This is a genomic window from Thermomicrobiales bacterium, assembly GCA_037045155.1.
Taxonomy (GTDB): Bacteria; Chloroflexota; Chloroflexia; order Thermomicrobiales; family CFX8; genus JAMLIA01.
On sequence record JBAOIG010000005.1, the window covers coordinates 748,280 to 805,950 of the forward strand.

At 65.5% G+C, this 57,671-nt stretch carries 46 protein-coding genes and 1 pseudogene (2 of these 47 running past the window's edge); 26 read left to right on the forward strand and 21 right to left on the reverse strand.

The features are described 5' to 3' along the window. On the forward strand, positions 1–6,484 hold the 3' portion of the coding sequence (locus V9F06_13620; protein ID MEI2618646.1) for a hypothetical protein. Its footprint begins 2,045 nt before the window's first position; the window shows 6,484 of its 8,529 coding nt (coding positions 2,046–8,529); the start codon falls outside the window, past its left edge; it ends in the stop codon at positions 6,482–6,484. Next, positions 6,462–7,694 (forward strand): hypothetical protein, encoded by a 1,233-nt coding sequence (locus V9F06_13625; protein MEI2618647.1) that lies wholly within the window; start codon positions 6,462–6,464, stop codon positions 7,692–7,694. The genes V9F06_13620 and V9F06_13625 overlap by 23 nt, the downstream gene beginning before the upstream one ends. Positions 7,695–7,772: 78 nt before the next feature. On the opposite strand, the gene V9F06_13630 is transcribed toward V9F06_13625, so the two are convergent. Then, positions 7,773–8,891 carry an aminotransferase class V-fold PLP-dependent enzyme gene (locus V9F06_13630; GenBank protein ID MEI2618648.1) on the reverse strand — a complete coding sequence of 373 codons (1,119 nt, stop codon included), beginning with the start codon at positions 8,889–8,891 and terminating at the stop codon, positions 7,773–7,775. A gap of 122 nt (positions 8,892–9,013) precedes the next feature. On the opposite strand from V9F06_13630, the gene V9F06_13635 reads away from it, so the two are divergent. The 3 genes from V9F06_13635 (at position 9,014) to V9F06_13645 (ending at position 12,682) form a co-directional block, all read left to right on the forward strand. Next, positions 9,014–9,841, forward strand: a complete 828-nt coding sequence (locus tag V9F06_13635; protein ID MEI2618649.1) for a M55 family metallopeptidase — start codon at positions 9,014–9,016, stop codon at positions 9,839–9,841. Positions 9,842–11,373: 1,532 nt separating this feature from the next. Beyond that, a complete protein-coding gene (locus V9F06_13640; protein MEI2618650.1) occupies positions 11,374–11,787 on the forward strand; it encodes an ester cyclase in 414 nt (137 codons plus the stop codon). Positions 11,788–11,791: 4 nt separating this feature from the next. After that, positions 11,792–12,682: an ABC transporter ATP-binding protein gene (locus V9F06_13645; protein MEI2618651.1), complete on the forward strand. Its 891-nt coding sequence runs from the start codon at positions 11,792–11,794 to the stop codon at positions 12,680–12,682. 440 nt (positions 12,683–13,122) lie between these two features. Here the strand turns inward: V9F06_13645 and V9F06_13650 are convergent, their stop codons facing one another. After that, a complete protein-coding gene (locus V9F06_13650) occupies positions 13,123–13,311 on the reverse strand; it encodes a hypothetical protein (GenBank protein MEI2618652.1) in 189 nt (62 codons plus the stop codon). A 105-nt stretch (positions 13,312–13,416) separates the two neighbouring features. On the opposite strand from V9F06_13650, the gene V9F06_13655 reads away from it, so the two are divergent. The 3 genes from V9F06_13655 (at position 13,417) to V9F06_13665 (ending at position 17,266) form a co-directional block, all read left to right on the forward strand. Further along, on the forward strand, positions 13,417–14,499 hold the full coding sequence (locus V9F06_13655) for an ABC transporter permease (GenBank protein MEI2618653.1): 1,083 nt from the start codon (positions 13,417–13,419) through the stop codon (positions 14,497–14,499). Between the two features lie 133 nt (positions 14,500–14,632). Beyond that, positions 14,633–16,675 carry a M48 family metalloprotease gene (locus tag V9F06_13660; protein ID MEI2618654.1) on the forward strand — a complete coding sequence of 681 codons (2,043 nt, stop codon included), beginning with the start codon at positions 14,633–14,635 and terminating at the stop codon, positions 16,673–16,675. Between the two features lie 27 nt (positions 16,676–16,702). Next, positions 16,703–17,266, forward strand: a complete 564-nt coding sequence (locus V9F06_13665; GenBank protein MEI2618655.1) for a LemA family protein — start codon at positions 16,703–16,705, stop codon at positions 17,264–17,266. Between the two features lie 752 nt (positions 17,267–18,018). Here V9F06_13665 and V9F06_13670 read toward each other — a convergent pair. Both V9F06_13670 and V9F06_13675 read right to left on the reverse strand, forming a co-directional pair. Continuing rightward, complete coding sequence (locus V9F06_13670; protein MEI2618656.1) at positions 18,019–18,900, reverse strand: LLM class flavin-dependent oxidoreductase; 882 nt, start codon at positions 18,898–18,900, stop codon at positions 18,019–18,021. Positions 18,901–18,926: 26 nt separating this feature from the next. Beyond that, a complete protein-coding gene (locus tag V9F06_13675; protein MEI2618657.1) occupies positions 18,927–19,622 on the reverse strand; it encodes an RraA family protein in 696 nt (231 codons plus the stop codon). A 160-nt stretch (positions 19,623–19,782) separates the two neighbouring features. On the opposite strand from V9F06_13675, the gene V9F06_13680 reads away from it, so the two are divergent. Both V9F06_13680 and V9F06_13685 read left to right on the forward strand, forming a co-directional pair. Continuing rightward, positions 19,783–21,402 (forward strand): thiamine pyrophosphate-dependent enzyme, encoded by a 1,620-nt coding sequence (locus V9F06_13680; protein MEI2618658.1) that lies wholly within the window; start codon positions 19,783–19,785, stop codon positions 21,400–21,402. A 609-nt stretch (positions 21,403–22,011) separates the two neighbouring features. Next, positions 22,012–22,878 (forward strand): GNAT family N-acetyltransferase, encoded by an 867-nt coding sequence (locus V9F06_13685; protein ID MEI2618659.1) that lies wholly within the window; start codon positions 22,012–22,014, stop codon positions 22,876–22,878. Here V9F06_13685 and msrB read toward each other — a convergent pair whose 3' ends face one another. The 4 genes from msrB to mgtA form a co-directional block, all read right to left on the reverse strand. Further along, complete coding sequence (gene msrB, locus V9F06_13690) at positions 22,879–23,289, reverse strand: peptide-methionine (R)-S-oxide reductase MsrB (GenBank protein ID MEI2618660.1); 411 nt, start codon at positions 23,287–23,289, stop codon at positions 22,879–22,881. A 28-nt stretch (positions 23,290–23,317) separates the two neighbouring features. Further along, positions 23,318–24,142 (reverse strand): isocitrate lyase/phosphoenolpyruvate mutase family protein, encoded by an 825-nt coding sequence (locus V9F06_13695; protein MEI2618661.1) that lies wholly within the window; start codon positions 24,140–24,142, stop codon positions 23,318–23,320. Positions 24,143–24,165: 23 nt separating this feature from the next. Continuing rightward, complete coding sequence (gene msrA, locus V9F06_13700) at positions 24,166–24,882, reverse strand: peptide-methionine (S)-S-oxide reductase MsrA (protein ID MEI2618662.1); 717 nt, start codon at positions 24,880–24,882, stop codon at positions 24,166–24,168. Between the two features lie 86 nt (positions 24,883–24,968). After that, positions 24,969–27,479, reverse strand: a complete 2,511-nt coding sequence (gene mgtA / locus V9F06_13705; protein MEI2618663.1) for a magnesium-translocating P-type ATPase — start codon at positions 27,477–27,479, stop codon at positions 24,969–24,971. A 255-nt stretch (positions 27,480–27,734) separates the two neighbouring features. On the opposite strand from mgtA, the gene V9F06_13710 reads away from it, so the two are divergent. From V9F06_13710 to V9F06_13735, 6 genes and pseudogenes are all read left to right on the forward strand, one after another. Then, entirely contained in the window at positions 27,735–28,262 is a 528-nt protein-coding gene (locus V9F06_13710; protein ID MEI2618664.1) for a hypothetical protein, read from the forward strand. Positions 28,263–28,342: 80 nt separating this feature from the next. Further along, positions 28,343–28,921, forward strand: a complete 579-nt coding sequence (locus tag V9F06_13715; protein MEI2618665.1) for a hypothetical protein — start codon at positions 28,343–28,345, stop codon at positions 28,919–28,921. Positions 28,922–29,276: 355 nt separating this feature from the next. Further along, positions 29,277–29,609 (forward strand): annotated as a pseudogene (locus V9F06_13720) (S8 family serine peptidase). Positions 29,610–29,882: 273 nt separating this feature from the next. Continuing rightward, on the forward strand, positions 29,883–30,821 hold the full coding sequence (locus V9F06_13725; protein ID MEI2618666.1) for a PKD domain-containing protein: 939 nt from the start codon (positions 29,883–29,885) through the stop codon (positions 30,819–30,821). Beyond that, positions 30,724–31,020, forward strand: a complete 297-nt coding sequence (locus tag V9F06_13730) for a hypothetical protein (protein MEI2618667.1) — start codon at positions 30,724–30,726, stop codon at positions 31,018–31,020. Before V9F06_13725 ends, V9F06_13730 begins: the two co-directional genes overlap by 98 nt. A gap of 516 nt (positions 31,021–31,536) precedes the next feature. Further along, positions 31,537–32,436: a hypothetical protein gene (locus V9F06_13735; protein MEI2618668.1), complete on the forward strand. Its 900-nt coding sequence runs from the start codon at positions 31,537–31,539 to the stop codon at positions 32,434–32,436. On the opposite strand, the gene V9F06_13740 is transcribed toward V9F06_13735, so the two are convergent. The 8 genes from V9F06_13740 to V9F06_13775 all read right to left on the reverse strand — a co-directional run bounded on the left by V9F06_13740 (position 32,433) and on the right by V9F06_13775 (position 44,475). Beyond that, entirely contained in the window at positions 32,433–33,221 is a 789-nt protein-coding gene (locus V9F06_13740; protein ID MEI2618669.1) for an alpha/beta hydrolase, read from the reverse strand. The genes V9F06_13735 and V9F06_13740 overlap by 4 nt on opposite strands. 17 nt (positions 33,222–33,238) lie before the next feature. Next, the gene (locus V9F06_13745) at positions 33,239–34,801 is read right to left on the reverse strand and encodes an AMP-binding protein (GenBank protein MEI2618670.1); all 1,563 of its coding nucleotides are present in this window, start codon (positions 34,799–34,801) and stop codon (positions 33,239–33,241) included. Positions 34,802–34,970: 169 nt separating this feature from the next. Continuing rightward, positions 34,971–37,322: a tetratricopeptide repeat protein gene (locus V9F06_13750; GenBank protein MEI2618671.1), complete on the reverse strand. Its 2,352-nt coding sequence runs from the start codon at positions 37,320–37,322 to the stop codon at positions 34,971–34,973. Positions 37,323–37,441: 119 nt separating this feature from the next. After that, positions 37,442–37,573, reverse strand: coding sequence for a hypothetical protein (locus V9F06_13755; protein ID MEI2618672.1), 132 nt, complete (start codon positions 37,571–37,573; stop codon positions 37,442–37,444). An 81-nt stretch (positions 37,574–37,654) separates the two neighbouring features. Further along, positions 37,655–40,828 (reverse strand): glycosyl hydrolase, encoded by a 3,174-nt coding sequence (locus V9F06_13760; protein ID MEI2618673.1) that lies wholly within the window; start codon positions 40,826–40,828, stop codon positions 37,655–37,657. A 138-nt stretch (positions 40,829–40,966) separates the two neighbouring features. Continuing rightward, positions 40,967–41,812: a dihydrofolate reductase family protein gene (locus V9F06_13765; GenBank protein ID MEI2618674.1), complete on the reverse strand. Its 846-nt coding sequence runs from the start codon at positions 41,810–41,812 to the stop codon at positions 40,967–40,969. After that, on the reverse strand, positions 41,809–42,444 hold the full coding sequence (gene folE / locus V9F06_13770) for a GTP cyclohydrolase I (protein MEI2618675.1): 636 nt from the start codon (positions 42,442–42,444) through the stop codon (positions 41,809–41,811). Before folE ends, V9F06_13765 begins: the two co-directional genes overlap by 4 nt. Positions 42,445–42,933: 489 nt before the next feature. Then, complete coding sequence (locus V9F06_13775; GenBank protein MEI2618676.1) at positions 42,934–44,475, reverse strand: ScyD/ScyE family protein; 1,542 nt, start codon at positions 44,473–44,475, stop codon at positions 42,934–42,936. A 397-nt stretch (positions 44,476–44,872) separates the two neighbouring features. Between V9F06_13775 and V9F06_13780 the strand changes: the two genes are divergently transcribed. The 5 genes from V9F06_13780 to V9F06_13800 all read left to right on the forward strand — a co-directional run bounded on the left by V9F06_13780 (position 44,873) and on the right by V9F06_13800 (position 49,046). Next, on the forward strand, positions 44,873–45,472 hold the full coding sequence (locus V9F06_13780; protein ID MEI2618677.1) for a GNAT family N-acetyltransferase: 600 nt from the start codon (positions 44,873–44,875) through the stop codon (positions 45,470–45,472). Positions 45,473–45,607: 135 nt separating this feature from the next. After that, complete coding sequence (locus V9F06_13785; protein ID MEI2618678.1) at positions 45,608–45,994, forward strand: cupin domain-containing protein; 387 nt, start codon at positions 45,608–45,610, stop codon at positions 45,992–45,994. Between the two features lie 83 nt (positions 45,995–46,077). Further along, positions 46,078–47,016, forward strand: a complete 939-nt coding sequence (locus V9F06_13790) for a carbon-nitrogen hydrolase family protein (protein MEI2618679.1) — start codon at positions 46,078–46,080, stop codon at positions 47,014–47,016. 76 nt (positions 47,017–47,092) lie between these two features. After that, a complete protein-coding gene (locus V9F06_13795; GenBank protein MEI2618680.1) occupies positions 47,093–48,019 on the forward strand; it encodes a formyltransferase family protein in 927 nt (308 codons plus the stop codon). A gap of 13 nt (positions 48,020–48,032) precedes the next feature. Continuing rightward, positions 48,033–49,046 (forward strand): LLM class flavin-dependent oxidoreductase, encoded by a 1,014-nt coding sequence (locus V9F06_13800; GenBank protein ID MEI2618681.1) that lies wholly within the window; start codon positions 48,033–48,035, stop codon positions 49,044–49,046. 324 nt (positions 49,047–49,370) lie between these two features. Here the strand turns inward: V9F06_13800 and V9F06_13805 are convergent, their stop codons facing one another. After that, positions 49,371–49,865: a YrdB family protein gene (locus V9F06_13805; GenBank protein MEI2618682.1), complete on the reverse strand. Its 495-nt coding sequence runs from the start codon at positions 49,863–49,865 to the stop codon at positions 49,371–49,373. A 137-nt stretch (positions 49,866–50,002) separates the two neighbouring features. Between V9F06_13805 and V9F06_13810 the strand changes: the two genes are divergently transcribed. Further along, positions 50,003–50,683, forward strand: a complete 681-nt coding sequence (locus V9F06_13810) for a GAP family protein (protein MEI2618683.1) — start codon at positions 50,003–50,005, stop codon at positions 50,681–50,683. A 91-nt stretch (positions 50,684–50,774) separates the two neighbouring features. Continuing rightward, a complete protein-coding gene (locus V9F06_13815; GenBank protein MEI2618684.1) occupies positions 50,775–51,362 on the forward strand; it encodes a Pvc16 family protein in 588 nt (195 codons plus the stop codon). Positions 51,363–51,486: 124 nt separating this feature from the next. On the opposite strand, the gene V9F06_13820 is transcribed toward V9F06_13815, so the two are convergent. The 3 genes from V9F06_13820 to V9F06_13830 are packed head-to-tail and all read right to left on the reverse strand — an operon-like array spanning position 51,487 to position 54,599. Next, positions 51,487–51,729, reverse strand: coding sequence for a hypothetical protein (locus V9F06_13820; GenBank protein ID MEI2618685.1), 243 nt, complete (start codon positions 51,727–51,729; stop codon positions 51,487–51,489). 14 nt (positions 51,730–51,743) lie between these two features. Next, positions 51,744–52,001 (reverse strand): hypothetical protein, encoded by a 258-nt coding sequence (locus V9F06_13825; protein MEI2618686.1) that lies wholly within the window; start codon positions 51,999–52,001, stop codon positions 51,744–51,746. 24 nt (positions 52,002–52,025) lie between these two features. Next, on the reverse strand, positions 52,026–54,599 hold the full coding sequence (locus V9F06_13830; protein MEI2618687.1) for a hypothetical protein: 2,574 nt from the start codon (positions 54,597–54,599) through the stop codon (positions 52,026–52,028). 774 nt (positions 54,600–55,373) lie between these two features. On the opposite strand from V9F06_13830, the gene V9F06_13835 reads away from it, so the two are divergent. Further along, entirely contained in the window at positions 55,374–55,625 is a 252-nt protein-coding gene (locus tag V9F06_13835) for a hypothetical protein (protein ID MEI2618688.1), read from the forward strand. 273 nt (positions 55,626–55,898) lie between these two features. Here V9F06_13835 and allE read toward each other — a convergent pair whose 3' ends face one another. Then, on the reverse strand, positions 55,899–56,672 hold the full coding sequence (allE, locus tag V9F06_13840) for a (S)-ureidoglycine aminohydrolase (GenBank protein ID MEI2618689.1): 774 nt from the start codon (positions 56,670–56,672) through the stop codon (positions 55,899–55,901). 170 nt (positions 56,673–56,842) lie between these two features. Here allE and V9F06_13845 point away from each other — a divergent pair, with 170 nt between their 5' ends. Then, complete coding sequence (locus tag V9F06_13845; protein ID MEI2618690.1) at positions 56,843–57,307, forward strand: PspC domain-containing protein; 465 nt, start codon at positions 56,843–56,845, stop codon at positions 57,305–57,307. Continuing rightward, positions 57,304–57,671, forward strand: the 5' portion of a protein-coding gene (locus V9F06_13850; protein ID MEI2618691.1) for a LiaF domain-containing protein. Its footprint extends 268 nt past the window's final position; the window shows 368 of its 636 coding nt (coding positions 1–368); it begins with the start codon at positions 57,304–57,306; its stop codon lies beyond the right edge, outside the window. Before V9F06_13845 ends, V9F06_13850 begins: the two co-directional genes overlap by 4 nt.

Consider the following 57,671-nt stretch of genomic DNA (forward strand, 5'->3'; position numbering starts at 1 on the left):
CAGTGGCTGGATCAAGGCGGGCACGTACAACGTGTCCGAGAACACCCCTCTCCCGGCCGGCTGGACGATGACCAGCGCGACCTGCGACGACGGCAGCCAGCCGAGCAGCATCGCGCTGACCAGTGGCAAGACGGTGACCTGCACGTTCACCAACTCGCAGCAGGGGAAGATCATCGTCAAGAAGGTCACCAACCCGGCCAGTGGTGAGTCGTTCACGTTCCAGCCGAGCTGGGGCTCGAACTTCACGCTGACGAACGGTCAGTCCAACGACAGCGGCCCACTGACGGCCGGCGTCTACTCGGTCAGCGAGCTCGGGAAGGACGGCTGGAGCAACACCGGCGCGACCTGCGATGGCACTGGTAACACGCCGGGCAACATCAACCTGGGCGGCGGCCAGACGGTTACCTGCACCTTCACCAACACCCAGCTGAAGAACCTCACCGTCGAGAAGACCGCCACCGGCACGTTCGACCGCGCCTATCAGTGGAAGATCGCCAAGTCGATCGACGAGTCCAGCTCGACCGTGACGATCAGCCCGGGCGGGCCGGCAACGTTCAACTACAACGTTCAGGTCGACCAGACCGGCTTCACCGATAGCAACTGGAAGATCGCCGGCAAGATCACGGTTAAGAACCTGAACGGAATCGCGATTACCGGCGTCACCGTAACCGACAGCTTCGAGGGCACGACCTGCACGGTGACTGGTGGCACGGGCGTCACCGTCCCGGCCAACGGCCAGGTGGTGCTCGACTACACCTGCGCGCTGAGCACGCCGCCGGACTACACCGGCAAGAAGAACACCGCGACCGCGTCGTGGAACGCCATCTTCAATCTGCCGAGCACCTCGGCGACCGGCCAGGTGGGCGTGACCTTCAACCCCGACAAGAAGACCAACGCAACGGTCACGGTCAAGGACAACAAGGTCAACCAGGGCTCAGTGACGCTCGGCACGCTGAACGCGACCGACGGCCCGACGTGGGCCAAAGGCCTGTATGAGTACCCGCTGACCTTCCAGGGCGTCAACGGCACGTGCACCGACTACAAGAACAGCGCGTGGCTCGACAGCACCGACTGGCAGGCCGGCAAGACGGTCACCGTCTGCGTCGACGCCGGCGCGACGGTCACGAAGTCGGCCAGCCCGTCCTACACGAAGACCTACGGCTGGTCGATCACCAAGGACGTCGACAAGACCAGCGCCAACATCGCTCCGGGCGGCGACGCCTCGTTCGATTACACCGTCAAGGTGACGAACGACGGCGGCACGAACAGCGCCTGGAAGGTGACCGGCACGATCGACGTCACCAACAACAACCAGTACGCCGCCATGACGAACGTCGTCGTGACCGACGACATCCTCGGCGACACCAAGGACAGCTGCACCGTCGCCGCGGGCGCGACGACGATCGCGGCGGGCGCAACCGAGCACTACACCTACACCTGCACCTGGTCCGGCGCGCCGGCCGCGACGAGCCAGACCAACCGCGCGACTGTCACCTGGGCCACCGGCAAGTCGGCGACATACGACAAGATCGTGGCCTGGAGTGATTCGACGGTGACGGAAGTCGACAAGTCGGTCACCGTCAGCGACTCGCTGCACGGCGATCTCGGCTCGGCCACGGCTGGCGTCGGCGAGAACCCGACCGTGTACAAGTACGACCTGTCGCACGCGGGCGTCACTGGCGCTTGCACCGACTACAACAACACGGCGACCTACACGGCCACCGATAGCTCGACGGTCACCGGCTCGGCCAGCAAGGACGTCTCGGTCTGCGTCGGCGCGAACCTGACCGCCAGCAAGACGGCCAGTGGCTCCTACGACCGCACGTACCTCTGGAAGATCGAGAAGACGGCGACGAACGACCGCATCGAGAACGCGACCGGCTCGGCTGAGTTCGAGTACAAGGTCACCGTGACCCAGACCGGCGTCACCGATGCGGGCTACAGCGTCAAGGGCCAGATCACGATCAACAACCCGAACACCTGGCAGACCGTGACGGTCAACGTCAGCGACGCGATCGGGGCCGGCTGGTCCTGCACGATCACTGGCGGCGGCACGGGCATCGTCGTCCCGAAGGCGACGGATTCCACGCATCCCGGCACGAAGGTGCTCGACTACACCTGCGCGTGGACTGGCACGGGCAGCCCGACGACGACCGGCCTCGTCAACACGGCCACCATCAGCTGGGACAAGGACGCCGCCCACACGACGAGCAACTCCGTCACTGCGACGGCAAGCATCACCTTCGGCGGCAGCGGCGCGACGAACAAGACCGTCACCGTGACGGACCCGCTGGCCAACCCGACAACGCTCGGCACGGTCACGGGCAACGACAGCTCGCCGTATGCGACGAAGACGTTCACCTACAAGCACACGTTCAGCGGCGACCCGGCCGGCTGCACGACGCATGACAACACGGCGACGATCACCGAGACCAAGCAGTCCGCCACGGAGACCGTGACGCACTGCGTCGGCGCGGACCTGACGGTCACCAAGAGCGCCAGCGGCTCGTTCGACCGCGAGTACCTCTGGAGCATCAGCAAGACGTCCAACAAGGACAGCCAGAACGTTCCGGCCGGCACGAACGCCACGTTCGACTACAGCGTGACGGCGACGCAGACCGGGATCAAGGACAGCAACTGGAAGGTCACCGGCAAGATCAGCGTTCACAACCCGAACTGGCAGACCGTGACGGTGGCCAGCGTGACCGATTCGATCGGCGCGGGCTGGAGCTGCACGGTGACTGGTGGGACGAACGTGGCAGTTGGCGCAGGCCAGACGGTCATGCTCGACTACACCTGCGCGTGGACCGGCACGGGATCCCCGTCGTACGAAGGCAAGAACACGGCGACGGCGACCTGGGACAAGGCGAAGTACTCGACGCCGACTGGGACGGCCAGCGGGGACGCGACGTTCGGGATGAGCCAGTCTGGTTCGAAGAACAAGACGGTTGATGTCTTCGACAACAAGGTGAACCTGAACCCGGCTGTGAAACTGGGAAGCGTCACCGGCAAGGACTCGGAGCCGTGGGCGAGCCAGACGTTCACCTACTCGCTGGGCCTGGCGGGTGTGAGTGGAGTCTGCACGGACTACACGAACACGGCGACGCTGAAGTCGGGTGATGACGCGCTGGGCACGGCGAGCAAGAAGGTGACTGTCTGCGGCATCGCGTCGCTCGGCATCACCAAGACGGCCAACCCGGCGCTGACTCGCACCTACGCGTGGGGCATCCAGAAGTCGTCCGACGTGAGCAGCCAGACGATCCCGCTGGGCGGCACGGCGACGTTCAACTACACAGTGAGCGTCACCCACGACACCGGCACGGACAGCCTCTGGAAGGTCAGCGGCACGATCACCGTTACCAACCCGAACGATCAGGTGGTGACGGGCGTCAGTGTCAGCGACAAGATCCTCAGTGAGCCGAACGCGACCTGCACCGTCACCGGCGGCAGCACGACGATCGCGGCCGGCGGCAGCGCGACATTCAATTACGAGTGCGACTACAAGGGAACGGCGCCGGCAGCTAGCGCGCAGACCAACCAGGCAACGGTGACCTGGACGTCGCTCGGCGCGGGGACGACCTCGGCCAGCGTCGACCTGCCGTTCAACTGGACCAACCCGGGCGTGACCCGCGTCAACGACGAAGTTAATGTGACCGACACGCAGGTCACCGGCTCGCTGGGCACGGTCAAGTACACCGACGCCAGCCCGAAGGAATTCAAGTACGAGAAGAAGTTCACGCCAGAGGCGGCCGGCTGCTCGACCTTCGACAACACGGCGACCTACACGGCCAAGGACAACTCCAAGGTCACCGGCTCGGCGAACAAGAGCGTCCAGGTCTGCACCGGCGTCGACCTGACGGTCTCCAAGACGGCGAATCCGGCCTACCACCGGACAGTCACCTGGGGCATCACCAAGAACGTCGAAGCGTCGAGTGTCACGATCGCCGCGGGCGGCACGGTTACCTCGAACTACACGGTCGATGTGACGAAGACCGTCGTCCAGAGCGCCTGGGTGGTGACTGGCACGATCACCGTGACCAACCCGAACGGCTGGGCGATCGCTGCCACCATCGGTGACGCGATCGACCACAGCGGCGTCTGCTCGATCACGAGCCCGGGCGGCGGCAGTGTGAACGTTCCGGCGTCGGGCACGGCGAGCGTGACCTACGAGTGCACGTTCACCAGCAACCCCGGCAAGGGCACGAACACCGCGACGGCGACCTGGAACAAGGACACCGCCCACACCCCGACCGGCACGGCGTCCGGCACGGCGGCCTACGACTTCGCCAAGGCCGCGACGACGACGACCGGCCTGGACACGATCACGGTAAGTGACCCGCTAGCCAGCCCGACGACGAAGACGTTCTCGGCCACCGGGGACTGGAAGTACTCGGTCGATCGCGCGGGCGTCGCTGGCGCCTGCACGACCTACGACAACACGGCGACGATCACCGAGACCGAGCAGACTGACAGCGCGAGCGTCCAGATCTGCGTCGGCGCGGACCTGACGGTCACCAAGAGCGCGAGCGGCTCGTTCGACCGCGAGTACCTCTGGAGCATCAGCAAGACGTCCAACAAGGACAGCCAGAACGTTCCGGCCGGCACGAACGCGACGTTCAACTACAGCGTGACGGCGACGCAGACCGGCATCAAGGACAGCAACTGGAAGGTCAGCGGCACGATCAGCGTTCACAACCCGAACTGGCAGTCCGTGACGGTGGCCAGCGTGACCGATTCGATCGGCGCGGGCTGGAGCTGCACGGTGACTGGTGGGACGAACGTGGCAGTTGGCGCCGGCCAGACGGTCATGCTCGACTACACCTGCGCGTGGACCGGCACGGGATCCCCGTCGTACGAGGGCAAGAACACGGCGACGGCGACCTGGGACAAGGCGAAGTACTCGACGCCGACTGGGACGGCCAGTGGGGACGCGACGTTCGGGATGAGCCAGTCTGGTTCGAAGAACAAGACGGTTGATGTCTACGACAACAAGGTGAGCCTGACGACGCCAGTCAAGCTCGGTACGCTGACGGGGACCAACGGCGAGCCGTGGGCGAGCGAGACGTTCACCTACTCGCTGGGCCTGGCGGGTGTGAGCGGGGTCTGCACGGACTACACGAACACAGCGACGCTGAAGTCGGGTGATGACGCGCTGGGCAGCGCCGGCAAGACGGTGACTGTCTGCGGCGCGGCCGACCTGACAGTCTCCAAGAGCGCCAGCGGCTCGTTCGACCGCGAGTACCTCTGGGATATCAGCAAGACGTCCAACAAGGACAGCCAGAACGTTCCGGCCGGCACGAACGCCACGTTCGACTACAGCGTGACGGCGACGCAGACCGGCATCAAGGACAGCAACTGGAAGGTCACTGGCAAGATCACGGTCAGCAACCCGAACGACTGGCAGGCGATCGTCGCCAACGTGACGGATGCTGTCGACAACGGCGGCGCCTGCACGATGTCGATCGGTGGGACGCCGACCAACGGCCAGAACATCGAGATCCCGAAGAGCGGCTCGGTCGTCATCGACTACAGCTGCACCTACGCCAGCGCCCCGGCGTCGTACAGCGGCACGAACACCGCGACGGCGACGTGGAACCAGCAGACCTACGGCACAGCGACTGGTTCGGCGAACGGCACTGCGAAGTTCACGCTGACGCAGGTCGGTTCGAAGAACAAGACGGTTGATGTCTACGACAACAAGGTGAGCCTGACGACGCCAGTCAAGCTCGGTACGCTGACGGGGACCAACGGCGAGCCATGGGCGAGCGACACGTTCACCTACTCGCTGGACCTGGCGGGTGTGAGTGGGGTCTGCACGGACTACACGAACACGGCGACGCTGAAGGTTGGCGAGACGACGGTGGACAGCGCCGGCAAGACGGTGACTGTCTGCGGCGCGGCCGACCTGACGGTCTCCAAGACGGCCAACACGGCGTTCGTCCGCACCTACAGCTGGACGATCGACAAGAGCGTCGATCCGACCTCGGTGGGCCAGTTCGCCGGCGATTCGACTGACCTGAACTACACCGTCGGCGTTAAGAAGAACACTGTCGACAGTGCCTGGGTCGTCTCGGGTCAGATCACTGTCAGCAACCCGAACCAGTTCCAGGCAGTTACCGTCACCGTGACGGATGCTGTGAACAACGGCGGCGTCTGCTCCGTCCCGGGCGGCACGAACGTGACCGTTCCGGCGGCGACGTCGGCCGGCCCCGGCACGAAGACGCTGGCCTACACCTGCACCTACGCCAGCGCGCCGAACCCATCGAGCGGCATGAACACCGCGACGGCGACGTGGGACAAGGAACTGGCCCACACGCCGACTGGCTCGGCCAGCGGCACAGCGGCAGCCGACTTCGGCAAGGCGACGATCACGGAGAACGGGGACAAGTCGGTGAACGTCACCGACAGCAACGGCGAGACGTGGGGCCCGGTCTCCGACAGCACAACCTGGAAGTACAAGGATGCGGCTGTCTGCTTCGAATGACCCGGCCTCCTACAAGGATGGCCACTACTCGGCCACGTTGCAGAACACGGCGACCATCGATCAGACGGGCACGAGTGCCAACACCTCGGTGACGGTGGACTGCTACGCGCCGGTCGTCAGCGGCCAGGGCACGGCGGACTACACACGGGCCTGGAACTGGAACATCACCAAGACCGCGGACCAGACGACGATGACCCTGCCGTTCTGGCAGCCAGGCACGATCAACTACACGGTCAATGTCACGGCGACGCCGAACGACAGCGACCTGACGGTCAATGGCACGCTGACGATCAAGAACCCGAACCCGACCAAGCCGATGACGGCGACGATCGCGGGGAATGTCAACGGCGTTGCAGCGACGTTCAGCCCGACCGCCAGCTGCACGATCTCCGGTGGGCAGGTGACGATCCCGGCTGATGGCACGGCGACGTGCAACTACACCGCGGCGCTGGGCAGCAGCTTCCCGCCGGCCGGAGGATCGGCAACGGCAGCGGCGACGGTGACAGTCGGCGGGGTGGCGTTCGGCGCATCGACGACGGTTGCCATCGGTGACCCGTCGACGATCACCGACGAGACGATCAACGTGACCGACACGCTGGCCGGCCCGCTGGGCACAGTCAGCGCCGCCGGGGCGTCGAGCGCCGGCAACACCAAGACGTGGAAGTATCCGATCACCGTCGGGCCGTTCCCGTCCAACACCAACAAGGTGATCGACAACACCGCGACCTACACGACGACTGACACCGGCAAGACCGGGGACGCCAAGTGGTCGGTGACGGTGAAGGTGATCCGCCAGGCAGTCTGCGACTGCACGCAGAACTCGAGCTACTGGGTGAACATGGCCGACAAGGGCGGCCGGCGTGGCTACGACGCGACCTGGGATCTGGTTGGGCCACGGGGCGCGGACACCACGTTCTTCAAGAGCCCATATAGCTTCCGAATGGTTCTGATGCTGGTGCCGCGTGGCAACGATGCGGCCTACTACAACCTGGCTCAGCAGTATGTTGTGGCCGACCTGAACCTGCTGCACGGCGCGTCGGCGCCACAGGAAGTGGTCGATGCGATGTACGGGGCGAAGGCAATCTTCGACACCTACACGCCGGCCCAGGTCGCTGCGATGAACAGCACGCAGAAGGCACAGCTCGCAAGCTGGACCAACACACTCTCCCGCTTCAACACGGGAGCCATCGGTCCGGGGCGCTGCCGGTAGCGCCGTAGGCCGAACCGGGGGGTGGGAGACCTCACCCCCCAACCCCCCTCTCCTGCGGGAGAGGGGGGCTTTTTCGTTCTAGCGCATGGCCTGGGGGAGGCGATCGACTTCGCTGGCGGTCGTGTAGAGGTGGATGGCGGCGCGGATGCGGCCGGAGCTGCCGGAGACGGCGATGCCCTGGGCGGCGAGACGGGCGGCGGTGGCGGCGCAGTCGGGGTCGGCCCAGGCGACGATGCCGGCCCGCCGGGCGGGATCCGCTGGGGTCATCAGCGGCAGACCGAGCGCGTCGAGCTGCTCGCGCAGGCGGCCGCCGAGCGTGAGGACGTGGCGCTCGATCTGCGCGACGCCGATCTTGTTCAACAGCCGCACCCCCTCGTTCAGCGTGTAGATGCCCAGCATATTCGGGCCGCCCATCTCAAAGCGGCTGGCGTCCGGCTTCAGGTCGTAGGGGAAATGCAGGTCGTCGACGACGCTGTACCAGCCGATCCCGACCGGCTCGGCGTCCGGCTGGCGCTCGCGGTTCCAGAAGAAGACGCCGACGCCGTGCGGCCCAAGTAGCCACTTGCAGGTCGTCGCGACCACGAAGTCGCAGGCGCGCGCCGGGACGGGCACGACGCCCAGCGACTGGGTGGCATCCACCGCGACGATTGTCCGCGGGTTGCGCTCGCGGATCAGCGCGGCGGCGCGCTCCAGGTCGATCCGCGTGCCGGTCCGGTAGGAGACGTGCGAGAGGAAGACCAGCCGGGTGCGGTCATCGACCAGCGCGGCAATCTCCTCCGGCCGGATATCCCACTCCTCGTGCGGGACGCGGCGGATCTCGATGCCGTCGCGCTCGCGGCGCAGGGCCGGCAGGATCACCGACGGAAACTCCAGCGCATCGACCGGCACGACGGCGTTATCGCCGGGCTGCCAGTCCACCAGCGCGTAGACAGCGTTGACGCCCTCCGACGAGCTGCCGAGCAGCCCGATCTCGTCCGGCTGTGCGCCCATCAGCGCCGCCAGCCCGGCCCGGCACTCGCGCTCGACCGCCTCCTGGGCGGCGCGGCCGGGCGTTCCGGCGGCCTTGTCCGCGAAGTAGCGCGCGGTCGCGTCCAGCACGCTGGCCGGGGCCAGACCCTCGCCGGCCGTCAGCAGATAGGCTCGCTCGTCCCCGCCGATGAATCGATCCTTCGTCACCAGCGCCGTCCCGTCACCCATGATGCCCCCTTCAAAGCTGCCTTCAGATCGTCGTGTCATTCTCCGGGCCACGCTGCCGGTTGACAACAGCCGACCGAGGCTGCATCGTCGCGGCGGCTGGTCGATACGAAGGAGGAGACAGCATGATGCGAGTGTTCGTGACGGTCGATATCGAGGGCGTGGCCGGGGTCGTCCATCCGTCGGAGGGCTCGCCGGGGAACCCCGAGTACGAGCGGGCGCGGCGGCTGATGACCGCCGAGGCCAGCGCGGTGGTGGCCGGCATCTTCGACGCAGACCCGAGCGCCGAGGTGTCGGTCGTCGATGTCCACGGGCCGTACCGCAACATCATCCCCGAGGAGCTGGACGAGCGCGCGACGCTCAGCCGTGGCAAGCCGCGTCACTTCGGGATGATGGATGGCATCGACGGCGGCTACGACCTGGCAATGTTCGTCGGCGTCCACGGCCGGGCCGGCAGCGCGCCATCCGTCCTCAGCCACACGTTCACCGGCACGATACTTGACGTAACGATCAATGGCACAGCAATGGGCGAGCTGGGGCTGAACGCCGCGATGGCCGGCGCGTATGGCGTGCCGGTCGCGCTGGTGGCTGGCGATCAGTCGGTTGCAGCAGAGGCACGCGACCTGCTCGGCGATGGCCCGCTGATTGCCGAGCTGAAGCATAGCCGCGCCAACCTGGCTGCCGAGTCGATCCACCCGAACGTCGCGCGCCGGAGGCTCCGCGAGGCTGCGGCTGCCGCCATCCGCGAACGCCTGACGTTCCGGCCGCTGGTCGTCGCCGAGCCGGTCGTGGTCACCGTCACGCTGGCTCGCCCCGCCCTCGCCGACCTCGTCGGCATGCTCGACGACATCGAGCGTCTTGACGGCCGCACCCTGCGCTTCACCCGCCCGACGATGCCCGACGCCTACCGCATCCTCCGCCTCGTCACCGTCCTCTGCTCGACGCCGCTGTGAGACGGTGGGGATGAGGGATGGTAGCCCATTGCGTAGCCGACCGCAGTGAATATGTCGGGTCGGCAGCCTCCCGGTTCTCTGTCATGCTGAGGCCGCAGCCGAAGAATCTCCCCCAGCGTTGGCGGCTGTCCGACGTAGGAGAGATCCCTCGCTGAGGCTCGGGATGACAAAGGCACGGGGTGGCTGCCGGAACCAACCGCTTGTGGTAGCAGCGTGCTCAGGGCGATTCCCAAATTCCCAATCCCTAAGGGGTCAGGAATTTGGGAATTCAGGAATCTGGGAATCCCGCCGACACAGACCGGCAGCATCCCCCGCCTTTTGTCATTCACTGCCCGGAGGGCGCCCGCGCAGCCGAAGAATCTCTCCTGTGTTGGACTGGCATCGAACGGGTGGGAGATCCTTCACTGCGGTTCAGGATGACAAAGGCACGGGGTGGCTGCCGACCCTATCGCTTGTGGTAGCAGCGTGCTCAGGGCGATTCCCAATTCCCAACCCCTAAGGGGTCAGGAATTTGGGAATTCAGGAATCTGGGAATCCCGCCGTTCGCGTCCGGCAGCATCCCCCGCCTTTTGTCATTCTGAGGCCGCAGCCGAAGAATCTCCCCCAGCGTTGGCGGCTGTCCGATGTAGGAGAGATCCCTCACTGCGGTTCAGGATGACAAAGGCACGGGGTGGCTGTCGGCGCCAACCGCTTGTGGTAGCAGCGTGCTCAGGGCGATTCCCAATTCCCAATCCCTTAGGGATTAGGAACTTGGGAATTCAGGAATCTGGGAATCCCGCCGACACAGACCGGCAGCATCCCCCGCCTTTTGTCATTCTGAGCGCGCACGCGAAGAATCTCTCCTACGCTGGACTGCATCGAACGGGTGGGAGATCCTTCACTGCGGTTCAGGATGACAAAGGCACGGGGTGGCTGCCGACCCTATCGCTTGTCATTCTGAGCGCGCACGCGAAGAATCTCCCCTGCGCTGGACTGCATCGAACGGGTGGGAGATCCCTCGCTGAGGCTCGGGATGACAAAGGCACGGGGATGCTGCCGGAACCAACCGCTTGTGGTAGCAGCGTGCTCAGGGCGATTCCCAAATTCCCAAATTCCTGACCCCTAAGGGATTGGGAATTTAGGAATCCCGTCGTCACAGAACGGCAGCCTCCCGGTCTTCTGTCATTCTGAGCGCGCACGCGAAGAATCTCCCCTGCGCTGGACTGCATCCGGCGAGCTTGGCCAGCTTGTCCACTTCCATACCTGAGAGAGTGGACAAGCTGATACGATCTGACTCAACGTGTCCAATCCCGGCCCCATAGAAGTGGACAAGCTGGACAAGCTGATACGATCTGACTCAACGTGTCCAATCCCGGCCCCATAGAAGTGGACAAGCTGGACAAGCTGATACGATCTGACTCAACGTGTCCAATCCCGGCCCCATAGAAGTGGACAAGCTGGACAAGCTGATACGATCTGACTCAACGTGTCCAATCCCGGCCCCTCATCCCTTCGTTTCGTCTACACTCTCCCTGATAGAGAAGGGGGCGCGAATGTCGGCGGACGCGAACAGGGAGCTGGCGCGGCGGTTCTTCGAGGAGGTCTGGAACGCTCGCGACGAGGCGGCGATCGACCGCTATATCGCCGAGAATGCAGCGGGCAACGACGCCGATTTCGGCGCCGGACGTGAGGCATTTCGCCAGCAATGGCGCGAGTGGCAGCGAGCGTTTCCGGACCTGCACTTCGCCGTCGAGGACATTGTCGCCGAGGGCGATCGAGTCGTCACACGCTGGACGCTGACCGGCACCCAGCAGGGCGAGTTCCTCGGCATCCCCGCCAGCGGGCGCAGCATTCGGGTGGCCGGCATGAGCCTCGACATCATTCGCGACGGGCAGATCGCCGAGGGGTTCGATGGCTGGGATGCGCTCGGCCTGCGCCGCCAGCTGGGCGCGACGACGCTGGAGTAGCGCCATGGTGATCGCCCAGCCGCGCGAGGCGGCAATCTCCGACCTGGCCGCGCCGATGATCGTCGTCGCGGAGTTGGCCAAGCACTACGGAGAGGTTCGCGCCGTCGATGGGATCAGCTTCACTGTCGGGCGCGGCGAGATCTTCGGCCTGCTGGGCCACAACGGCGCTGGCAAGACGACAGCCATCCGGATGCTGACCGGTCGCACCCGCCCGACGGCCGGCCGGGCGACGATCGCCGGCCATGACGTGGTGACCGACCTCGACGCCATCAAGCCGCTGATCAACCTCGTCTTCGAGGAGCAGAACCTCTACGACCGGATGAGCGGGCGGGAGAACCTCGCCTTCTTTGCGGACCTCTACGCCGTGCCTCGTGTGCGGGTTGACGAGCTCCTCGCGCGAGTGCGGCTGGAGGACGCGGCAGGGAAGAAGGTGAAGTCGTACTCGACCGGCATGAAGCAGCGCCTGCTGATCGCCCGCTCGCTGATCAACGACCCGCGCCTGCTCTTCCTGGATGAGCCAACCCGTGGCCTCGATCCGGCCTCGGCGCGCGACATCCGCCAGATCGTCCGCGAGCTCGCCGGGCGCGGCGCGACCATCTTTCTGACGACCCACTACATGGACGAGGCCGACGAGCTGTGCGACAGGGTCGCCTTCCTGAGCCAGGGGAAGATCGTCGCGCTTGACACCCCGCAGGAGCTGAAGCTGCGCTACGGTCATCGGACGGCGAGCGTCGTGCTGGACACGCGCGAGGAGCGATCGCTCAACCTGAACGATGCCGAGGACGCGGACCTGCTGGCCGGCTGGATGCGCGATGGCCGGGTGCTCACGATCCACTCCGACGAGGGCACGCTGGAGGATGTCTTCATCGCGCTGGCCGGCCGCTCGCTGCACTGATCGCAGCCAGCCCGCTAGCTTGTCATCCACCGCCCAGAGGGCACCCGGCAGTGAAGGATCTCCCCCACGTTCGACTGTTTCCAGCGTGGGGAGATTCTTCGGCTGCGGCCTCAGAATGACAAAGAGGCGGGGTTCGGCAGCCAGCCTGCTAGCTTGTCATCCTGAGCGCGCACGCGAAGGATCTCCCCCACGTTCGACTGTTTCCAGCGTGGGGAGATTCTTCGGCTGCGCGGGTGCCCTCCGGGCAGTGAATGACAAAGAGGCAGGGTTCGGCAGCCAGCCTGCTAGCTTGTCATCCTGAGCGCGCACGCGAAGGATCTCCCCCCGTTCGACTGCATCCAGCGGGGAGATTCTTCGGCTGCGCGGGTGCCCTCCGGGCAGTGAATGACAAGGAGGAGGAGGCGGCGGCGCCACAGACTGACTGCCCTGACTGCAACCGGTCAGTGGCGTGCTGCTCCGCCCAGGAACGGCGATCCGGCGCCCAGCAGGAACCCGAAGTCATACCAGCCGCCCTGCCGGGCCACATCGTAGATGGGCTGATCTTGCAGTCCGCCGAACAGGTGGACGATCAGAACAATCCAGGCAGTTAGCCCGTTCCACAGCCCCCAGAGCACGTCGTGCCACCACATATTCCCGCAATCCCTTCGTGTTGCCAGTATTGTGACACGCTAGCACGGACTCTGAGCGTCGCCATCCTCGTCGGTATACTCGTGGCGAACGAGGGGGTGGGGCGCGTGTCGATTCGGCGTATTCTGACGATCTTCCGGCGGGACTTCCGTGATGCCGTTCGCGACGCGCGCATTCTCGTCGCAGTTCTGGTCCCCTTCGCTTTGGGCATCTTCTACAATGTCGTGCTGGTCCAGGATCAGACGACCCTGAGTGTCAATCTGGCCTACACCAGCGTCGATGCGACGAATCTGCCCGAGGCGATGAAGCAGATCGCAGGTCCGGACGTGACCTTCTCCATTTCCCAGGTCGATACCGCCGATATCGTGAAGCAGCAGGTCGACGACGGCAAAGCGGACCTGGGGCTCGTCGTCCCGGCGGGATTTGACGCGGCAGTTCAAGCCGGCCAGTCGCCGCCGCTGATGGTGATGCGTCCTGACACGGCCGGAGTCGGCCCGCAATTCCTTCTGTCGATGCTCGACGCGGCGCTGCGCGAGCAGGCCGGCCAGCAACCACCCGCCCAGGTGCAGGTCGAGACGGTCAACAAGTCGACGACGACCTCGCTGATCGAGAACATGGGTATGAATACCTACTTCGTGCTTTCTGCGTTGATCATGCAGGTCGCGATGATCACGATGTACGCAGTGCCGTACATCCTCGCCGAAGAGAAGGAGAGGCGGACCCTCGATGCCCTGGTGATGGTTGCCTCCTACTGGGAGGTGATCGCCGCCAAGGCGCTGTTCGGCATTGTGTACGTCGCGATCTCGACGCCGTTGTTGTTGGCGGTGACCCGCATATCGCCCCACGACGCGCTGCTCTTCGGACTGGCGATCGGACTGCTGGCGATCGTGCTGGACGGTGTCGGGCTGATGCTCGGCAGCCTGCTCAAGCTATCACAGCTAACCTCGTGGGGCGGCATGCTAGTCCTGCCGGTCGTCGCTCCGGCCTTCGTCACCGGCCTGCCGGCGCCAAAGTGGGTCGAGGATGTGCTGCTGATCTTTCCGACGACCCATGCGATGCGGATGGCGATCGACGCGCTCAGCCAGAAGCCGATCTTCGGCGATACGTGGCAGTCGATCCTCGTCCTCGCCATCTGGGCCGTCGCCGTCTACGCCATCACCTTCTGGACGCTATCGCGTCGTGAGATATAGCCCCAGTCCGTAAATATCGCAACGCGAAGTACTAGTATCTTGCGCGACCTGGTGCTAGTCTGTGGCGTGTTGATATCGGCTCAGTGTCTGCGGTTTCGTTGTCGTTCGCGTTTGTTGTATTAGAGAACGAGCCATGCAGTGCTCTCGATGCGGGGCGGCGAATAACACTGGCGCGCTTGTGTGCGTGGCCTGTGGCCAACCGCTCATCCTGTCTCACGTCGGCAGTATCATGCCGGCCGCCGTCGGCCACGTGGTTGAGGCGGCTCCCGCCAGCGTCCCTCCACCATCGGCCGAGGCATCGGTCTACCAGCCCACCCTCGGCCCGATCGATCGCGAGAGCTTCTTCGCCGCCCAGCGACGCAACCGTCGGGCGACCTGGCGATTGGCGGCGATGTCCGCGGTTGCCGCGGTCCTGACCGGCATCCCGCTCAGCCTGGTGCTGACGCCGTTGCTGTTCGCGGTTGTTCTGGTTGTCACTCGTCTGCTCGGGCTGGTGGTGGCGGTGCCAGATGGCGTCTGGTCCGCCTATCAGTGGGTGGGCCTCGCCCTCAAGCGGATCTTCGACGCGGCCGGCGATAGCACTGTGCGGCAGCTGCCGATCGGATCGCTCGTCCTGGCTGCCTCGATCTGGCTCCTGCCGGGGATCGCCGCAATGCTGGCGATGTGGGTGGCGTTGCGGGCGTTGTTCGCCCGGGCCGGCGTTGGCGGGATGCTGCTGTCGCTGGGCGCGCGCGAGCCGCGGCCGGACGACTTCGAGGAGCGCCAGCTGGTCAACGTCGTCGAGGAGATGGCGATTGCCGCCGGCATCCCAGCGCCCCGGGTGATGCTGATCGACGCGCCGATCTCCAACGCCGCGATGCTCGGCTCTTCCACGAAGGACGCCGCCGTCATCGTCTCCCGGCCGATGCTCGATCATCTGGACCGCGACGAGACACAAGGGCTGCTGGCACACCTCGTCGCCTCGATCGCCAACGGCGATCTGGATGGCGCGCGCTCGATGCTGGCGGTCTTTCAGACGTTTGGCTTCGCCGCTGCCGTGATCCGGATGCCGATCAGTGGCCCGGCTCGCGCGACAGTCGGTCGCATGCTGCGCTACCTCTTTGGCCACAAGCGAGAGGCAGAGCGGCTGGATGAGGCTCGCGCGCTCTCCGAAATGCTGGCCGACACCGCTGAGAACTTCGACGAGAAGAATGATCTCGAGAGTCTCACCGAGGAGGTGACGCCACCTGTCCAGCGCGCTGGCCCGAAACTGGAGCTGCTCAAGGCCTTCCCGTTCGTGGCGCTTGGGTACTTCATCTACACGCTGGTTGCCGGCTGGCCGGACGCAGCCCGCAACCTGGGCTTTCTGATCCTGTTCGGGGCGGCCGGGGCGTTGATTCTGTATCAGCGAGTCTATGCATTCTGGCTGGCGCGACGCGTTATTGCCATGACCCACGCAATCATCATCCTGCCCTACTACCTGGCCGCGATGATGCCGCAGATCCTGCTGCTATTTCTCAACATGCTCGTGCTGCAGCCGGCGTTCGGCCTGCTCTGGCGAACCCGGCGCTACCTTGCCGACGCGACAGCCGTCCAGCTTACCCGCAATCCCGAGGGGTTGGCGCGTGGGCTGGCGGCGCAGGCGGAGCACGGCTGCGGGGTGGCCGGCAGTGGCTGGGCGTTGCCGATGTTCGTCTCCGGCGCGGCGAACATGGGCTCGGTCTCCCCCGAGGCAGTGGCGATGCGCCAGCAGCTGATGCAGGAGCTGGCTGCCGAGATGGCCAATCCGCCGGCCCCCGGTATGTCAGAGGCCGAGCATCGAGCGCAGGCAGTAGCCGATATCCGGCGTCGAGCGATGGAGCAGATGCCTGAGGCTGCAATCGAGAACCCGCCGGCGAGCAAGTCGAGCGGCTTCGGCGGGATCGTCTCGATGCATCCCTCCGTGAACCGCCGGTTGCGCCGGCTGCGCCGCATGGGCGCGGCAGTCGACGATGTCGACCCGCGGGTGAAGCGAGGTCATCAATCGCGCAAGGGGCCGGCGTCGTTCGTCGTGATGCCGGTGGTCTTCGTGCTCGTTGCGGTTCTGGCGGTGTTGATGCTGGCGCTTCTTGCGGTGCTGATCGCCGTCAGCGTCCTCTTCGCGTCGGTGCTGATGATGATGGTCTACGGATTGTTCGCCGTGCTTATCCCGCGCTGAGCGGAACTGGACGAGAGGGATTACGCTATGACAGTCGAACTTATCATCGGGGCTATCGTCGTGCTGGTCATCCTGTTTGCGGTGCTGACCTACAACGGGCTGGTCGGCAAGCGCAATCAGATGCGCAACGCCTGGGGCCAGATCGATGTCCAGCTGAACCGGCGGCACGATCTGATCCCGAATCTCGTCAATGCCGTCCAGGGGTACATGAATCACGAGCGCGACGTGCTCGACCGGGTGACGACGGCTCGGGCGCAAGCGATCGCCGCCGGCAGCAATGTCGCCCAGCGGGCGGACGCGGAGAATCAGCTCACCCAGGCAGTGCGATCGCTGTTTGCCGTCGCCGAGGCGTACCCGCAGCTTCGCGCCAGCGAGAACATGCTCTCGCTCCAGGAGGAGCTGTCCTCGACCGAGAACCGGATCGCGTTCGCCCGGCAGTTCTATAACGATAGCGTGATGCAGTACAACACGGCCCGCGAGTCGTTCCCGGCAGTTATCTTCGCCGGGGCGATGGGATTCCACGCGGGCGATCTGTTCACCCTGGACGAGGCCGCGCCGGAGCGGGCTGTGCCGGCCGTGCAGTTCGGATAACCCCTCCCTCGCCCTCCCCTGTGAGGGGAGGGGAACGTGGGGAGGCGGGGCAGACGCAACGACTGCCGTAGGGACAGGCCTAGGCCTGTCCGCGCCCCGCAGGGCGCTACCCCGGTTCGCGATAGGTCTGTTCAGATCGGGAGCCGGTATTCATGATTCACGATCCCTATAGGGGGATGAAATCGTGAAATCATGAATCTCTCCATCTACCCACGTCAGCCGGAGAGGTCGGCAGCCAGCCCGCTAGCTTGTCATCCTGAACCGCAGTGAAGGATCTCTCCTAGGTTGAACTGCATCCAGCGGGGAGATTCTTCGGCTGCGGCCTCAGAATGACAAACAGGCGGGGAATGCTGCCGCTCCGGCCACACTCGCGTATTGTCATCCTGAACCGCAGTGAAGGATCTCTCCTGCGCTGGACTGCATCGAACGGGTGGGAGATTCTTCGCGTGCGCACTCAGAATGACAAGAGGCAATTGTCATCCTGAACCGCAGTGAAGGATCTCTCCTGCGCTGGACTGCATCGAACGGGTGGGAGATTCTTCGCGTGCGCACTCAGAATGACAAGGGGCAATTGTCATCCTGAACCGCAGTGAAGGATCTCTCCTGCGTTGGACTGCATCCAGCGGGTGGGAGATTCTTCGCGTGCGCGCTCAGAATGACAAGAGGCAGAGGATGCTGCCGCCCCGGCCTCTCACGCGTAGTGTCATCCCCCTATAGGGATCGTGAATCGTGAAAACGTGCGAGGCACGCCGTCAGGCGAGGTCGCCGGCCGCGTATTGCTCCTTCAATTCCGGGATGACCCGCTCTGCCAGCTCGGTGAAGAGCGGCGGCAGCGCGGAGAACGGCGTGTTGAACAGGAACGTCCGCACCCCGATTCGGGCATAGTCGGTGACGTGCTGGCGGAAGGTGTCGACCGAGGCAAGCGGCTTCGCATACGCGGAGATGACCCAGCGGATCTCGGACGGGTCGCGGCCGATCTCGCGGCAATAGTCGACGAGGCGCGCGCCATTGGCGGCGAATGCCTCCGGGTCCTCACCGCCATCCCAGAAGTCGGCATACCGGGCGACGTGGCGCAGCATCCGTTTGCCGGCCGTGCCGATCAGCACTGGAATGTGGCCACCGACCGGCTTCGGCGCGAATGGCGCGTTCTCCAGCGCGTAGTGTTGGCCGGCGAATGTCGTCCGTTCCTGCGTCTCCAGCTGCCGCATCAGCGCCAGCGCCTCGCCGACGCGATCGACACGCTCGCCGGCCGGCGGGAACGGGATGCCGTAGGCGGCGTGCTCGCGCTCGTTCCAGCCGGCGCCCATGCCGAGGATGAGCCGCCCGCCCGAGATCTGATCGACGGTGACCGCTTGCTTGAACATGATTGCCGGGTTGCGGTGGGTATTGCCAGTCACCATCAGCCCGAGCCTCAGTCGTTCGGTCCTGACAGCCATCGCCGCCAGCAGCGTCCAGCCCTCCAGACAGATGTCGGTGTCATCCTCACCGAGCGAGAAGAAGTGGTCGAAGAGCCAGGCCGAATCCCAGCCGGTCTCCTCGGCGAAGCGCCAGTGCTCCTCGATCATGCTCAGTGGCCGGCGATGCTGGCCGGTGACGATCCCGAACTCCAGTCGATCCTGCGGCCGCTCACCCATCGATGCGTCTCCTCGCGTCTTCGCTGCTATCCATCTCGCCGTGGGCCAATATCCGTGAGGCCTTTGCTCCGCAACGCTGCGTCGATCCATGAGCGGTCGAGCGTCCCGGCCAGCGTCGCCGCGAGCTGGTCCTGCTCCTGGGCGGCTTTCTCGCTTGCGTCGACGATCAGCCCGCCGAGCAGCGCCGGGGAGAACGCAAGCACGCCGTCCTCGTCGCCGACGACGATGTCGCCGGGGTTGACGACCATGCCGCCGATCGTGACCGGAACGTTGATCTGGCCGGGGCCGTCCTTGTATGGCCCCCGATGGATGACACCGCGCGCGAAGCAGGGGAACTCGGAGGCAGCGATGGCGGCGACATCGCGGATGGCGCCGTCGATCACCAGACCACCCAGCTTGCGGGCGATCGCGTGCGTCTGCATCAGCTCGCCAACCAGCGCGTGGGAAAGGTCGCCGCCGCCGTCGACAACGATGATGTCGCCCGGCGCGGCAAGATCGAGCGCCTTGTGGATCATCAGGTTGTCGCCAGATCGCGTCCGAACCGTGAAGGCCGGCCCGACCATCCGCTGCCCCGGGCGATGATACGGGCGGATCCCGACCGCGCCGGCCAGCCTGCCGAGGCTATCGCTCAGCAGCGGCGTCGCCAGGTCGCGAAGCGGCGCCAGCGCGGCAGGGTCTGGCCGTTTGGTCAGCGTGTTGATGACAAATCCAGGCTCACTCATCTATCGCTCCCTCGTTGTGACACGCCGGTCACTATACGCGACCTCGTCGTGTTGCGATGCTTGTTGCCAAATACCGAGTCCGGGCCTATCATCGGCGCGGTCTCCATAATCAGAGATGGGCCTGGGACTTTTCCGGGCGGTATGGCAGGAGAGTGGCACTATGCCGCAGTTGACTGGTGGCGAGGCAATCGTCGCCTCGCTGATCGCGAATGGCGTCGACACCGTATTTGCGCTCCCCGGCGTCCAGATGGACAATCTGTTCGACGCATTCTACGGCGCACAGGACAAGCTCCGCGTGATCCACACCCGACACGAGCAGTCGACCGCGTACATGGCGTTCGGCTACTCCCAGACGTCCGGCAGGGTTGGCGTTTGTGCCGTTGTCCCCGGCCCGGGCCTGCTGAACGCGGCCGGCGCGCTCTCGACTGCCTGGGCCTGCAACGCGCCAGTGCTGGTGATCGCCGGCCAGATCTGGGAGCACCAGTACGAGAAGAACATCGGCGCCCTCCACGAGATCCCCAACCAGCGCGAGATGATTGCCCACATCATGAAGTCCGCGACCTACATCCCGCAGCCCGAGGACGCCCCGGGCGTGATCCACGAGGCGTTCCGTCATCTGCTCTCCGGTCGCCCGCGTCCGGTCGAGATCGAGATGACGCCGGACATGCTCGGCCGTCAGGCCGATGTTTCGCTGCTCGGCCCAGCCGCGCGCGACGCGTCACCAGCCATCGACCAGGATGCGCTGGAGGCCGCGGCGAAGATCCTCGGACAGGCCAAGTATCCGGTCATCATGGCCGGCGGCGGCGCGATGGATGCTGGCGAGCCACTGCTCGCGCTCGCCGAGACGCTCCAGGCCCCCATCATTCTCACCCCCAACGCCAAGGGCGCCGTCTCCGATCGCGAACCGTATACCATGTCACTACTGGGTGGACATAAGATCTGGGCCCAGGCCGACGCCGTACTGGCGGTCGGCACCCGCTTCGACCGCGCCCTGCTCGACTGGGGCATCGACGGGATGAAGGTCGTCCGCATCGACGTCGACGCGGAGGAGTTCGGCAAGGTTCAGCAGCCGGACGCCGCGATTCTGGCCGACGCAAGCCAGGGGCTGTCGGCGCTGGTCGACGCAGTCGGCAAGCACAACCGCTCCCGCGAGTCGCGAGTCGAGGAGATCGCCGGCGTCCGCGAGGCGGTCGCGGACGAGCTGTTCGAGAAGGGCCAGGTGCTGGCCGAGATCGGCACCGTGCTTCGCGAGGAGCTGCCCGACGACGGCGTCCTTGTTGGCGATGTCACCCAGGTTGCCGTCTACACCGATATGGGCTTCCCGACCTATTACCCGCGCACCTACGTGAGCTCCGGATTCCAGGGGACGCTCGGGTATGGCTACGCGACGTCGCTCGGCGCTCAGGTAGGCGCGCCGGGTCGCAAGGTCATCTCGGTCAACGGCGACGGTGGCTTCCTCTATACCCAGCCCGAGATGGCGACCGCGAAGCAGCACAACATCCCGGTCGTCGCGATCGTCTTCGACGACGGCGCGTTCGGCAACGTCAAGGGTATCCAGCGCACGCGCTACGGTGGCCGCGAGATCGCCTCGACGCTGGAGAATCCGGACTTTGTCAAGCTGGCCGACGCCTTCGGCATGGCCGGCTATCGGGCCGAGACTCCCGAGCAGCTCCGCGCCGTGCTGAAGGAGGCGCTCGCCGTAGACGCCCCGGCGCTGGTCCACTATCCAACAGTGCCGATGCCGATGATCCGCATGCTCTCGCGCGGCAAGGTGCGCTAACTCGTCTGTTGCTGGCACTAGGGAGAGATTCTTCGCTGAGGCTCAGAATGACAAAAAGGCGGGACCGACGTGGATCCCATCGGCTTGTCATCCTGAGCGCGCACGCGAAGGATCTCCTCTACGTTCGACTGTTTCCAGCGTGGGGCGGATTCTTCGGCTGCGGCCTCAGAACGACAAGGAGGCAGGGTTCGGCAGCCAGCCCGCTAGCTTGTCATCCTGAACCGCAGTGAAGGATCTCCCTGCGGTGGGCTGTAGCTGACGGGGGCGGATTCTTCGGCTGCAGCCTCAGAATGACAGAGGAGCGGGGTCGGCAGCCAGCCCGCTAGCTTGTCATCCTGAGCGCGCACGCGAAGGATCTCCCCGCGTTGGACTGTCACATGCCTGGGGGCGGATTCTTCGCTGAGGCTCAGAATGACAAAAAGGCGGGACCGACGTGGATCCCATCGGCCTGTCATCCTGAGCGCGCACGCGAAGGATCTCTCCAGCGTTGGACTGTATCGAGTGGGTGGGAGATCTTTCGCTGTGGCTCAAGATGACAGAGGAAGGGGTAGGCTACCGATCGGACCGTCAGGCGTTGACAGCCCACTGAGAATGAGAGCGTCACCTGGCGTGAACCTGCCCCGCATCCTCGACCTGTTGCTGACCTGCGAAGCGGCCGGCCATGTCGACATGGAGCTGCACTCGACCGGGCTGCGGCTGACGCTGACGAACCCCGCGTTCGACGTCGGCCGCTACACGCTGCCGATCGAGGAGGATGGCCGGCTGCTGGGCTTCGGCGTCCTCTGGCGGGGACGCGTCCTCGGCATGCTCGTCCACCCGGCGGCCCGTGGGCGGCTCGAAGAACGCATGCTCGACTGGGCCCTGGCGACCGTGCGGGCGGACGGTGTTGAGACGCTGATCGCGCTCTGCCGGTCGGACGACGCGCTCACTCGTGAGGTCTACGAACGGCGCGGCTTCCGGCTTCGCGAGGAGGAGCTGCGGATGGGCCGGCCGTTGGAAGCGCCGATCCCTTCGCCGTCGCTCCCCGACGGCTTCACCCTTCGCGCGCTCGACGTTGCGCATGAGCTGGACGCCTGGCTGGGTCTCTACGCCGACGCTTTCGGGCCCCGCGAAAGCCAGCTGCGGACGTGGCGGGCCTTCCGCGACGATCCCGACTACGACAACGCGCTCGACCTCGTGATCGCCGACCGAGACGGCCGGCTCTCCGCCGCCTGCACCTGCTCGATCGCCGCAGCGGAGCTGGCCGTGATCCGGCCGCGCGAGGGACGCACCGAGCCGGTGATGGTCCGCGAGGACTGCCGGGGCATCGGGCTTGGCCGGGCCGTCGTCGTGGCCGGCCTGGCGGCGCTCCGCGCGCGCGACATCGAGATGGCGACGCTCACCACCGAGGCGGACAACGCCATCGCTCACCGTCTCTACGAATCGCTCGGCTACCGGCTGCTCTACACCGGCTGCTGGCACGAGCGGGTCGTCTGACTACTGGCGATCGAGGTTCAGCGCGACGCTATTCATGCAGTACCGCAGACCGCCACGATCCGCCGGGCCGTCCTCGAAGACGTGGCCCAGGTGCGAGTGGCAGCGACCGCAGCGCACCTCGGTGCGAGTCATGCTGTGGGAGCGATCCTCGACATACTCGACCGCGTCCGGCGTGGCCGTCTCGGTGAAGCTCGGCCAGCCACAGCTCGAATGAAACTTCGCGTCGCTGTTGAACAGCAGGTTGCCGCAGGCGCCGCAGCGATACGTTCCATCGTCGAAGACCTCGACGAATTCGCCGGTGAACGGCGCTTCGGTGCCGGCCTGCCGTAGGACCCGGTACTGCTGCGGCGTCAGGCTCTTGCGCCACTCCTCGTCAGTTACCGGAATGCTCTTCAATTCAGTGTCCGCCATCTATGCCTCCAGATGTTCTCTGTGTCAATCAGTCTCGCCGCATGTAGGAGAGCGCCTCGCGGTGTGGAAGCGCGTCGCCTGCGTAGGTGAATGTGCCCTGTTCCAGCACTTCGCGTGCCGCTCGCATGAACGCGCCCAGCGCGGCGCGAGCCATCGATCCGCCGACGCTGATCCGCGTCACGCCGACCTCGGCCAGCTGATCGACAGACCAGGTCGGCCCGCTCAACCCCATCACGACGTTCACGGGCCGGGGGACCGACGCGCAGACCTCGCGGATTGCGTCCAGGCTGGGGAGGCCGGGCGCATACAGCACGTCCGCTCCGGCGTCGGCGAACGCCTGCAGCCGGCGGATCGTGTCGTCCAGGTCTGGCCGGCCGTGCAGGAAGTTCTCCGCGCGGGCAGTCAGGACGAAGTTGCTGGCCCGGGCGGCCTCGGCCGCCGCCACCACGCGCTCGACCGCGACGTCGAAGGGGTAGATCGGCGCCGAGTCGTCGCCGGAGGCGTCTTCGATCGAGCCGCCGGCCAGCCCCGTTTCGGCCGCGAGCCGGACCGTCTCGGCGCAGTCCTCGGGCGTGCGGCCAAACATATTGAGTAGATCGGCCGAGACCGGCAGGTCAGTCGCCTCGACGATCTCACGAGCGTTGGCCAGCGCGCCGTCGCGCGTCAGTGTGTCCGGCAGATCAACCCGCCCGACCGAGAACGCGTAGCCGGCGCTGGTCGTCGCCAGCGCCTCAAAGCCAAGCGCGGTCAGGATCCGGGCGCTGCCGGCGTCCCACGGGTTCGGGATGACGAACGCGCCGGGCCGCTCGTGGAGGGCGCGGAACGTCTCGACCTTCTGCTCGCGTGTCAACATCTCTGTGTTCGTCTCCTCTATCGTTAGCGTACAGCTGCCTTTGCCGCCGGGATCGGGCAGGTCACGCCCGTGCCGGCCAGTCCGCAGTAGCCGTGCGGGACCTTGTGCAGGTACTGCTGGTGGTATGCCTCGGCATAGTAGAAGGGGCCGGCGCTGGCAACTTCCGTCGTGATCGGCTCGTAGCCTGCGCGTTGGAGCTCGGCGTTGTACGAATCTCGGATACGCTCGGCCGTCTCCTGTTGCGACTGGCTGGTCGTGTAGATCGCTGAGCGGTACTGGCTGCCGACGTCGTTGCCCTGGCGCATGCCCTGGGTCGGATCGTGCGCCTCGAAGAACACGCGCAGCAGATCTTCGTATGAGATCGCCCGCGGGTCGAAGACGACCTGGACGACCTCGGCATGGCCGGTCCGCCCGCCGCAGACCTCCTCGTAGGTCGGGTTCGGCGAATAGCCTCCGGCGTAGCCGGCCGCCGTCGAGTAGACCCCGTCGAGCTGCCAGAACAGCCGCTCTGCGCCCCAGAAGCAACCGAGCGCAAACTCGGCAACCTCAAGGCCACCTGGAAATGGCGACTGCAGCGGCGTGCCCAGCACCTCGTGGCGGGTCGGGATCGCGTACTGCGGCCGATCGTGACCCGGCAGCGCCGCGTCGGGTGCGACCATCGTCGCCGGCTTGCGGTGAAAGAACATCTCATAACCTCCGTCATCTGCCGTCCGGGCTGAGGTGACCAACGCTTGCGTCACCGTTTGCTCTGCCGGACCAGCAGGGCATCTGAATCGTATGACGCGCCCCGGGTTGTCTCTATTCCCCTGACGCGACGGAACGCGGCTCAGTCCCAGCGCAGGATGCGCCGCTTGACGACTTCAACCAGCAGTAAGTATGCCGCGGTCGCCGGAACGAGAAAGAGGAAGAAGATCGCCGGCAGCGGAGTAAATCCGAGCTGTGGGCCGATCGGTGTGAAGGGGAGCGCGATGCCGGTGATCACGACGATCATGAGCGTGATGAAGAGTGGCCGGCTCGGTCGGTTGTGGAACGGATTGCCCGCCGTGCGGATGACGAGCAGGACCAGCGTCTGGGTAATCAGGGACTCGACAAACCAGCCCGTATGGAACTCCCGCTCCGAAGCATCGAGCACCCGCAACAACACGAAGAACGTCAGGAAGTCGAAGATCGAGCTGACCGGCCCGACGAAGATCATGAAGTTCCGAATCACCTTGATATCCCAGCGTCGTGGCTTGTGGCTGAACGACGGGTCGACGTGATCGGTCGGGATCGTGATCTGGGCGAGGTCGTAGAGGAAGTTGTTGAGCAGCACCTGCCCGGGGAGCATCGGCAGAAACGGGAGGATCGCCGAGGCGGCTGCCATGCTGAACATGTTGCCGAAGTTGGAGCTGACGCCCATCAGAATGTACTTGATGAGATTGCCGAACGCCTTGCGCCCTTCGAGGATGCCGTCGTGCAAGACGCGCAGGCTCGGCTTGAGCAGGATGATGTCGGACGCGTCCTTCGCGACATCGACGGCTTGCATTACCGAGATGCCGACATCGGCCGCATGGAGCGACGGGGCATCGTTGACCCCATCACCGAGGAAGCCGACGACGTGCCCGCTCGCCTTCAACGCGAGGATGATCCGTTGCTTCTGCGCCGGCGACACTCGGGCGAAGACCGACCAGAGCTGTACGACTGCCGAGAATTCCGCGTCGCTCATGCGCTCGATCTCGTCGCCGAGCACGACCCGCGACGTGTCGATGCCGACCGCCTCGCAGACGTGCCGGGCAACCAGGTCGTTGTCTCCGGTCAGGATCTTCAGAGCGACGCCGTCCTGCGCCAGCATTGCGACTGTCTCCGCGACATCTGGCAGCGGCGGGTCCAGAAACGCCAGATAGCCGGCCAGCGTCAGGTCGCGTTCGTCGGCAATCGAGAAAAGGCCTTCGCCGGCTGGCAGCGTGCGACAGGCGATGGCGAGCACGCGGTAGCCATCGCCGCTCAGGCGCTGAAAGACCTCCCGCGCCTGCTCGCGAAGCGCGTTGTCGAGCGACACGACGACCCCGCCTCGTTCCGCCGCGACACAGCCATCCAGTAGCCCCTCGGGCGCTCCCTTGCTGATCAACAGGGGCGTCCCATCCAGGTCGACGATGACCGAGAGACGCCGGCGTTCGAAGTCGAACGGGATCTCGTCGAGCATGCGCGCGTTCGGCGTATCGAGCGAGGCGTCGCGCAGAATTGCGTCGTCGAGTGGACTGTTGATGCCGGTCTGGAATCGGCTGTTGATCTGCGCCAGAAGCCGGGGCCGGCCGGCCGGCTCGCCGAAGGCGTCGACCTCGACGGCCAGTGTCATCGTCCCGCTGGTCAGCGTGCCGGTCTTGTCGCTGCAGAGCACATCGACGCTGCCGAAATCCTCGATTGCCGCCAGATGCTTGACGATCACGTGCTGGCGCGACAGCTGGATCGCGCCCTGCGTCAGCGTGACCGTCGTGATCATCGGCAGGAACTCCGGAGTGAGCCCGACGGCAAGCGCGATGGCGAACAGCAGCGTATCCAGAAACCCGTGATGCCCCGCCAGGTTCACGGCGACAACGACCAGCACGAGCACGACGATCGTCCGTGTGATCAGGATGCTGAACTCGCGGATGCCACGCTCGAATTCCGTTTCGGGCGGCCGCGAGCGGAGCGCGCGGACGATCTCGCCGAAGGTCGTCTGCGCGCCAGTGGCAGTGACGACGGCGGTCGCGCTGCCGCTGATCACCGACGTGCCGAGGAACAGATCCGTGGCGCTCGATCCGGGCATGGCGATCTTGTCCACCGGCATGGACTCACCCGTCAGCGCCGCCTCCTGCACGTGCAGGCTGACGGCGTGGAGGAGCCGCGCGTCGGCCGGCACGAGATCGCCGGCCGAGAGCCGAATCAGGTCGCCGGGCACGATCAGCGGACGCAGCAGCTCCACCCAGACGCCGTCCCGTTCGACGCTGGCTCTGGGCGCGACCGAGCGCATCAGCGTGTCGGCCGCGCGTTGGGAGCGATAGGTCTGGACGAAGTCGAGAATCATGCTCAACAGGACGATCACGACGATGATCGTCGCGTTGATCGTCTCTCCGACGGCAAGCGACACGACGGCTGCGACCAGCAGGATATCGACGAGCGGATTACGGAAGAGGCGGAGGAACTCGACGAGCGCGGTCGCGCGAGCGGTCGAGATGAGCTCGTTGCGGCCGTACTGCGCCAGCCGCTGCTGCGCCTCGGCGGTCGTCAGGCCGGCGGGTTGGCCCGTGTCTGCGGACGGGGCCGGGACGGATTCCTCGACTGCGCCCGAGTTGGCGTCGATCGGCTGTGGCGCGACCATGCTGGCGTGCTCTACCTCGACACGCGCCGGCCGGCGCTGTGTCCGACATTCGGTCAACGCAGGTCACACGACGAAGGCCTACGCGCGGGATCATCATACAACTGGCGCCGCGCGAACCTGTCCTGTTGTACAGTATCCCGCTGGGACCCACTGACATACGATCTGGCCATCATGGCGTAACGACACATGTCTTGCTTGATGCGTTCGCTCATCGACGGCGTCTCATATTGAGCCAGCGAACGATTGTAAGAGAAGATGAACGGCGAAACTCGTCGCACACTGCGATTATTGCTATCTGTCGTCAGCCTGCTGCTGGCCGGCCTGGTTGCCGCCTGCGGCAGTGTTAGCGACCAGACCAGGCCAACCAGCAATCCCACCCCCCATGCGACACAACCTGCCTCCTCACCTGCAGCTCCCACGGAGCCTGGCGGCGCGACGCCGGTGGTCGACGACGCAAGCTGGAAGAAGGTCCGCGAGGAGGGCACGGTGATGGTCATCGTTACGCTGAACATCCCATACCGGCCGGAGGCGGAGCTCGGTAGCCAGCGCGAGATCGATGCCCAGCGCGCTGCTATCGTCGCAGCCCAGGACCAGCTCATCGCGTCACTGACCGCCGGACACGCGGAGGTCAACACGCGCATGACGCTCTTCCCGCAGATCGTGCTCACGGTCGACGAGCCGGCCCTGCGTCAGCTGGCCGACTCGCCGCTCGTCACCTCCGTCCAGGAGAACAAGCTGAGCGCACCGACCAGCCGCGTGACCAGGGATCGGACGAGCGTATGAGCAAGTGAATGACCAGACGCCGGATTCAGGCGTCGGAACCGAAGCAATCGTGCGCACCTGGATTGTGAGGCGAAGACATCGTGCGAAGACTCCTTGTTCTGGTCCTGACCCTGTTGTTGCTCCTCGTGTCGCTACCGGCCGCGCTGGTGTCGGCCGAAGGAGGCAAGCCAATTCCGGACGCGGTCGCCGAGATGATCGAGCGCGCCAGCGTCGACGGCCCGCTGCCGGTCATCGTCACACTGCCGTCGATCGACGCGCAGCGCGGCGTCATTGCATCGCTCGACGGGCTGGACGCCATCGTCCGCGTCCGCTACGAACTGTTCCCGCTGCTGGCGCTCACCGCCGGACCCAACGCGCTAGAGACGCTGGCGCGATCTGATGCGGTGCTGGCGATAAACGAGGACATCCCGCAACTGCCCGGGCCTCGCCTCGACGCTGCCAGTGATCAACGGCGACAAGGTTCAGGCGCTTGGCTGGACGGGATCTGGCCAGACCGTCGCCATCCTCGACACCGGCATCGACACCGATCACCCGTTCTTCGGCTCGCGCATTGTCTCGCAGGCGTGCTACTCGAACGCGGCCGGCGCCGGTGGTGGCGTGACGCTCTGCCCGAATGGCCAGAACTCGGACGACCGGCACGAATGCGGCCGATGCGATGACCGGGCAATGCCAGAATGGCGGGACGAACCTGTGCACCCACGGCACGCACGTGGCCGGTATCGCGGCCGGCAACGCCTTCAACGTAACGGGCGCGCCGGGCAACGGCGTCGCGCCGGGGGCGAACATCATCGCCATCCAGGTGTTCACGCGCCTCACCCAGGATGCGGAATGCAGTAGCCCTGTCGTCGTTGGTTCTGCGCCGTGCGTGCGGACGTACGCCTCCGACCAGATCCTCGGGACTGCAGCGCGTGCTCGCGCTGAATGGCACCGGCCCGGGTCTGTGGCGGGTCGCCGCGGTGAATATGAGCCTCGGCGGCGGACAGCCACAACGCGGCGAGCTGCGATACCGACAGCCGCAAGACGGCGATCGACAACCTGCTGGCGGCCGGTATCGCGACGGTCATCTCGGCGGGTAATGACGGCTATCTGAACGAAGTCGGAGACCCCGGCTGCATCTCGACCGCGGTCACGGTCGGATCGACCGACTGATGGCGATGCGGTCTCGGGCATTCAGTAACCGCGGTCAACTCCTCGACATCTTCGCGCCGGGCGACAACGGTCGACTCGTCCGTCCCGGACGACGCCTGGGGCAACAAGAGTGGCACGTCGATGGCCGCGCCCCACGTGACCGGCGCGTTCGCCATCCTGCGCCAGGCCTACCCGACCGCGACGATCGCGACGCTGCTGGGGTACATGCAGAGCACCGGCGTCCCGATCACCTATGACACCGCGCTGCCGTCTCCGCCGAATCCGACTCCTACCCATACGACGCCGCGGCTGAATCTGCTGGCGGCGCTGGCGGCGGGCGACCCAAATCCGCCGTCGATCTCGGTGAACTTGGCGACCGTGACAGTCGGCGAAGGTTCTTCGTCCGGCAATGCCGGGAATGTCTCCGATCCTGACGGCGACCCGGTGACGCTCTCGGCTTCGATCGGCAACGTCTACTCCATCCCGGGCAACATGTGGGGCTGGGGCTACTTGCCCGACGATGGTCCGTCTCAGAGTCAGATCGTCACGATCACGGCAACCAGCAATCGGGGTCGCTCCACCTCAGTGACATTCCAGTTGAACGTGACCAACCTCCCGCCGACGGCGACGCTCTCGACCTCGGTGGTCACGACGATCAACGAGGGTGACCCGTTCACCATCTCGCTCAGCAGTCCGTCCGACCCGTCGACAGCCGACACGAACGCCGGCTTCACCTACGCTTTCGACTGCGGCGATGGGGGCGGCTACGGCGCATACAGCGGGACGGCCAGTCGCGGCTGTACGACTGACGATAACGCTGTCCGCACCGTCGGCGGCAAGATCCAGGACAAGGACGGCGGCGTCTCGACCTACACGACGACCGTCACGATCCTCAATGTGCCGCCGACAGTCGGCGCGATCACTGCGCCAACCGGTCCGGTTATGGTCGGGACGCTTGTCAACGCCAGCGCGCCATTCACCGACCCCGGCACGGCCGACACGCACGTGTCGAGCTGGGACTGGGGCGATGGCTCGGTGACTCCTGGCACGGCAGCCAGTAACCTGGCAACCGGCAGTCATGTGTACACCAGCGCGGGCCTGTTCACGATCACGGTGACCGTTACCGACGATGACGGCGGCGCGGGAACCTCGACGTTCCAGTATCTGATCAGCGTCGATCCGGCGGCCGGAACGCTCGTTGGCTCCGGCACATTCACCTCGCCGGCCGGCGCCTGGGCCCAGCGGCCGACGGTTCAGATAGGCGGCAATCATGGATGTCACCGCCTGGTACCAGCGTGGCGCAACCGCTCCGATCGGCAAGCTCGTCGTCGAGTTGGGCGGATCTGCCCGAACGACAGCGCCACTGACCTTCCGGGCCACCAGCTTCGACTGGCTCATCCTGACGCCGAACGTCGGCTGGGTCTCTGGTAAGGGCACCGTCAACGCTCGCAGCGGCTACGGATTCTGGTTCGTCGCCACTGACAACCCCGACAAATTCCGGCTGAAGGTCTGGGAGCTTTCATCGGGGACAGTGATCTACGACAACCAGCCCGGCGCGGTCCTGGGGACGATGCCGACGCTGCCCCTGAACCGCGGCACGATCTTCATCACCCGGGCGCGCCTCTGGTAGCGCGCTTCGGAGGCTCGTCGATCTGAGTGGCGGCGCGTGGTCTATCTGGCCACGCGCCGCTGCCGTCCCCGGCCTGCGACGGCGCGGAATAGCCTGTCACCGCCAGCTTGCCCGATTGAGCGCGTCCCCCGTCCCCCTGTCATTCTGAGTGCTCCGACTAGGATAAAGTGTCAGGTTGGCAGCCTCCCCGCACCTTGTCATCCTGAGGCCGCAGCCGAAGGATCTCTCCTGCGTTCGACTGTATCCAGCCAGGGGAGATTCCTCGCTGCGGCTCGGAATGACAACGAGCGGTGGTGCCTGGCGCACCACCGTACAGGACACATCACGCTGGTCGATGCAGTCAGGATGACAGGAGAACGGGGAGACCGTCGATCCGACAGGTTGGCGTTGACGGGCTCACCCGATCTGGCACGAACCTGACACGCCGCGCTATACGATGTCACGACGCTGACATCGCCCCCGGAGCATGCTCGGCATAGAGCAGGCTGAGGTCCGCTGCTCCGGAGGGAACCTGACATGACTATGCATCGGCTGATCGGTCCGGCGTCGGCTGCGCTGGGGATCGGGATCGCGGCGACGGCGCTGCTGGGGCCGCTCTGGCTGGACGTCATCCGCCAGCACATCTCGCCCGACATCGAGAATCAGGTGGTTGGCGCGGACGCCGTCTCGTTGCTCGTGGTCGCGCCGCTGGCGCTGGCCGGCGGCTGGCTCTGGTGGCGCGAGCACCGGCTCGCGCCGGCCGTCACCTTCGGCCCGGCGGCGTACGCCGCCTACATCTACGTGCAGTACATCGCCGGCTCCGAGTTCGAACGCTACCCCGGCAATAGCGAGCAGTGGTTCCCGTTGTTCTACGCCATCCTGCTGCTCGGCATCGTCGTCGCCGTCGCCTCCTGGTCGCAACTGGAGGTCGCTGCGCTGCCGTCGCGCCGTGTCGTCGTCGCGGCGGCCGTGGTCATGATCGGCGTCGGCTCACTGCTCGGCCTCGCCTGGGTCAAGGCGATCGCCGACGTCATCGGCGGCGCAAAGACCGCCGAGTACCTCGACGCTCCCGGACTCTTCTGGTTGGTCAAGACGATGGATCTGGCGCTGGTCATCCCGGCCGCGATCGCGACCGGCGTCGGTCTGCTGCGCGGCAGCCGGGCCGCGAGCCGCGCAGCCTCCGGCGTCACCAGCTGGCTGGCGCTGATGATGGCCTCGGTCGCCGCGATGGGAGCAGTCATGTGGGCGAACGACGACCCCTCGGCCACGCCGGCTTTCGTCGTCGTCCTCGCCCCGGCCGCCCTCGCGATGGGCCTGCTGACTGTCGCCTTCTGGCGGGCGAGGCTGGGTGTCCCCTCGCGACCCGACATCCATCGCCCGCGCGTGATGCCGCCGCACCCGCCGGCCGAGCGGGCTGCGCTGGGTGGCCGCGACTAATCCGTGGCCGGTGTTGCGACCCGGGCGAGGAAGCGGCATAGATGGGGCAGGACAAGGTCGCCGCGGGCGTAGAGCGTGAAGTGCTGCGCGTTCGGGATCTCGACGATCGTGGCGTCGCGCAGCTGGCTAGCGGTGAGATGGCAGCGCGACCCAGCGTAGAGCTCGTCGTCGTCGCCGGTGACGATCAGCACCGGCATCGTCAATCGGTCGAGCGAGTCGTCGAAGCGTTCGGCCTGGTCCAGAGTGATGGCTGCGGCCAGCGCCGCAGTGTCGTTCTCCAGCCCGCGCTGGCGGAAGGCGGCCGGCCACGGGCCGAGCTGGGTCTCCCGCCAGGCGATGTACGCCTCCATGCCCTGGGTCAGGTGCTCGCGCATCCGCTCCAGCCGCGCCCAGACCGCCTTGTCCGGCGGGTAGGGGTGAGCGCCGCCGATGGCCAGCGAGTGGAAGCGTTCCGGCGCGTACTTGCCCAACGCCCAACCCATCAGCCCGCCGTACGAGTAGCCGTAGTAGTGGGCGCGATCGATGCCGAGGTCGTCCAGCACGGCGACTACGTCGGCGACGCCGCGCTCGAACCCGTAGGCGGTCGGGTCGTGCGGCTTGGCGCTGGCGCCGTGGCCGCGGGCGTCGAGCATGATGAGCTGGTAGTCGTCCTGCAGCCCATCCAGGAATCCGAACTCCTCCCAGTCGCGCCAGCTGCCGGTCAGCCCGTGGTGTAGCAGCAAGGGCGGGCCGGCCCCGGTGACCTCGTAGTGGATTCGGAGACCCTCGCTCGTCGCGTACGGCATCGACCGCTCCCTCCCCGTCAGGCCGGCGTCAGGCTGCGCTCGCGCTCGACCAGGACGCGGCGCAGGATCTTGCCGGAGGCGGACTTCGGGATCTGGTTGGTGAACTCGAGCTTCCGGATCTTCTTGTACGGCGCGACCTGCCCGGCGACGAAGGCCATCAGCTCCTCGGCCGTCGCCTCACCCCGCAGGACGACGTAGGCCTTCGGCACTTCGCCGGCCTCCGCGTCCGGCACGCCGATCACCGCTGCGTCGGCGACGGCCGGGTGTGCGACGAGGACCGCCTCCAGCTCGGCCGGGGCGATCTGGTACGCCTTGTACTTGATCAGCTCCTTGACCCGATCGACGATGTAGATGTAGCCGTCCTCGTCGGCGGAGCCGATGTCACCGGTCTTCAGCCAGCCGTCAGGCGTGATCGTGGCGGCGGTCGCCTCGGGCCGGTTCAGGTATCCCTTCATCATCTGCGGTCCTCGCACCCAGATCTCGCCCTGCTGGTGCGGGCCGAGCTCCGCGTTGGTCGCGCTATCGACGACCTTCACCTCGGTGTTGCGGACGATGAGCCCGCCGGCCGTCGGGTTAACGGCACTCTCGGGGGTGAGGTGCGACATCGGGCTGAGTTCGGTCATGCCGTATGCCTGCTTGACGATCACGCCGAGCCGCTCCATCACCGCCGCGCTGACATCGGCCGGTAGCGGCGCGGCCGCCGTCAACATGACGCGCAGGCTGGAGAGATCGTAGCGCTCGACGACCGGATGCTTCGCCAGTGCCAGCGCCACCGGTGGCACGACAAAGGCCCGCTTGGAGCGGTAGTCCTGGAGCAGCTGGAGGTAGTGCTCCATATCGAAGCGCGGCATCACCACGATTGTCGCGCCTTCGGACAGTCCATAGGCAAAGAACACCATGAGTGCGTATATGTGAAAGAAGGGCAGGAACGTGATGATCACGTCGTCTCCGTCGAGCAGCGAGAACCCGTTTACCTGATGGCAGTTGGCCACGAGGTTGTAGTGCGTCAGCATGACGCACTTCGGCAGGCCGCCCGTCCCGCTGGAGTAGGGCAGCAGCGCGACGTCCTCTCGCGGATCGATCTCGACCGCCGGCCAGGGACCATCGTCGGCCAGCAAGACGTCGAACGGTCGGGCTCCCTCGGCCTCGCCGAAGGTGAACACCTCGCGGACCTGTGTCGCCTCGGCCGCCTCTAGCGCGGCCGGCAGACTCTCGGGCGTCGCGATCAGGTAGGTCGCGCGTGAGTCGGCGAGCTGAACTGCCAGCTCATTCGTCGTAAACAGCGGGTTGATGGTCGTGACCATCCCACCGGCCGCCAGCGCCCCGTAGATTGCCACCGGGTACTCGATCGTGTTCGGGCTGTAGATCGCCAGCACGTCGCCCCGGCCGAAGCCGCGCTCGGTGAGGCCGATCGCCAGGCGGCGCGTCAGGATCTCGAGTTGGCCATAGGTGATCGACTGGCCGGTAATGCCGTCGATCATCGCCGGCTTGCTTGCCAGTCGGCCGGTCTGCTGGAGCGCGAACGAGGGTAGCGAGATCTCCGGGATCTCGATGTCGGGGAAGGGGCTGCGGAAGATCATGGCTGGATCCCTTCTTGATTAGGTTGACGGGTCGATGGAACCAGCATGCGTCTCGTCGACGGCTCAGGCATCGTATGACCTACGTACTCGTGACAGGCGGCGACGTAATCTGCACCTCGCAGTCACGGAGTCGTATGAGGAGAAGCCACACGCTCGTGTCGTTGACTTCTCAGGCGAGATCATGCTCCATGGCGAAGCGTGCGGCGGCCACACGGGTGTTGAATCCGAGCTTGTTATAGATTGAGGTGAGGTGCGTCGTAACGGTGCGCGGGCTGATGAACAGCTCTTCGGCGATCTCGGCCGTCGAGCGGTTGGCCGTCACGAGTCGCAGGATGTCCAGCTCGCGGGGTGACAGGCCGTAGTGGTCTGCTCGATCCCCGCTGACACTATTCTCCGGTTCGTCGGCGGGGCGCATTAGCTCAGCGGCGAAGCTCGATCCTTCGGCTACGCTGTCCCCAAACCTCAACGACTTGCCCGCTGCCCAGGCAGCCTCGAACGGCTCAGGTGTAAGCTGCGCGCGTATTGCGGCGATCGTCCGCTCGTGGCGGGCTATGCCGAGCGGCTGGATCGACACTCCGAGCGACTCGCGCAGCCCATCGGCGGCGCCGAGCAGACGCGCCGCGTGTTCGGGTCGTCCGGTGAGGGCCGCGATTATTCCCAGGCCACGCAGGTTGCTGGCAACACCTTCGCGCTCGCCGAACCCCGCGCGGATGGTCATGCTTCGCGCGTAGAGCGTGGCAGCGCGAGGGTAATCGCCCCGGTCACGGGCGATGCGGGCGAGGTTGCTGTAGGAGTGCCCCTCCGACCAGAGAATCATGTTATCCCGAAGGACCAGCAGTGAACTCTCGATAAGCTGTTCGGCCCGTTCGAGATCACCCTGCTGATAGGCCACGAATCCGAGGCTGTTGAGCGCGTTCGCCATCCACACGGGCGTGTTCGCCTGCTCCAGAGACGGGATCGAGCTGCCGATCAGGTGCGACGCTTCGTCGTAGGAACCACTCTCGCTGGCCAGCAGGCCGAGGGTGTATCGACTGAGGGCGATACCACCGAGGTCGCCGGTGCGTTCGAACATCGACAACGCCGCTTCGCCATGCCGCTGAGCCCACGCGAAATCGTGCTGAGTCAGGGCGAAATAGGAGGCCGACCACAACACCTTCGCGTACGAGCCTCCAGATCCGCCGCCCGCGATCACGCGTTCCGACCATGCTCGAGCTTCGGAGATGTGGCTGTGCATATACCAGAAGTACGCGAGCGCGCCGGTGAGCATCTCGGCGGTGGTGCGATCGGCCGGATCGGTCGACTCCAGGAGCCAGCTCAACGCGCCGCGTATGTTGCCATGCTCCCGTTCGACATACTCGATCCAGGTTCCAGCGTCTCCGCTGCGGACGCGTGCTTCGCAATCCTCGGCCAGCTGCAGACACCAGGCCGCATGCCGACGATGTATGGTGGTTACCTCGGGGGATGATTCGAACTGCTCCAGCGCGTACTCGCGGATCGTCTCGAGAATGCGAAAGCGCGGCTCGCCGTCGGGCTGGTCACTCTCGTCGACGAGGCTGTTCTCGACTAACGCAGCGACGCCGCCAAAGACGCCACCGTCGAGCTCTGCCACGAGGTCAGGGTCGACGACTGCCTCGGCTGCGTCCAGCGTCCAGCCGCCGACGAAGACCGACAATTGGCGAAAGAGCTGCCGCAGCGGCGGTGAGAGCAGGCTGTCGCTCCAGGCGATCGCGTCCCGCATCGTCCGTTGCCGAGCGGGGGCGTCGCGCGGGCCGCTGGTCAGTAGCGCGAGACGCTGGTCGAGCCGGGCCAGCAGTGCGCGGGGCGCCAGCAAGCGGCTTCGCGCGGCCGCCAGCTCGATCGCTAGTGGTAGCCCATCAAGTCGCTCGCAGATCGTGGCGACCGGGGCGGCGTTGTCGTCGGTCAGCCGGAAATCCGGTCGGACGGCCTGGGCGCGCTGAGTGAACAGGATGACTGCCGAGCTGGCCCGGAGGTCGTCGAGGGCGGAGTTCGGCGCTGCGACGTCGAGCGGCTGCACCGGGAATTCCTGCTCGCCAGCGACCCGCAGCGGGATGCGGCTAGTGGCGAGAATCCTCAACTTGGGACAGCTTGCCAGCAGCTCGACAACGTCCGGGGCGGCGTCAATGACCTGCTCCATGTTGTCGAGCAACAGGAGCGCTGGCCCGAGCCCCAGGACGGCAATTACCCGCTCCAGCAATGGCCGCTCTCCCTGGTCACGCAGGTCGAGCGCCCGGGCGACTGCGGGCACGACCAGCTTGTGGTCGCGGACCGCCGCTAGCGACACAACCAGCGACCGCGCACCCGTCGCCGCCTCGGCTTCGCTGAGCACTTCCAGCGCCAGACGCGTCTTACCGACGCCGCCGGGACCGGTCAGGGTCAGCAGGTGGACAGCCGGATCGAGGAGCAGGTTGCGCGCTGCCCGCGCCTCGCGCTCCCGCCCGATGAGTGAGGTCAGCGGAGTCGTGAACTCGAGTGGCGCGGCGCCAGTTCCTGACATGGCCATGTGTGGAACCGATCTTTCGCGGGACGACGCTGCCGATGCATGCAGCGTACGCCTGTCGTGCTGGCGTCGTCAATGGGCTATCAAGCGGTCATTGTTGATGTCATCCTGGCGGAGGTTGTCTAGACGCTGCGCGTTATCTGCAGCACAACCTCGGCTTCGCCGACGCGCTGCTCGCCGCGCGATCGCTCTCGCGAGACAACCTGGACATCGTGTCGTTCGATCGAAGACTGGACCGGGCGCCGGGCGTTCATCGGCACGAGCCGGGTTGACGAAGAGAAACGGCCACGCAGGGGGAAACGCCTCCTGCGTGGCCGTGTGTCGAGCGGTATGTGTCAGACCGAGATCGCGTCGGTCTGGGCCTCCCGGACCTTCTTGTTGAAGCTCGGGATGTCCCGCTTCAGCGTCTCGTCGAGCTGCGCCAGCAGCGCGTCGGTGCGCCTGGCCAGGTCAGCGTAGAGGTCGCGGCTCTGGGCGGTCGGCTTGCCGTCGGAGGCGTTGATCGAGTTGGTCAGCGCCGCCAGCTTCGCGTTCAGCATGACCGGGAAGTTGAGCGTGTCCTGGCCGGCCTTTGCCCGCCACTGAATCAGCCCGTCTTCCACCTCGCGTAGCTTCGCCTTGAGGTCTTCGCCGGCCTTCGTCACGTCGTCGTTGCCTAGTCGCTCGGCCCAGGCGTCGATCTGCTTGCGGACGAGCCGCAGCTTGTTGACCCCCGTATGGAGCTCGGCGAGCTTGGCGTGAACCTCCTTCGCCAGCTCGTAGCCCGCCTCGTACTCGGCCTGCGTCGAGCCGGTGTTCGGATCGGGCAGGATCTCCAGCGGCTGGATGAGCGTCTTGCCGCCGACCTGTAGCTCGACGGTGTAGTTGCCGGGCGGCACGATCGGGCCGTTCAGTCCGCGGGCGAAGCCCATCGAGCCAGTGTCGTCCGGCACTTCGGTGGCGTCCTCCAGCCGCAGGTTCCAGACGAAGCGATTGCCACCCTCCTTGGCCGGCACGACCGGCGGACGGGTCAGGCCCGGCTTATCCTTATAGTCCTCATCCTTGATCTCGGCGCTGGAGAACGAACGCAGGACACTGCCCCCGGCGTCCTTGATCGTCAGGGTGATGTCACCCTTCGGCTTCGCTGGCAGGTAGTACTGGACGACGACGCCATCTGGCGGATTGTCGCCAGCGTCGAGCCAGATATCCTTCGGCTTGCCCTCCTCGGTCGTGATCCGCTCGAAGCTGGAGGTGAGCCCGCCGGCCATCGAGTAGTTGCGGCCCTGCACCGGGCCGCCGCCGAAGCCTGGCGCCGACGCCCAGCGCCGGGTCGGCTGTGTCTTGTAGAGGATCGCGCCGTTCTGCCCGACATCTCCGCGGGCCAGTTGATGTAGCGGAGTGATGTCGTCGAGGATCCAGAAGCTGCGCCCGTGGGTCGCGACGACGAGGTCGTTGTCCTTGATGATCAGATCGTGGACTGGCGTTACCGGCAGGTTCAGCTGCAACGGCTGCCAGTGCGCGCCGTCGTCGAACGAGACATAGAGGCCGCGCTCGGTGCCGCTGTAGAGCAGCCCTCGCACCTCGGGGTCCTCGCGGATGACGCGGGTGTAATCCCGCGCCGGGATGCCGTCGGTAATGCGCGTCCATGTCGCGCCGTAGTCGCTGGTCTTGAACAGGTACGGGGTCTCGTCGTCCGACTTGTAGCGCGTCGCGGCGACGTAGCAGGTGGCGCCGTCGTGTGGCGACGGCTCGACGATCGAGATCAGCGACCACTCCGGCAGCAGGTTCGGCCCCGGCGTGACGTTCTGCCAGGACTTGCCGTTGTCGCGACTCAGGTAGATCAGCCCGTCGTCCGAGCCAGTCCAGATGACGCCCCGCTCGACTGGCGATTCGGCGATGGCAAAGACCGTCGCGTAGGTCTCGGCGCCGGTGTTGTCCTTGGTGATCGGCCCGCCCGAGGCGACCATCGTCTCCGGGTCGCCACGCGTCAGATCGTCGCTGATCGTCTCCCAGCTCTGGCCTTCGTTGGTGCTGCGGAAGACATGGTTGCCGCCGGTGTAGAGCACGTTCGGGTCGTGCGGCGAGAAGACGGTCGGCGAGGTCCAGTTGAACCTGAAGTGCATCTCCGAGGTCGGCGAGCCGAGCGTCATCTCCGGCCAGACCGAGACGGCGCGAGCCAGCCGCGACTTCGCGTCGAAGCGGGTCAGCAGGCCGCCGTAGGAGCCGGCGAAGACGATGTCGTCGTCGTCCGGCTTGATCGCGATATAGCCGGATTCGCCGCCGCCGACGATGTACCACTCGGACGTGGTAATGAACCCGCTAACCGATCGGCTCGGCACGCTCATCGTCGTGTTGTCCTGTTGCGCGCCATAGATGCGATAGGGGACTCGGTTGTCGGCAACGACGTGATAGAACTCGGCAGTCGGCTGGTTGAAGATCGTCGTCCAGCCGGCCCCGCCGGTGGTGCTCACCTCTGCGCCGCCGTCGTCCCCCATGATGACGCGCTGGTTGTCGGCCGGATCGATCCAGAGCGCGTGCGTGTCACCGTGCTGGACGGGGATCTCGCCGAACGACTTGCCAGCGTCGATCGACTTCCAGAAGCCTACATTCAGCACGTAAACGGTGTCTGCGTCCTGCGGGTCGGCGTAGATGTGGTGGTAGTACCAGGCGCGCGTGCGCAGGTTGCGGTCGTCGCTGCCCTTTGTCCAGGTCGTGCCGTGGTCGTCGGAGCGGTAGAGCGCTCCCTGCTCGTGCTCGACGATCGCGTAGACACGGCCGGCCTGCGCGGCCGACGCGGCAATACCGACCTTGCCGAGGACTCCCTCCTTCGGCAGTCCCGGCCTGCGGGAGATGTCCTCCCAGGTGTCGCCGCCGTCGAATGAACGCCAGATGCCGGAGTCGTCGCCGCCGCTGGAGAGGAAGTGCGGACCGCGGCCGGCCTCCCAGATTGCTGCGTAGATGATGCGCGGGTTGGTCGGGTCCATCGAGATATCGACCGCGCCGGCCTTCGCGCTCTTGTAGAGGATCTTCTTCCAGGTCGCGCCACCGTCAGTCGAGCGGAAGACACCGCGCTCTTCGTTCGGCCCCCAGACGTGGCCCAGCGCCGCGACGTAGACGATGTCCGGGTTGGTCGGGTGGATCTGGATTTCGCCGATGTTGCGCGTCTCGGCCAGCCCCATGTGCTGCCAGGTGCGGCCGGCGTCGGTGGATTTGTAGACCCCGTCGCCGCGCGACACGTTGCCGCGGATGCTCGTCTCGCCCATCCCGACATACACGACGTTCGGGTCGCTGTGCGCCACCGCCAACGCGCCAACTGAGGCGTACTGGAAGTAGCCGTCCGACACGTTGCGCCAGCTCAACCCACCATCGACTGTTTTCCAGACGCCGCCGCCAGTCGACCCGAAGTAGTAGACATTACGATCCTGCGGGTTCCCGCCGACGGCGACAACCCGGCCGCCACGATGCGAACCGACGTTCCGATATTCCATCGACCCGTACAGTCTGGAATCAATCTTTGCCTCGCTGCTCAAGCGATCCCTCCTTTGTGGACTCGATGTTCCGCCACTCCAGCCCCATTCTGGCCGAGATCATCAGGACGGGCAAGCCGCACGCTCGCCGCGATGAACGCGAGCACGATCCGCGGCGGCCTCCGCCATCCCTCGTATCCTCTACTCGCGCGGTAGAGAGTAGCGCAGGAAGAGATGGCTCCCTGCCCGCCGGATGTCGACGAGGTTGCCCCAGAGCGCGTCGTTTGGCGCGAACAGATGCCCCATCGTCAGACTCAGTCGTCTGGATCCGTCGTCGCGACCAGCCAACTGTGGCGAGAGCGTCAGGAACAGCTCGTCGACCAGCCGCGCGGCGAGGAATGCGGTCGTCAGGCGCGGGCCGGCCTCGAGCAGAATGAGGTTCATCGGACGGCTCGCCGCGATCAGGTTGAGAGCGACCCGCGGATCGATGTCCGGATCGTCGCCGGCAATCGCGATCTCGACCACGTCTGGCATCCCTGCCCGGCGTAGCCTTGCGGCGCCTTGTGTCGATGTAATGACCATAGCCGGGACCTCGCCAGTCTGGAACATCCGCTCGCCGGAGTCGATGTCGCCGTGGCCGGTGACGACGACGTTCAGCGGCGGACTCGTCTTCCCGAGGGATCGGCGCAGCGTTACGAACGCGTCGGCAAAGTCGGGGTTCTGCGCTGCCCCTGTCCAGATGTGTCCCTCCGACGATCCCAGCGTGCCGCTGCCGATGACGATCGCGTCGGCGAGGGCGCAGAGCGTCGCAACCAGCAGCCGGTCGTGCCGGTTGTTTCCGCTGATCGCGTTGCCGCCCTCATGTCCCGGCACTCTGAGCGACACGACCCCGTCGAGCGTCGTCACGAAGTTGCTGACGACCAGAGGCCGGCCGGCCGGCGGGGGGAGCGTGAGCGGGCCATAGATCGACTCGATCTCGGGTGGTAGTGGCGTCGGCTCCCCGATCGTCGCCTGGAAGAGGCTCTCGAACGGCGCGAGCGTCGTCATCGCTGCAACCCACACGCAGTGAAGAACTCGGCGCGCAGCGAAGGGTTGCTATCGTACTCTCCGCGCCAGTAGGTCGTGCGCGTGAGCGGAGACGTCTCACGGACGCCCCGCATCTCCATGCAGAGGTGATGCGCTTCGATGTAAACGGCCGCGCCGTGAGGATTCAGGAGATGCTCCAGCGCGTCGACGATTTCCTGGCCGATACGCTCCTGAACCGTGAACCGCCTGGCGACGACCCGCACGAGGCGCGTCAGCTTCGAGAGCCCGATGATGTTCTCGTGCGCGATGTAGCCGATATAGGCATGCCCGAAGAACGGCAGCGCATGGTGTTCGCAGAGGCTGTAGAAGCGGATCGGCCCCTCGACAACCTGGCTGAGCCGGCAATCCGGTCCGCCGCGGCATTCAGTGTCAAACACCTTGATCAACTTCGGGTCGCCGTCGTAGCCGGACGTGATGTCGTAGAGCGCCCGCACGAAACGACGCGGTGTGTCCTTGGTCGATGCAGTGTTCAGGTCCATTCCGAAGGTCGCAAACATCTCGGCCACGTACCCTTCGAACCTCGCGATCTGCTCGTCGGAGATCTCACGCGCAGGCGCCTCCAGAATGTCATCGAACTCCGTGCTCAGGTCCACCACAATTGACCGCCCTTTCTCTCTATATTCCTCATCGTTTCAACCATCGTTATCTGTCGAGCGATAGCTGCGCCCTTCCTCTGTCACTGTGTGCGCCAGCGAGCATCATCTCCACCCAGCGCGCCCGGAAAGGGGCGCAGCTCGCCGAAGCCGAGTGGCGCCCGTTGGTGGTGTTGGTGAGGTTTCGTTGAAGATGAAGGATGCGGTACTGTGGCCGGCCGGATATCTGGCCGGCCGAGGGGTCGCCCCTCGCTCGCCACGACGTTGCGCGTCGTTCGTGTCGCGTTCGGCGATTCAGAACATGAGATCGGTTGACGGAGCGCCCAGCACATATCATCCCCTCGTCCTGCGATAAAGCAGGAACCGTGCCGCATGAGCCAGGGCGCGTGACGTTCCCCGTTCGTCCGTATCGGCCAGCGCGGCGCGTAACAATGCCCTCGCCTTGCTGGCGAGGGCATTGTTACGTGGGCTGGTCGTTGAATGATGACCTTATTGGAGCAACACGATCCGCAGCACCTCGCCCATGTTCGGCACGAGGCTGAGGTTGGTGGCGTAGATGACGCCGTCGGTGTTGATCGCGAGGCCGATCGGCATGACGAGCACGCCGGTGGCAACCTCGGTCCGCGAGCCGTCGTCGTTGATACGGATCAGCGCTCCGGCGGCGGCTGCCAGGTTGGTCGGATCTTCCTCGATTGCCATCAGCCCGTTTCGGGCCATCTCAAGCACGTAGAGCCGGCCGTCCGGGTCGAAGGCGAGGTCGAGTGCGGCGGTGAAGCCATCGGCGTAGACGGTCATTTCGCCGTTATCGAGCGCGTCACCATCGCCGTTTGTGTCATTGAGACGCCAGATACGGGCGGCGCCTACCTCGAACGGAAAGCCAGTCAGCTCACTGACATACCATGCGCCGTCGGGTCCCTGTGTGACACTGGTCGGCACCGACTGCATCGGCATCTGGCTGCCGGGGGGCATGCCGAGAAACGGCGGGGCATCGACCATCTGCGATGGGAAGACCGCCACAGTTGAGACGACTCCGTCCATCGTCGCGTGGACCAGTGAGTTGCCGCCAGCGTCGGCAACGAGGAATCCATTGCCGTCCAGCGCGAGTCCAAACGGATTGGTGTCGATGTCGCCGCCATCCGGGTTCGCCACGGCCTCGTAGCCTGAGATATCGGCGACCGGTGACCAGCCATGACCGTCGCTATTGACCTTCACGACCCAGCCATAACCGGCGGCGAGATCGCCAGCGGTCGTGCGGACCAGAGTCGGGTCGCCGCCCATGCCGTTAACGACATACATGTCGCCGCTATCGGTAACGACGAGATCGCTGATCGAAGCGGGCAGGCCAGTCGCGATGGTGGTCTGCTCGCCATCCTTGATCTCGACGATCGAGCCAGTCTGGCCGAAGCAGGTCTCGCTCGGTTGACCGTCCGGACCGGGGAGTGTCACGCAGGAGTCACTACTGGGCTCGATTGCCGGGCCGGAGTCTGTCACATAAACCGCGCCGTCAGACCCGAAGGCCAGCCCGCGGGGAAAGTTCAGCCCATCGGCGGCCGTCTCGGCCGTCGCGGACGGGAAGCGGAAGTCAGGTTGGCCGCCGAGCCAGTCGAGCTGCCCCCGAACCGCGCCGTTGGGGGACTCGCTGGTGTGGACATTGACGTAATAGTCGCCGGGGCTGGTGGAGATCGCCGCGGCAAGGTCCGCGGTGATATTCACGCAGCCGTTGGAGAGGCCATCGATCGGCGCGGCGAACGGCACGACGACGGGTCCGTTCGCGCCGGCTGCGCCTTTGTGGATGTGAGCGGCGGTCGCCGCGTCGGTTGCCGAGACACTCAGTCGATAGCAGAGCTGGCTGGTCACGAGGTCGATCCGGATCTTGGCGAACCCGAAGCCGCCGGCAGCCCCCTCGTTTGAGGCGTTCAGTGTCGCCCGGAGTACGACGGACGTGCCGATACCGCCCTGGGCGGACGCGACCCCCGGCGCGAAGAGTGCGAGAACGGCGGCTACGACGAAGACGAAGCGACGATGAAGCATGTGACGCTCCCGTTCCCTGAGAGGCCGACGATCGCATGATCGTCAGCCTGTGCTGTGATGTATGCTCCTCAATATATGTCCCATTGATGCATTGTCAATATCCACGCGGATTACAGTGTTGGCAGGCGAGTGCGTCTGTTGTCGCGCCTGCCACAACCGGTATATCAGTTCTCCTGCCAGATCGGGACTCATGGCGGCAAGAGATCACGCACCGCCGGTACGTTCGGCCAGAACTGGCGAGAGGAGCGCGACGCATCTGCCAACCAGTGGCTGGAGTGTGACTGGCCGCCGGCTCGATACCGAATGCGCCAGCTATTGACTTCTCGATGACGACGCGATCCGTTGTTCCTACAATCTGGCAAGTGATCGTGCTTTCGTCCTGAAGGAGTAGTTCGCTATGCACGTTTACCTTGAGACCGAACGGTTGATCCTGCGCCGATTCACGCCGGAGGACGTCGAACTGCTCGTTGAGCTCGACGCCGACCCCGAGGTCATGCGCTACCTGAGCGGCGGGCAGCCGACGCCGCGCGAGGCAATCGAGCGCGACATCATGCCGGCCTGGCTGCGTCACTACGAGCGCGGCAACGACCTCGGCTTCTGGGCCGCGATCGAGAAAGAGAGCGGCGCGTTCCTCGGCTGGTTTCACTTCCGGCCGACCGACGAGGCCGGCGAGGTCGAGCTGGGCTATCGGTTGCGCCGCGCTGCCTGGGGCAAGGGGTATGCGACCGAGGGCTCGCAGGCGCTGATCGACAAAGGCTTTCGGGAACTGGGCATCCAGCGAGTCGTTGCTTCGACCTACCAGGACAATATTGGCTCGCGGCGGGTGATGGAGAAGCTGGGCATGACCCACGTCCGGACATTCCGCATGAGTCCCGAGGAGCTTTCCGAGGACGGCATCTACGATCCAGTGATGTCGGCAGCCGCCTTCCCCGGCGACGATGTCGAGTACGCGCTGGATCGGGCAGACTGGGAGCGCCAGCAGCCACTGCCCTTGTGACGATCCTGCAACGAATACTCCCGACTTAATAACGCGCCCGTAATGCCTCCTGACCTAGCCTGTTCTTGAGAGCCGACGCTGCGCGACGTCGCCGGCGGTCGTATGCCAGTGTCGGATGAGACAGGAAGGTGAAAGATGGCTGGATATGTGATCGATATTGAGCGGAAGACCCTGGAGAATCCGTATTTCCGTGAGGTGCTGTTCACCGCGCCACACCTGCAGCTCGTCGTGATGACGCTGCAGCCGGGCGAGGATATCGGGCAAGAGACGCACGACGACGGCGATCAGTTCTTCCGCGTCGAGGCAGGCGAGGGCGAGGCGTTGCTGGACGGCGAGCGCCACCCGTTGCGCGACGGCTCGATCGTCGTTATCCCGGCCGGGGTCGAGCACAACATCTCCAATACCTCGGCCAGTGAGCCACTTCGCGTCTACACGATTTACACCCCGCCGGAACACCCGGACGGCACGGTTCACCGCACGAAGGCCGAGGCCGACGAATACGCGAAGACGCATCACCACTAGGCCTCGCTGACACGGCCGGCGCTGATTCGCTGTATCCTGCCCCATCAACGCATGATGGGGCAGGTAGCGATTGGAGCATGGAAATGACCGCATCAGCCCGTAAGGTGCGCGTCGCCGTAGTCCAGGCAGCGTCGGTGATGTTCGACCGCGAGGCGACGGTCGAGAAGGCAGTCGGACTGATCGCCGAGGCGGCGGCCGGCGGCGCGCGGCTGGTCGTCTTTCCCGAGGCGCTCGTGCCGGCTTATCCCCGCGGCCTCAGCTTCGGCTCCATCGTCGGCAACCGCAGCGATGAGGGGCGCAGGATCTACGCCCGCTATCTCAACAACGCCGTCGTGATCCCATCTCCGGCAACCGATCGGCTAGGGCAGGCAGCCCGCGAGGCGGGCGTCTGGCTGGCGATCGGCGTGATCGAGCGCGAGCCGGCCGGCGGGACGCTCTACTGCACGCTGCTCTACTTCGGACCGGACGGCGCGATTCTCGGCAAGCACCGCAAGCTGAAGCCGACGGCCTCTGAGCGGCTGATCTGGGGCGAGGGAGACGGCAGCACGATGCCGGTGCTGGAGACCGAGATCGGGCGGATCGGCGGGCTGATCTGCTGGGAGAACTACATGCCGCTGGCGCGGGCCGCGCTCTACCAGAAGGGCATTGAGCTCTACCTCGCGCCAACCGCTGACGCTCGTGAGCGCTGGCAGGCGACGATGCGTCACGTCGCGCTGGAGGGGCGCTGCTTCGTGCTGGCCTGCAACCAGTACACGACGAAGAGCATGTACCCGACCGACCTTGGACCGGAGGCGCTGAGCGACCTCGAACAGCAGCCGGAGGTGCTCTGCCGCGGCGGCAGCGCGATCATCTCGCCACTCGGCGATTACCTGGCCGGCCCGCTCTACGACGGTGAGGGCATCCTCTACGCCGACCTCGACCACGACGACCTGGCGGCCTCGCGCTTCGACTTCGATCCCGTCGGTCACTATGCCCGGCCGGACGTCTTCACCCTTACTGTCGACGAGACGGCGCGCTGGTAGCGGCGAGGAGCGTGGGGGAGCGAGTTGGTGCTACGATGACCACTTGGCGGTTGGCTCGATGCAGGAGACGATGATGGTGAACGATCTACCCCTCGTCCCTCATTCCCCGCCCGCCATCCCTCCGCCCTGGCGCGTCGTGCTGTTTACCGACTTCGCCGGCGAGGCGGTCATCATGGCCCGGCAGCTGCTGGAGGCAATGGGCCACAAGCTGGTCGGCATCGTCACCTCGCCGGGGCCGAGGGGGCGCGGGCGGGGCACGCATCTGGACATCGTCGCGGCCGCGCCACGCGGGACGGACGTGCTCGTCTCGAATCGTCCGGCGCATTGGGCGGCGATGCTCGCGCCACTGCGGCCGGATCTGATCGTCTCCGCGTCGTTCCCGTGGGTCATCCCCGACGACGTGATCGCGCTGCCCCGGCTGGGGGCGATCAACCTGCACGGCGGCCTGCTGCCGGAGCGGCGCGGCCCGAACAGCTTCGGCTGGGCGTATCGACTGGGCGATCCGGAGGTTGGGTTTACCGTCCACTGGCTCGAATCCGGTCTCGACACCGGGCCGATCCTGGGCCAGCTTCGCGTGCCGACCGGCGATGGATACTTCGATGAGCTGCTTCCGACGCTGTTCGCGCAACTGCCGGGGCTGATGGCAGGAGCGTTGGCGAAGGTCGCGGCCGGCGACTCGGGTGCGTTGCAAGACGAGACGCAGGCGTTCTATGCCGGCGACTTCGACGAGGAGTACCGCCTGATCGACTGGACGCGGCCGGCCGGTGAGGTCCACAACCAGTGTCGCGCCTGGATGGCGCTCGGTCGGGGAGGCAATCCCGGCGCGATTGGCGTCGGCGATGGCCTGCCTGTCCGTCTGATGCGGACGCGCACTGTCCCCGGCGACCCCGCCGCTTCCGCCGGCACGCTGCTCGCGCGCGACGGCGATATGCTGACGGTGCAGTGTGGTGACGGGGCGCTATTGGTGCTGGAGCACGCGCCGGTGGCGGCCCCGGCTGAATGAGGGAGTAGATTCCGTGAGCCTGTCGTTATCCGTCCTGGACCTGACCCCGGTGCCATCTGGCGTGACTGGCGCTCAGGCGTTGGCGAACACAATCGACCTCGCCCGTCATGCCGAGCGGCTGGGCTACCACCGCGTCTGGCTCGCAGAACATCACAACCTGCCGAGTGTCGCTTCATCCGCGCCGGAGATCATGATCGGCCAGATCGGCCGCGAGACCTCGCGCATCCGCATCGGCTCCGGCGGCGTTATGCTGCCGAACCACTCGCCGCTGAAGGTGGCCGAGTGGTTCCGAGTGCTGGAGGGGCTCTTCCCCGGCCGGGTGGATCTCGGAATCGGCCGCGCGCCCGGCACTGACCAGATGACGGCGCTGGCGCTGCGCCGCTCGCGCGAGGCGGTGGTGTCCGATGACTTCCCTGCCCAGCTTGCCGAGCTCCTGGCCTTTGACACCGGCGCATTCCCCGAGAATCATCCGTTTCGATCGATCATCGCGATGCCGGCCGATATTGCCCTGCCGCCGATCTACCTGCTCGGCTCCAGCGGATACAGTGGCCACTACGCCGCCGTGATCGGCGTTGGCTTCGCCTTTGCCCATCACATCAACAACCGCGATGCCGCCGAAGTAATGCGAACCTACCGGGCGAACTTCCAGCCCTCGGAACGGTTCAAGGCCCCATACGCGATCCTGGGGACTTCCGTCCTCTGCGCGGAGACGGACGAGGAGGCGGACGAGCTGGCCGTTTCGATGGACCTGTCGTTCCTGCGCATTCAGCGCAACGAGCGCGGGCCGCTGCCCAGTCCGGAGGATGTCGCGGCGTGGCAGCCGACGGCGGAGGAGCGCGAGCGCATCAAGGCGAACCGCGATCGCTTCACGATCGGCTCGCCCGCGACAGTGAAGGCGAAGATCCTCGCCCTGGCTGAGGAGACCGGCGCCGACGAAGTGATGATCACCACCAGCGTCCACTCCCACGCCGCCCGCGTCCGCTCCTACGAGCTGATCGCCGAGGCGTTCGGGCTTGGCGAGGGCTGAGGAGATTGAATCGGCTGTCAACGTCAAAATGGCATATACGTTGGCGCGACAGCCACCCCCGTTTCTTTGTCAGCTTGAGCGCGCACGCGAAAGATCTCTCATGCGTTGGACTGTATCGCGCGGGGGGAGATCCTTCACTGCGGTTCAGGATGACAAGACAAACAGGTGGCTGCCGATCGGACAGTCTGACGTTGACAGCCCACTCAGGATGACGAAGGAACGGGTCAGTTTCCGTCATAGCCGGTTCGCCACTTTGACGTTGACAACCCATTGAGAGTGGGAGATGAGCGCATTCAGCGTGTCGTCTCCCGCTTCTGCGACAGATCATTGTCTCCAGACATGCATGAGCGCGCGATTGACAATGATGATGGCAGTCAATGCGATTGCTGCACCAGGGTGACCGGTTGCCAGTAGCGCCGCCACTCCGCTGCCGAAGACGGCGATCTCCACCAGCAGATGGGCCGGCCCGGACAGCGCGAACGACGCCTTCGGCGCGCCGAACAGCGTCCAGATCGCCGCGACCACTATGGTCGTCAGCATAGCCAGGCCGATTCGCGTGGTCTGGCTGTTCCCTGCCCGGTAGCCCCAATACCCGACCAGCGCCAGCACGCACAGCTCCAGCAGGAAACGGATCGCGAGGTTCGAGCTCTTCAGAATCCCCATGTTGTCTCCGACTGCAATCAATGAATCCGCGCCGGTGGAATGGGCGGTAGTATCGCCGGAGTGAGAGGCATCTTGCGCGGCACAGCAGGCGAGATAGCCAGAGGCAGAATACGCCGGGTAGTTGCGACTTCCAGCCGGCGCTGTGCGATGTATCATTCACGATCGAAGTAACCCTGAACCATCACACTCTGGACGGTCGATGAGCCAGGCCACGTGGCGACGATGGCGTCTCGCTGCAAGCGGGTGCGTGTCTTCGCGAATCGCCGGCCGGGCGTGGGAAGGCGGAGCATGTCGTGGGAGTAGCAATTGCCAGCATGTTGCCGATGGCAGTGGCCGTCGCAGTCAGCCCGATCCAGATCATCGCCGTTATTCTAATATTGCTCTCCCCACGGGCAAAGACGGCCGGCCCGACGTTCCTCATTGGTTGGCTCGTCGGAATGATCGTCATCGGCGGTCTGGCGCTGGCGCTATCCGACTCGATCGGGGTCGGCCGCAAGGCCAGCGGTCCATCGACAATCGGCGCGCTGCTCCAACTGGCCCTTGGTGCATTGCTCCTGCTCCTCGCGGTGAAGCAGTGGCGCAGTTACAGATCGAAGACGGAGGAGAAAGCGCTGCCTGGATGGATGGCCGGGATCAGCAGCGCCTCGCCAATCCGGGCTGCCGGAATGGGCGCTGCGCTCTCTGGTGTGAACCCGAAGATCGTGGTGTTCACCATCGGCGCCAGCGTTTCGATCGCCCAGGCCGGCGCGTCGACCGCCGTCGAGCTTGTCGCGCTCGCCATCTTCATCATCCTCGGCAGCATAACGGTGATCGTGCCGGTCACCTGGCGTCTGGCCTCGCCGGATCGGTCCAGCGCCGTGCTGGCGACGTGGCACGACTGGCTCGTCAGGAACAACGCCGTTGTGATGGCGATCCTTCTGCTGGTGTTCGGCGCGCACCTGGTCGGCAACGGGGTTACCGCGCTGGTCAGCTGAACAGCGCGCCCGGCTTGCCGCAGGCCTGGCTATCCACGTATTGCCAGCAGGGCAGGCCGGATATCATCGTGGTGAGCGTCGACACCGGACGATGGTCGACGAGCAGGAGACGATGATGATCGACCATCTCGCAATTGCGACGGTAACGGCCACACTCGTCGATCTGTTGCGCGGGCCAGTCCAGACGGCTGTTGCTGGCGCGACGGTCTGGCCCGACTGGCCACCGGGCGAGGATGCCGTGCCGGTTGACCCGGAGGCGCGCGTCTTCCTCTATAGCGTTCAGCCGAGCGCCGTTGCGCGCAACAGCATCCAGCCCGATTTGGCCTTTGTTGCGCTCGATCTCGACTATCTGCTGACCTTCTATGGCGATGAACGCGCGTTCGAGCCGCAGCGCATGCTCGGCAGCGTCCTCCGGGAATTGCACGCTCGCCCTGTCCTCGGGCGTGACGATATTCGACGGATGGTTGCGGCCGGGGTAGCCGCCGATCCGGCATTCCCGCTCGCGAAGGCTGGCTTCGTGGATCAGCCCGAACTGGTGCGATTGAGGCAACTCACGCTCGGCCCCGCCGACATGGCCATGCTGTGGTCGTCGTTCTTCCGCTCCGCCTACCGGTTGTCGGTTGCCTGTCGAGCGTCGGTCGTCCTCGCCAGCACGGCTGATGCGCCCGAGCCAACGTAGCCAGCGAGCGCGCAGTGGCGGGGCAGCGTCGCCCTCTGCCTACCCGACATCAGAAGCGTAGGGAATCCCACAGGGGACACTGGCTCCGGTTTCCGCCAGTGCCCCCGCACATCACTGCGTAGTGTCAGCCGGCGTCGGTTGGGACGGGCGCGGCGCCGGCCGAGAGCGCGCCGGCCACCTCGTCTGTTGACATCTCTGGCGCCGTCTCTCCGCCGCCCCCGGCAAGCGGGGCCGCCGGCCCGGCGCTGATCGCGCCGAGCTCCACCGGCGCTTCAGTTGTGGCAGAAGCTGCCGGGCCAGTCCGCGTCACGCTGATCTCGGCCGGGGCTGGTGTCCGAGGCTCGTCGATCTCGATGACGATCCGCATGGCTTGTCCTCCGATCACGCGTTCATGACCGCGTAGCGGCCTTCGAAGGTGACATTCTGGTTCGTGAGGTTCTTGACCGTGATCCAGTACGTACAGTTGGCGGCGGAGGCCCGTTCGACCGCGACATCCCAGTCGATCTGTGGCGCGCCAGTCCGTGGTGACGTAGGCGCCATGTACCAGACGACGTGCCAGGTGGCCGGCCAGTTGAAAGTGAACCAGCGTTGGGTCTGGTTGGCTGCGAGTGATCCTGTGAATTGCATTCCTGTATGCATGTCAACCCTCCTGCTCGCGCGTCGCTAGTAGTAGCTGAGGATGCAGTAGCGACCCTCGAATGTCACCGGACTGGCTGTGAGATTGGTGACGCTGATCCAGTAGGTGATGAACTCGGCGTTTGCGCGCTCCACCTGCACGTTCCATCTCACCTGCGGCGCGCCGCTTTGCGCGGTCGTCGACATGACCGTCCAGACGATGTGCCAGGTGGCCGGCCAGTTGAAGGTGAACCAGCGCTGGGTCTGTTGCGCGTTGAGCGTGCCGGTCCACTGGACACCGCAGACCGGCTGCTGGAGCTCGCCATCTACCGCGATCTCCCAGACGCTGCGGTTGCGTGTTCCCGCCCGGAGCAGCCGTGCGTGCCGGTGGTAAATCAGGTCGACGACCAGCATGTTCGGCAGCCCATTGGAGAATGACGACCAGCTCGCGCCGCCGTTGAATGACTGGTAGACGCCGACATCGGCCGCGACCCAGACACGATTCGGGTTGCCGGGGTCGACCTCGACGGCGTTCATCGGCAGGCTCGGCAGCCCGGCTGAGCGATCGGTCCAGGAGCTACCGCCATCCGTCGACTGGAAGACGCGCCCGCCGCCGATCGTTGTGTGTGTCGCCCAGATCCGGTTGGTGTTGGTGGCATCGACATACAGGTCGCTGACCCAGGCGTTGGCGCGTGGACTTGTCAGCTCGGTCGGGCCATTCCATGCCGAGCCGTTCCAGCTGATTCGGAAGATGCGTCCATTGTAGGTTCCGATGTAGACGAGATCCGGCGTCGGCACGTACATCGCGCTGGCGACGATCCGATTCGGGAGCGCGAATTGCGCCCAGTGATCCCCGTTATCGCGCGAGACAAAGACGGACTCGCCGGCCTGTGCGATGGTATCGCCGCGCCCGTCGACGGGCGGGTAGAAGAGCTGCCGATAGACGTTGGGATCGCGTGAGGCCGTCGGGATCCACTTCCAGGTCTGGCCACGGTCGGTAGATCGGTCGAGGCCCATGTAGAAGTACGAGTGGAAGATCATGTTCGGGTCGATCGAGTTGACAGCACAATCCCCGCCGTCACCGTCGGCGATGTGGTCCCAGGTGGCGCCGCCGGGGTAGCTGATGGTGCCGTTGTCCTGCGTGCCGCCCATGAGCCAACGCGCAGAACCGGGGTCCTGGGCCATGTACTCGATCTCGGCGATGGCCAGGCCCGCGTTGAGTGACTGCCAGTTCACCCCGCGGTTTGGCGAGCGGTACAGCCCGCCGTCATTACCAGCGAAGATCGTGTTCGGATCGGTTGGATGGAACGTGATCGCGTGCTGGTCGGGATGGATGCTGTCACCGGACTGCTTCGCCGAGATTGTCGTCCAGGCCCAATTGCTGCCGGACAAGTCTCCACGATGGACCTCGATCGCTCCGAGATACACCTGTGTATCCACATCTGGCGCGGCGGCGACATACCAGTCGTACCATGCCTGACCGGTGCTGAGGTCGCCGGGTGTCGAGATACGCTGCCAGACGCCGCGAGGACCGCGACGATACAGGTAAGCCGCGTTTCCTGCCGCGCCAAACGCGTACGCCACGGCTGGATTCGACCGCGCATGGTCGACTGCGAGTCGGTTCCAACTGGCCGGCACGTTCGGCAGATTGACGATCGCCCAGGACTGTCCGCTATCGGCGGAGCGATACAGCCCGTCCGAGCAGGCCGCGAGCACCTCGGCAGACGCACCGCCGGCCGGGTGCATTGAGATCGACCAGACACGGGCAGTGCGACGCTGGGTCCAGCTGGCGCCGCCGTCTGACGATGTGAAGAGGCCGCTGGTCGTGGCTGCGAGGAGGTGGTTGCTGTCGGCGGGATCGACGATCAGATCGTGGAAACCCGAGCCAACGAACGGCGCGGCAGCCTGGACAGCCCAGGTGGCGCCGCCATCCGTCGAGCGCAGCACTCCTGCGCCGAGGCCGGCGTAGAAATCCCCTTCTCCTGTGCCAGCGTAGACGACGTTCGGCGAATGGGGGTCGAAACCGATCGCGCCGGTCGTGAGTGTTGGCATGCGGTCGGCTCGCGGCGTCCAGGTTTGCCCGCCGTCCCGCGTTTCCCAGATGCCGCCGCCGGCCGAGCCACAAAGGATGTGGTTGCCGTTCGACGGATCGACGGCGACGGCCGATACCCGCCCGGCGACATCGATGCGACTGGCGCCGTAGGTCTGGCCGTTCGGGATGCGTAGCGGACCGATCAGACGCCACACCGGAGGACGGATCAGCGTGGCCGCAGGCGGTAGAGCGGCGTCCGGCGCCCCACGAGGCTGGGTCTCGGTCGTCTCGAGTATCTGGGCTGCCTCGATGTACATCTGAGCGACTGCCGCGGCATCGAATGATCCCGCGTCCTCCTCGGTCATCTCCGCGCGAGATTTCGTGACCGGGGGGCTAGTCTCGCCATCAGGTTCCGTTGGAGGGGCTGCGCGCGTGCGCGGTGGAGCTTCAATGATCGGCGCGTTGACTGCAAATCCGCGCTGGTCGCTGAAGAGCAGGAGGCGGTCAAGGACTTTTCCGTTGGACTCCTCGGTCTCGGTCGTCTGTTCCGCGCGAGGTGGTCCGGCAGTGTCGAGGCGAGGGATTCTCATCGGCGCACTCCTTCGAGTTGCAAGGGAGTCCGCTGTCGTCCTGTTCGATCTCGTCATCACAGGCTGGCGGCGGAGTTTGTGGTCGGCGTGCGTCCTCAAATTGTCGCAAGCGTTCTAACGGCTTGTCGATTGGCTTGTCGCTCGGCCTTTCTTCGTTTGGTTCGTCCGGTCGCCGGGTCATCCTGATACCTCCCTGACATTCTGCTTGCTGGGGATTCGGCTGCCTCCTCTCACGATCGACATCCACGACGAAGAGTAACGGCGGCGACTTGATAGACCGCACTGCTGGGTACGGCGCGGGGATTATCGAACCAGGGTCTGTCGCCTGGCAGGATCCATCGCCTGCGCGCAGATTCAGGCGATCCGGAGCGCCTGACACGTCAGACATCTACAATAGCACGGATTCGCCAAAAGGAAATAGACGATTGCAGCAGGAGATGCATACAATACCTCTAATTGCGTAAGCAAAACCTATCGCAGTGCGATACTATGGTCAATTCGTCAGAGGGGTCGCACGCGTCATGCGCTCGACCGGGTGGCCGGGCATGGCAGCTCCGTTGGGGCCATTGACGGAGGGGGTATTTCACCCTACGTTCTGTGCATGGGTCATCGGTAGTTGCCCGACGTCTTCGGCAGACGTATTGCCAGCACGCCAATTCGTCTCGCCTCGTCGCTATTGTGTACTGCCACGGGTGAAAGGGGGTCGATGTGTCGGCAAGAGGGCTGAGAAGTATCGCTCGCGATGTGGAGGAAGGGCGCATCCAGGGGGCCGAAGTGGCCAAGAAGCTGGAAGACGCGGCCGCTGAGGTTGACGCACTCAAGGGGGACCGGTTCATCTACCGCATCGTCGTTGTTGCGCTCGGGATTGTCGCGGTCGCGGCTGTGATTGGAACCATCCTGGTGCTGCTCATCGGCGCCGCTGCGTCGAGCGACGGCGCCCTCCAGGTTCTGACGGCGCTCGGGTCGGCCGCGGTCGGCGCGATGGCCGGACTGCTGGCTCCGTCCCCCAGAAGCTCGCGTGAGTAAGCGCTACGACGCGTGACCGGCGCGACCAAAGCATCGTCTACGCTCCGGAAGGAGCCATCGAACAGGATCGACGATATCTCGGGCGCGTCGCTGGCCAGAGCGCGTCACTACCGTGACCGCAGCCTGGAGTTGCGTAATCTCGACGCCGCGGCAGACAGGCTGTGAGGTGACCCTGCTGCCCTCACCCGGGTTTGGCGAACCACTCGTGGAGCGTGCCCGGTTCGCCGCGCGGCGGCGCAATCACGGATCGTCCGGTGGTCGAATGTCGCTTCGCTACTCGAATCGCACGTCGCGGTTGACATCCTTATAGAGCAGGTAGGCGGCCTCGCTCCAGCCGGTGCAGTAGAAGTGCTGCGGGCAGTAGGGCCCCATCCAGATGAAGTCGTCGGGCTGAACCTCGTGCCAGTCCCCGCCCAGCAGGTAGAGTCCCTGGCCCTCCAGCATGTAGAGCCCGTGCTCCATGATGTGTGTCTCGACATACGGGAAGTAGTTGCCTGGCAGGAAGCCGAGAATGTTGACGTTCATATCGAACGCCAGGTCGTCGGCCGGCAGGAGGTATTGCCAGTATCGCCCCTCTGTGTGTGGGCGTTGTCGCTCTATCTTGTCGCGATGACCGACAATCGGCGCTGGCACGGGCAGGTCGATCGCCTCGTAGGGCTTCTTGATCCAGATCAGCCGGCTTTCCTCGCTCGCCTGGAGAGCGTAGCTTGTGCCGGCCGGGACGTAGGCGTAGCCATGTGGCGACAGTCGGTGCGCCTCGCCGTCGATCTCGATCTCGACCGCGCCGCTCAGCAGATAGAACAGATGCTGAAGCCCATCATCGCGGGTGGCAGTCGTTCCGCCGTCTGGCGCAAGCTCGAGCAATATCTGGGCAAACCGCGCGCCCATCGGTGGGGCGGTCTGAATGCGGACGGTCGTGTCAACGAAGCCGGGCAAGCGGCTGGCAAGGATCCCATCTGGCGGCATGACGGCATATTGCGCGGTCACGACGCCCCGGTTGTGGGCGAAGATGTTTGGCGGCAGGATCATCCGGTCGGGTCTTTCCATCGTGTCTGCTCCTCACATGCGTAGCGCCGGAACAATCATCATGAACTGGTCAGGGCACCCTAGTGCCGCGACTGCGGGGCTGTCAAGTCGGGCCGGCCGCCCTGTCACGAGATTGTCGCGCGCGCGAGCGGATTATTCACGTCATCCTTATCTATACAAGAGTATGATCCATGATCGAGAAGCAAGAGGAGGGCGTCGTGCACGATGAATCACCCGGCGCGCAGGACTCTGGTTCGCTCCCCGTCGATCCCCCACAGCCAGATGTGCGCCGTCTCTACCGCAGCCGCGATGACAAGATGCTCGGCGGAGTCGCCGGCGGAATGGCCAGTTATCTCGGGATCGATCCCGTGCTGTCGCGGCTCATCTGGGTCGCGCTGCTGTTCAGCGGGGTTGGCTTCCTGCTCTACATCGTTGCCTGGATCGTCATCCCCGTTGCTCCCGAGGGCGTGGTGTTGCCTGCGGCGTCGGCCGCATCGGGCCAGACGCTACGGGTGCTGGCCGGTGTCGCAATGGTCGTCGTTGGCGCGGTCTTGCTCCTGCGCGAGATCATCCCCTGGCTGGACGAGGGGGTTATCTGGGCAATCATCCTCGTCATCATCGGCATTGGCATTCTGCTGAAGGCGGTGCGAGGATGAGTGGTAGCGCGCCGCCGCCTCGGCGCGAGGTCTCGGCCGGAATGGTTCTCCTCGGTGGGCTGCTCGTCGTTGGAGGCGTCCTCTGGCTGCTTCAGGTGGCCGGAATAACTGCAAACCCCTGGCGAGCCGCCCTGCCCGGCGCGCTGATTGCCACCGGGCTCGCGGTGCTGCTCGACGCCCGGCGAGGGTTGCACGGTGGACTGGTTTCGCTGGGCATTGTTCTGACGCTGGCGCTCGCGGCCGTCTCGGTCACCAACGTGCCGCTAAGTGGCTCGATCGGCGAACGCGATTATCGGCCGGCGACGCTGGCTGACATCAGCTCACCCTACGAGCTGGGCGTCGGAGATATGACGCTGGACCTGTC

Bases quoted from the DNA above. Each gene is read 5' to 3' on its own strand.
- V9F06_13640 (MEI2618650.1), top strand. From the start codon at position 11,374: ATGTCGGCGGACGCGAACAGGGAGCTGGCGCGGCGGTTCTTCGAGGAG.
- V9F06_13825 (MEI2618686.1), bottom strand. From the start codon at position 52,001: ATGCATACAGGAATGCAATTCACAGGATCACTCGCAGCCAACCAGACC.
- V9F06_13815 (MEI2618684.1), top strand. From the start codon at position 50,775: ATGGTCGACGAGCAGGAGACGATGATGATCGACCATCTCGCAATTGCG.
- V9F06_13675 (MEI2618657.1), bottom strand. From the start codon at position 19,622: ATGAGTGAGCCTGGATTTGTCATCAACACGCTGACCAAACGGCCAGAC.
- V9F06_13755 (MEI2618672.1), bottom strand. From the start codon at position 37,573: ATGAACGCCCGGCGCCCGGTCCAGTCTTCGATCGAACGACACGATGTC.
- V9F06_13665 (MEI2618655.1), top strand. From the start codon at position 16,703: ATGACAGTCGAACTTATCATCGGGGCTATCGTCGTGCTGGTCATCCTG.
- V9F06_13725 (MEI2618666.1), top strand. From the start codon at position 29,883: ATGTGGGGCTGGGGCTACTTGCCCGACGATGGTCCGTCTCAGAGTCAG.
- V9F06_13680 (MEI2618658.1), top strand. From the start codon at position 19,783: ATGCCGCAGTTGACTGGTGGCGAGGCAATCGTCGCCTCGCTGATCGCG.
- V9F06_13765 (MEI2618674.1), bottom strand. From the start codon at position 41,812: ATGACGACGCTCGCGCCGTTCGAGAGCCTCTTCCAGGCGACGATCGGG.
- V9F06_13740 (MEI2618669.1), bottom strand. From the start codon at position 33,221: ATGCCGTACGCGACGAGCGAGGGTCTCCGAATCCACTACGAGGTCACC.
- V9F06_13820 (MEI2618685.1), bottom strand. From the start codon at position 51,729: ATGCGGATCGTCATCGAGATCGACGAGCCTCGGACACCAGCCCCGGCC.
- V9F06_13670 (MEI2618656.1), bottom strand. From the start codon at position 18,900: ATGGGTGAGCGGCCGCAGGATCGACTGGAGTTCGGGATCGTCACCGGC.
- allE (MEI2618689.1), bottom strand. From the start codon at position 56,672: ATGGAAAGACCCGACCGGATGATCCTGCCGCCAAACATCTTCGCCCAC.
- V9F06_13635 (MEI2618649.1), top strand. From the start codon at position 9,014: ATGATGCGAGTGTTCGTGACGGTCGATATCGAGGGCGTGGCCGGGGTC.
- V9F06_13775 (MEI2618676.1), bottom strand. From the start codon at position 44,475: ATGCTTCATCGTCGCTTCGTCTTCGTCGTAGCCGCCGTTCTCGCACTC.
- V9F06_13830 (MEI2618687.1), bottom strand. From the start codon at position 54,599: ATGAGAATCCCTCGCCTCGACACTGCCGGACCACCTCGCGCGGAACAG.
- V9F06_13660 (MEI2618654.1), top strand. From the start codon at position 14,633: ATGCAGTGCTCTCGATGCGGGGCGGCGAATAACACTGGCGCGCTTGTG.
- msrB (MEI2618660.1), bottom strand. From the start codon at position 23,289: ATGGCGGACACTGAATTGAAGAGCATTCCGGTAACTGACGAGGAGTGG.
- V9F06_13750 (MEI2618671.1), bottom strand. From the start codon at position 37,322: ATGGCCATGTCAGGAACTGGCGCCGCGCCACTCGAGTTCACGACTCCG.
- V9F06_13845 (MEI2618690.1), top strand. From the start codon at position 56,843: ATGATCGAGAAGCAAGAGGAGGGCGTCGTGCACGATGAATCACCCGGC.
- mgtA (MEI2618663.1), bottom strand. From the start codon at position 27,479: ATGGTCGCGCCACAGCCGATCGACGCCAACTCGGGCGCAGTCGAGGAA.
- V9F06_13805 (MEI2618682.1), bottom strand. From the start codon at position 49,865: ATGATACATCGCACAGCGCCGGCTGGAAGTCGCAACTACCCGGCGTAT.
- V9F06_13650 (MEI2618652.1), bottom strand. From the start codon at position 13,311: ATGTGGTGGCACGACGTGCTCTGGGGGCTGTGGAACGGGCTAACTGCC.
- V9F06_13625 (MEI2618647.1), top strand. From the start codon at position 6,462: ATGCGGCTGTCTGCTTCGAATGACCCGGCCTCCTACAAGGATGGCCAC.
- V9F06_13695 (MEI2618661.1), bottom strand. From the start codon at position 24,142: ATGTTGACACGCGAGCAGAAGGTCGAGACGTTCCGCGCCCTCCACGAG.
- V9F06_13630 (MEI2618648.1), bottom strand. From the start codon at position 8,891: ATGGGTGACGGGACGGCGCTGGTGACGAAGGATCGATTCATCGGCGGG.
- V9F06_13785 (MEI2618678.1), top strand. From the start codon at position 45,608: ATGGCTGGATATGTGATCGATATTGAGCGGAAGACCCTGGAGAATCCG.
- V9F06_13790 (MEI2618679.1), top strand. From the start codon at position 46,078: ATGACCGCATCAGCCCGTAAGGTGCGCGTCGCCGTAGTCCAGGCAGCG.
- V9F06_13780 (MEI2618677.1), top strand. From the start codon at position 44,873: ATGCACGTTTACCTTGAGACCGAACGGTTGATCCTGCGCCGATTCACG.
- V9F06_13735 (MEI2618668.1), top strand. From the start codon at position 31,537: ATGACTATGCATCGGCTGATCGGTCCGGCGTCGGCTGCGCTGGGGATC.
- V9F06_13710 (MEI2618664.1), top strand. From the start codon at position 27,735: ATGAACGGCGAAACTCGTCGCACACTGCGATTATTGCTATCTGTCGTC.
- V9F06_13645 (MEI2618651.1), top strand. From the start codon at position 11,792: ATGGTGATCGCCCAGCCGCGCGAGGCGGCAATCTCCGACCTGGCCGCG.
- V9F06_13745 (MEI2618670.1), bottom strand. From the start codon at position 34,801: ATGATCTTCCGCAGCCCCTTCCCCGACATCGAGATCCCGGAGATCTCG.